Source organism: Rubritalea squalenifaciens DSM 18772, from assembly GCF_900141815.1.
Lineage (GTDB): Bacteria > Verrucomicrobiota > Verrucomicrobiia > Verrucomicrobiales > Akkermansiaceae > Rubritalea > Rubritalea squalenifaciens.
Genome location: NZ_FQYR01000004.1, coordinates 115,344 through 173,014, shown reverse-complemented (window position 1 = coordinate 173,014; position 57,671 = coordinate 115,344). Strand labels below are relative to the sequence as shown.

Genomic DNA, 57,671 nt, shown 5'->3' with positions numbered 1-57,671 from the left:
TCAAAGTCGCTAAAGACGCTCTCAAGTGGGCTGAAGACCAGAACGGCACCGTTCTCATCTTCGATACCGCCGGTCGTCAGGAAATCGACGAAAAGCTCATTGAGGAACTCAAGGATCTCCACAAATTCCTCGATCCGAAAGAGACCTTGCTCGTAGCAGACGCTGCCACCGGTCAACAGGCAGTCTCCGTAGCCAATCATTTCGATGAAGCCGTTGGTATTACCGGTATCGTCCTGACCAAGCTGGATGGTGATGCCCGTGGTGGTGCCGCCCTATCCATGCGTGGTGTCACTGGCAAACCGATCAAGTACATCGGTGAAGGTGAGAAACTGGAGAATTTCTCCGAGTTCCACCCCGAGCGAATGGCGGGCCGCATCCTCGACATGGGTGACGTAGTCTCCATGGTCGAGCAAGTAGCCGACAAGATCGACGAAGAGAAGGCCATGAAATCCGCCAAGCGGATGCAGGAAGGCAAGTTCGACTTCAACGACTTCCTCGACCAGATGGCCATGATCAAAAATCTCGGGCCACTTGACGGACTACTCGGCATGCTTCCAGGCATGAAGAAGCTCAAAAAACAGCTTCCTGCCGATGCCCTCAACACAGACAAGTTCAAGCACATGGAGGCCATCGTACTCTCCATGACTCCTAAAGAACGCGAGCGCCCTGAAATCATCAAAGGCACTCGCCGCAAGCGTATCGCCAAAGGTTCCGGCACCACCATCATTGAGGTCAACCGACTGCTTAAGCAGTTCGGTGAGATGCGCAAGATGATGCGCTCCAAGGGCAAGATGAAACAGATGATGAAGCAAATGGGCGGCATGGGAGACATGAAAGACCTTCTCGGCGGCCTTGGCGGCATGGGTGGAGGCAAAGGCGGCAAAGGCCTGCCATTCTAAGCCACACCTCCTAACACCGATTTTTTCCGATTTCTGTTGCTGGAAACGGAAACTAGCCTATTTTTCGACAAAATAGACAGACCAAAAACAATGTACGACAATCCTTACGCATCCCCATACAGCGTTGCTGCACAGCCGGTAGACATTCGCTCTGAGTTCATCAAGAAGACATACATGCACCTTGCTGGAGCTATTGGCCTCTTCGCACTGCTAGAGTACGTTTTCCTGCAGATACCAGCAATGAGAGCCCTCGCTACAACCATGACCACTGGGTTCAGCTGGCTTATCGTTATCGGTCTATTCATGGTGGCCTCAATGGTCGCTCAGAAATGGGCACACAGCGGCACATCCAAAGGCATACAATATGCAGGTTTGGCACTACTCTCCACTGCCTATGCTGTTCTGTTCCTGCCAGTCATGCTTTTTGCCACCGCCTATGCTCCTGAGATCATTACTCAAGCTGCAATTATCACAGCCGCGATGACACTGGGCGTGACCTTCATTGCTTTCACAACCAAGAAAGACTTCTCATTTCTCGGAGGGTTCTTGAAGATCGGTGGATTTGTGGCCTTAGGCCTGATCGTAGCCTCAATTTTCATTGGCTTTAATTTAGGAATCATCTTCTGCGCCTTCATGGTCGTATTTGCCTGTGTTGCCATTCTCAAGGACACTTCGGATGTCCTCCATCACTACGGCTCTAACCAGTACGTGGCGGCATCACTTAGCCTTTTCGCCAGCATCGCCCTGCTGTTCTGGTATGTGATCCAGATCCTGATGTCTCTCTCAAGCAACGATTAAGCAGAAGCATTTCCAAGTAGATTTCACCAAAGCGCCTTGGGTTATCCCGGGCGCTTTTTTCATGCTCGTGTTTCATCACCGCTCTTCCTAACGTCTCGCTCATGGAACACATCGACATCACCACCCGGCTCATGCGCCAAGCTGATCAACACAGCCGCGTCACTGCTCCCGTCCTATTACTGGGTGGTCTTTTCTCTGTCGTCATCGGCACTGCTTCCTCTATCTACTACAACCGCCTGATCACTGACGATATAGCCTCAATCACAGTCACGCCCTCAGCATGGCTCCTTCCTTGGGCAATAGTCCTTATCCTCACGCTGATCGCGCTAGTTGTCTTTGTCAGTCGCTACTCCAACGCTACGAACCAGAACATCCTCAGCCCCGGCTTTAAAACCGTCCTCCGCTCCATGCTACCATCACTGCTCTCTGGAGCAATTATTACCAGTTCTGTCGTCACTGAAAATGTGGATTCCGCTATGTTTACCTCCCCCCTACTTCTCGTCTTTTACTCCCTATCGCTCTTCTCCATCCGTCTCTTCGTGCCTAAATCCATCCGCATCCTCAGCATCCTAACTCTCGCGCTTGGTCTGGCTTTTTGGTTCGTCAGCATGAGCCTTGGCAAGATGGAGGTCGACACCTTCCACCTCGCCAACTTCTACATGATCTTTGGTTTCGGCCTGCTACAGATCATCACAGGTGCTGGCTCCTTGCTGTTCGAGCGCAGCCAACTACCGCCGCTCAAGAAATAAAAAAGCAGAGAGTCTCGTGACCCTCTGCTTGGTAAATGTTTGAGTTGGGAAAGCGCTTACTTCCAGCTCTGGAGGTAGGCTGTGATGTCCGCTACATCCTGCGCGGAGAGACCAAGCTGATCGGCTGACAGCATTAGGGAGCGCTTCATCCACTTTACCTGCTTAATGCGGTTCTTTGGCACCAGCTGAGTCACGCCACCTGTAGAGGTGATGATGTGTGGGTCAGCCACACTCGTGATCAGACCGTGAATCTTCTGGCCATCCTTCAGAGTAATCTCTTGTCCCTTGAAGCCATGAGCCAGGTCTGCGGAAGGATCTACGATGCTGCGGACGATCGCCTCCTTGGCCTGTGTAGCGCCCCATCCTTTGAGACCGGGACCATAGTCAGGACCAGCTCCGTTGATATTGTGACACATCACACAGCGCATGATCGTCTGAGCGCCCTTGGCTTTATCGCCAGTCAGCTTCATCACATCCTCCACCTTGATGAGTTTATCCTGAGGAGTCGCAGCCGGCACCACGATTGGGGACAGTTTGATATTCTCAGGGTCGTAGATACCACGCTCCTTGAGTTGCTTGGAGAGCTTCATATGAGCCCACTCACCAGTACCGCGTCGAAGCAGCCAGAAAGCAGCCCAGTCTTTCACGGAGCTGTCCGCAGCCGCGACATCCAGCAGAGCATCCGCTGCACCACGATCGTTGATGAAAGAGAGAGTCTCCACGGCCAGCATACGCTGCTCTTTGCTCAGCTCTTTACTCAAGGCACGAGCCTTCAGATCTGCTACGCCGGAAACCGGCCAGAGACGCCAGGTTAGTTTCGCAAAGGAATCACTCCAGGTCTCAGAGCCACCTGACACCATGGCAGCCTTGATCGCCTTCCAGACAGCATCTTCCTTCTTCACCGCACCAAGACCGATGGCCTCGACACTGTTTTTGTCCTGAGTATCGCAAGCTTTGGCGAGAGCCACAAAGATGCTTGCGCTTTCATCCGCCGTGTACGGACGCAAGGAGAGGGCCACATCACGGCGTACCGCTGCATCAGGATCACTGGCGAGTTTCTCTGCGTAAGGCAGAATGTTTACCCCAGCACGACGCAGGGCACGATAGGCGACCATCCGTGTTTCTGGATTATCCGAATTCAACAAAGTCTCACACTTCGCGTGCCCATCTTTACCCAGATAAGGCAGCAACCAGATTGCACGAGATGCCACCCACTTGTTAGGGTGAGCAAGTAACTTCTCGACTGCAGGCAGAGATTTTTCACCACCTTCTTTCAGACGCAAGAAACCAAGATGACGGACATTCACCGCAGGACTTTCCAGCGCGGTAATTTGCCCTTCAATGGTATTCAGGTCGAACTCTGGGACTTGCGGTTTAAAGCCTTTAGGAGCGATACGGTAGATGGCTCCGGAGCAGCTGTTATCAATGGTAGCGTGACCACCGACACGACCGTCGTACCAGTCAGCTACATACAAGGCTCCATCAGGTCCTACACAAACATCAGATGGGCGGAAAAGCACCTTCTCATCTGAGGCATCCTTTAGCTGGCGTAATTTACTGGTGTGGTCAGCACCTACATAAGCCTTATCCAGATTCGTGGTAATGAAGTCCATAGGATCAAGCTCGAAGCCTGCACCTCTCGCCTTTGGCTTGAACCCGAAGATCACATTTCTCGCTGCGTCACTGGCAAGGTAGGTACCAGACCACTTCTCACCGAGTGCCCCATTCTCATAGTACGTCACACCGGTCGGTGAACCGGGAGCGTAGACATGACCGACTTCGAAGGTTCCTGGATCCTTTTGTCTCCAGTGAGCGCTAGAAACCGGATCTCCAGGGCGCTGCTGCGTCTGCCATGTACGCTGACCGTCCAAGGTGAAGTAACCGGCACTACCGTACTCTAACACATAGGAGTTACGGCACGCTGAGTAGTCATCGTTATCATTTTGGAAAACATCACCCATGGAGTTCACGGTCTGCTCATAGCTGTTACGGTAACCATGCCCCATGATCTCCACATTGGTGCCGTCAGGGTTCATCCTCACACCAAAACCGGAAGTCCAGACATAGCCGTCATCACTGGCAGCACCGCCAAGCTTGTGCTGATCCACGAAATAGCGGCCACCACCTCCGCGGTAGACACCATTCATGCGGAAGGTTTTACCAGACTTGTCGGTAAAGATCGCTCCGCAGTTACCATTGTTGAAGTACCACTTCCCGTCAGGGCCAGCGGTTACTGAGTGAAGGGAGTGATCATGCTGGGCAGCATTAAAGCCAGTCATCATGATTTCCTTTTTGTCGACCTTCGGGTCAAACTTCAGGTCGCGGTTCACATCCGTGTATTTCACAAGATGAGGCGGCTGAGGAACAATCACCACATTGTCAAACACAGCAACACCCAGAGGACATTCCAGACTAGGGTCCTGCAAGAAGGTGTGACTGGAATCAGCTTTACCATCACCATCCGTATCTTCGAGCACCACGATTCTATCTCCCTCAGGTCGGCGTCCTCCCTTGCTACGGTAGTTCACACCCTCAGCTACCCAGATGCGCCCTTTGTGGTCGACATCCATGTTGGTCGGATTGTAGAGCATTGGAGACTGCGCCCATAGAGTGACTTCCAGTCCTTCAGGTACGCTGAAACGGGAAACATCCACGATCTGAGGAGCCTCACTAGGCACCCATCCGAGATCGGAGTTGATCACCCTAAACTTAACCGATGCCTTATCAGAAGCCAGTGCTCCACCGTCATCCAGAGCACCCGTGGCCATGAGCTTCACGGCACCCTCTGGCACATTGAGTGTAATCACGGACGGAGCATGTCCCCCAAAGCCTTTAACCTGCTTGCCTTCAACCTTAAGCGGAGACTTGCCATCCGCAGCTTGATCGACGCCTAATTTCCCCCAACCCTGCTGCTGGCTCTTGATATCTTTCTCGCCGATCGCGAGTTTTTTACCGTCAGCAGTCACGAAAGCCAGGTCATACCAGCTGATCCAGTCATAGCTGTTGCCATCCACATCCTCAGCCTTAAGCATGACAGTCTGCAAACCTGTGACGTCCACTTCAAAGCTCTTGCTACGCTTCTCGTCTTTGGCCTTGATGACCTCACTTTGCGCCAAAATCTGAGGCTTCCCGGCCCCCTTTTCACCAGACTTCCCGGCATCTGCTATGGCGATGCCCGCTACTACCACGGGAGCAGCAAGCCCAGCGACAGCACAATGGCGTTTCCAGTTCTGTTTTATCGTCGATTTTCTCATAAGCTAAATCTTCTGTATCGGTGGCTATCTACTTAGGAAGTAAGTCTACCTCACCTCCTCTTGGACCACAATGATTCTGGAGTGAGTCCATGAGAGGCGCAGATGAGCCATTCTACTAAGACATTTCTCAAGATGATCGCTTCTGACATTTATTTTCGCATTTCCTGCAAATTGGCATGATTATGACACAAGCCAACACATCCTCCCTTTTCCCAAGACCCTAGAGTAGAGAGCACTTGTCGTCCTAGCGCATCTCCTCCTAGTCTGCGGCGGTATCATTTTTGGAAATGATTCCTCCCACGAGCTAGTATACTGAAACCAATGAACCAAGACTCCACTCACCTCAGCGAGCCGAACGGCGACGACACCAAGTCGCCATTCTCGCCGAATAGTGAAGTCTCTACCCACCCAGCTCTCTGGCAAGCCGCTCAGAGTGAAGCAGCTCTAGACTCACTCGGCCCCAAACACGCCGAGGTCAAACAGTTCACCCAGCTCTACCTTGCAGCTCAACCGTCACTGCGGGCCTTCCTCTCTACCATCGTGAGAGATCCCGCCGCAGTAGAGGATTGCCTGCAGGAAACATGCATCGTGCTCTGGAAGAAACGTGATCCATCCTGGGATATCGAGGATTTTCGAAGACTTGCTTTTACCTGCGCTCGCTTCAAAGGGCTAAGCTGGCTGAAAAAGAACAAGCCGAACCTTAAGACCTCCCTCTCCCCGGACATCACCAAGAAGCTCTCCATGAAGGTGGCCGAGCACGAACAGCGCAATGCCAACAGACTGTCCACTCGCCTCGATGCCATGAGGCACTGCCTCGATCTTCTCTCAGACAAGCAACGCGAGATCATTCAGGCGCGTTACGAATCCGACCAGGCTGACGCTCTCGCCAAAATAGCCTCTCGCATGAACCGCTCGATGGATGCTATCTACAAACAACTGGAACGCATCCGCACCTCGCTGCGCAAGTGTATCCAGAACCAGCTCTCTTCCTAACCATGCCGCAAGACACACCATCCTCCACTGATCCTGAGAATGATGCCACTTTGGTGCATTTGGTGGATGCCTTCATCGAGGACCGGCTCAGTGAGGAGGAAAAATGCGCGCTGGAGGAACGCTTGCTCAATGACGAACAAGCCATGGACTATTGCGCCGACCGCATCGGCTTCCACGCTGACATGCAGCAACTACTGGAACCTATCCGGGTAGAAGTCATTCAGAAGAGACATTTTGTCTTCGAACGAAAGCACGGTCTGCCACGCTTTGTGCTGCGCGAAAGTCAAGTCACCCAGGTGGGCAATCCGAGTACAGGCACAACTATCGAGATCCCCCCTCAAAGAGTCGATTCCAAAGACTTCAAAAAACGGATTCTCATCATTGGAGCTCTGACTCTGACCCTCATTCTCGCCCTCGTGTGCTACCTGGTCTGGAACAACCAGAAAAACAGTGCCTCCACCACGGCTCCTCACCTCGTACTGAGAAACGCAGACTTCGAGAGCACGAGTCTAGCCGAAGATGAAGACGCCTTCAGCTACATGCTCATTGACTGGCAAGATCTCTTCATGACGACCCGGGCTGGCATCTGTGATATTTCCAGATTCAGCGAGGGCAAGATCACCGCTCCCTCAGGCACCAACGTGGCCATGCTCAAGCCCAAGAGCTATCTCACCCAGCGTCTCAGAATGTCCGATGACACACCGCTCCGGGTAAGCCCAGGCCTCCATATCCGTGTCAGAGGCAAAGTCATGGCAGAAGACACCAGTGAGCCAGCATCACTGAGGCTCGCTCTCCGCGTTGTTCAAAGCATTATCCCTGAAATGGTTCAGTACGAACCCAAGCACGTGATGATCCCATTGGAAGGTCAGAATTGGATGAATTTTGAAGCTGACTTCATCCTTCCTGATGATCCTGAGGACATGGCTCTGACGCCGAGCGACGTGATGGTGGAATCCAAAGTCGGCCAAGAGTTCAATATCAATGGAGAGCCTCTCACCCTCTCCATCGATAACCGGACAAAAACCACGATCTTCTTGGACGATCTCTCCATTGAGATCCTCTGTGACAAGACAAACCATTAGCGTTTTTTCACCCGTCCCAAAGCTTGCCATCTATCAGGCTGGACCACAGCTCTCCCTCTAATAATAACTTATTTACGAAAAATTCGGCTTTTTTGTAACGTGGACCTATTTTATACGAAGAAATCATACACGCTATGTCTTTGCTCTCTTCAAAACGCTTAATCACCTGCTGTGCCGTACTCGCAGCAGGCATGACCCTTCCTACCACCGCGCTAGCTCAGCGTGACTATTTTCCTTCACTACAAAATACCAAGGGAGAAGCTACCCATGATGTGCCACTCGGCCCAATCGGCGCCGTTGTCAGAATCAAGTGGGGCTCAGGCCGCCCAGTAGTAGTCGAACTCATGAAGCGCGGGCCGGGCCAGCGCTCCGGACTCGACATCGGAGACGAGATCGTTGAGGTGAACGGCAAGAAATGCCCTGAGTATCAGAGGGCCAACAGCACCGGCGGCTACGGACCTCCGGAAGTGATCGGCAATGCTATCCTGGAAGCCCAGGCATCCTCACAGAAGGAACTCGTCTTCAAGGTGCTCAAAAAAGATGGCAAGGTCGTAGACTTGGAAATCAAACTCCCCAAGAGAAGCAACTTCACCACCACCTTCCCGCACGAAGACAGCTTTGCCAGAGAAATTATCGAAGCATCTTCCGAGCGCCTGATGGAGCTTCAGAAAGACAACGGCTCTTTTGGCAACGACTACTGCACTGCGTTTTCAGGTCTAGCGCTACTCGCCAGCAACGACAAGAAAGCTGCTAGAGCGGCCAAACAGACTGCCAGATTTCTCAGCGACAAATACGAGCTGCGCGGAAAATCACCTGACAGAAAAACACTCCAGACAGACCAAGGCTCTAACTGGATGGTCTGCCAGGTTGGCATTTTCCTCGCCGAATACCATCTAGCCACTGGAGATAAATCGGTACTCAAAGCCATTCAGGACTGCTGCGACCGCATGGCTAGCAGAATCGACCCACCTACAGGACGCTACGGGCACGGTGGCACCAATCTCCCCTATGAAGGCAAAGGCCTCGTCATCATCAATACTCATGCCCACCTCATGTGGGCACTCGCCGCCCATTGCGGATGTAAGCTCGATAAAGAAGTCTGGGACCTCTCCATGAAATGCCTGGATACTGCCACGGCTGGCAACCACGCCATCGGCTACAACTTCAGTGCCCGTTCAGGACATCAGGGAGGTGGCCGCACAGGCAGCCTGGCCTGCGCATTGCGTATCGGCAATCTTCGGCTCCCTAGACTCACAGACATGGGTACTTGGCTTGGCGACCACTACAAGGAATTCACGGATGCCCACGCCATGACCAGCATGGGTATCATCTACGGCACCTTCGGCCTCAAGGCCACCCACTACCAGAAATGGGAAGAGCACATGCGCTACCATCAATGGATGTTTGCCCTCTCCACCCCAGAGAACTGGCGCCAGGGCTCCTATTACTACGGCCAGAAAGGTAACCACGGGGGAGATTCCTACCTCGGCTACCAACAAGTGGCCAACTTCACTAACATTCTCCTCCTTACCTCATACCGTGACGACACCCTTTGGATGTTAGGCAACAGGAAAAAAGAGTGGCTCGACTAAGCCACTCCCACTCTGATCACTCCCTCAAGTTCCTCCACCTCAAAACGGACATCGAGGAACTTGTGCACGACTGCGATATTAGTCTTCAGGTGATTGGTTAGACGACGCACCGTAAACGAGCCTGCCCCGGCCAGAGCCATCGGCAGGATAAGCTGATCCGCCAGATGCTCGCTCACAGCAGCCTCACTGGAGAGGTGGCGCTTCACATTCTTGGCCGCATTGCCAGCAACTCGTTCAGAAGATACTCCATAGGAGCCGTACTCAGTAAAACGGTCACTCAGGTTGGCGAAGTCCACGTGCACGGCGAAGCAATTCCCCGTACCGTCGGCATCATTCACCTGTTCGAGCACAATCTCAGCATCCTCCCACACCAGCTTCTTCTGTGCGGCCTTCACCTCACGCTTCATGATTTCTCCGGAAATCCCCACCACCATGGAGGTGATCTCTTTACGCTGAATCTCTCCACGCTCGGTTAGATCATGAGGTGTTAGAATTGAAGGTCTGATTCTGGAAACAACCCTCCCGCCACCTGCAGGCGCAAAACCCACGCGCTCGCAAGTCATCTCGGCATTCACGCCCCACTTCGCAGCGGCAGGCAGGAACACCTTGCTAATGAAATCAGCTGATGGAGCCATGGGATTATGAGTCCCCCCTTCCACCTTCACCACACTCTCTCCATCCGCCAACATGAGCGCAGGCAAAAGAGTCTGGAATACCAGCGTCGTGCTACCCGCGGAGCCAATCGCGAAGGCATACTCCCCGTGCTTTACTGCTCCCGGAGTAAAGGTGATGGATGTCGAGTTCATCTCCACTCCCCCCACCTCGGCATCACAAATCGCCGCAGCCGCCTGCACGCAGGTCAGATGCTGACGCTTCAGTCCCGGCTTGGGCCGCTTGCCCCGGATATTCACCATCCGGAACGGCTCTCCCGTCACCATCGAAAGCGATAGTGCCGAGCGCAAAACCTGCCCGCCTCCGTCTTGTCCGTTAATTTGAATCATTGTCTTATAGAAATATTGTTAGAATCGTTTATATTACCAGAGGGAAGACTCTAGAAATCTCCCCCCTGATAGACGACACACACTCAGTCGTCGGCTTTACTGGCGTCCTTGATCACGAAACGAGCCTTGAGTCTCGCCACTCCGTGAGCCAGGCCGGCTTTTTCCACCGATGCCAACACCTCCTGGAAGTCCTTGTACGCATCCGGCGCTTCATCCCTCGGGTAGGCACGGCTGTTATGCAAGATGTCGTAGTCCTCGAAGTCTGCATCCACCGTCTTCTGGTCGAGATTTCGGAAGGCTGCCCTTCTCCCCATGCTTCTCCCTGCACCGTGATTCACGGAGTAGCAGGACTTTTCAGCACCAGGCAGAGCCGCCATCACCATCGAACCGTCCCTCGGATTCCCCGGTAGGAGAATCGGGTGACCCGTCTCGTAGAAAGGCGTCTCCTTGAGCGCAAAGTGACCCGCCGGGAAGGCACGTGTGGCTCCCTTACGGTGAACCCACTGGAACTTGTCCCGAACCTTCTCATGCCGCGCGATGTTATGGGAAATGAAGTACACGAGGTTCCCCATAGTTCCCGGAAGCACCTCCTGGAAGGCCTCTAACACCAGAGCGTTGATGAGCATATGGTTCACCGTCGCAAAGTTCGCGGCGATGGCCATGTCATCAAGGTAGTCGCTGGCCTCTTGCGTCCCTAGCGGGGCGTAGACCAGCTTCTTGTCGTCAGCCGGATACGGAGTCCCCCAGGTATCGAACATCTTTTCTAACACCTTGAACTGGTTCGACGCGAGGTCATGACCCAGTCCACGGGACCCGCAGTGAGAAAGGAAAGCCACGTGATCTTGCTTAAGCCCAAAGACTTCCGCCGCACGCTTCGCCTCAGGCGTATTCACGATATCCACTATCTCGGCCTCGCCGAAATGGTTTCCACCACCGTAAGTACCCAGCTGGCGCATCTTGCCCGGGAACCTTTCCTTGAACTTGTTGTTCTCGAAAAGTACCTCAAGCCGCTTCGCCAATGCTTCCGTAGTACGGTCGTGACCACGATGAGAGCTGTCCTCACATCGCTCCGCCCACTCAGGCGGAATCCCCAGAGCCTCGCAGACCTCCACGGATGCACCTTCGATGCAAATCTTGCGGCCCAGCTCTTCGGTGATCACACGGCCTTTTGCCACAGATCTCTGGGACTTCCCCGCACCTGTCGGAGTACGCTCGCAGATCGCCTCAATCAGCTCTCTACGGACCGTTTTGTCACGGATATCATCTTCATGCACATCCGTCTGCAGGAGTGACATGGAGCACTTGATATCCACACCTACTGGTCCTGGATAAATATGCGTCGGTGACACCATCACACATCCCACTGGCGCGCCGTAGCCCGCATGGGCATCCGGGTTAAGCACTAGCTCGGAAACTCCCGGAGCCTCCCTAGAGTTCAGAGCCTGCGCGATACAAGTACCGTCAAACCCGTCTCGGATCGCCTCCGTCCCGATCACCGTGATCGGAGTGAGTGATGTATTTCTAGCAGGAATAAACCCGACTGCTTCTTCTGTTACGTGAATCATTTTTCTGTTTATGGTTTAAAGTTAAATAGGTGGCGACAAGATCTGGCAAGAGCTTCACTGCAACTCGCGTCACAGGGCTGGATTTGAACCAGCTATAACCTGATGTAGTCCTGCCGGCATTCGCCGAGATTTTGGAAATAGGGTGCACCGACAAGGGTTAGTGAAACTCGCTCGCGTGTTACCTTTTACACTACCGAGAAGCGCTGGGCTCCCGGGCGGGATTCGAACCCACAATACGTCAATCAGAATGATGTAGTTCCGCTGGCATTCGGTGCGAAATATTAATGGAATGGCGACAAGGTTGATGAAGACGTGCTACTGCTCTACCTAACTGAGCTACACAGCTTGAGCTGTGGTTGGACTCGAACCAACGACCAATAGATTAAATGTAGTCCTCAAGGCATTCGCCAGGGGTGAAAATGGATACATCGACAAAAGATGTGAAACGTTTACGCGCTCTACCGAACTGAGCTACCGGGCCATATTATTGGCGAGCCCGGGTGGGATTCGAACCCACGACCTCGTCCTCCAGAAGGGATGTAGTTCCACAGGCATTCGATGTAAATTTGTCTCTAGTCAGTATTGGCGACAAAACATGTATGAAGATTATCCACCAACGAGCAGCCATCACTCCACCCAGTCGATGACTGAGGCCGGATTCGAACCGACATCCTCTGGTCTCCATGTAATCCTCAAGGCATTCGCCAATAAGTATTTCCTTTCTAGTTTTAAGATTATTATTTGTTAGATATTTCGATACTGTTGATCACATCGATCCAGTGACCTTCACTCAATTCATCTTTCGAGAACTGAGACAACAAAGTGAACACATGGTCCGAGAAGCCGCCGATGTTCAGCACATCCTCACGGGACTTGGCCTGAGTTCCATCATGCGGGGTAATGTCGATACACGCCATCTTCACATGCTTGTTTCGGCGCTTCAGCTCGGCCCACTCCTGCATGGTCGCAGTAGCGTATCCGTTTGCGTAGCCCCATCGATTGGAATCCAACCAGGACTCGTTATCTGAAACGTAAACCACCATATCAACCTTGCTCTTCCTCTTGTTCAGCCACTTCAGCGGCGCACTACAGTTAGTCGCCCCCATTGGCTGACTGGCCAAGATTTTGGCATTAGTCATGATAGAGTCCCGTGGATTCAGCTTCACATTGCAGACATCTCCAGCGAATGGCAGGACAGTAGCGTCTGGATTCTTCTTCAGGATCGCAGCTGCTACCAGCGCCGCCACGTCGATACAACGCACTTTACTGGTCGCGCCCTTTCTGTAGCCGGTCACCGAGCTATGCATGGAGCCTGACAAGTCAGGACAGACCACCACATTGCCAGTGAACTCAGGCACATTCTCCAGAGCTACTTCCATAGCGTTCTGCAGAGCATCCTTGATTCGGTTCGGAATCTCATCGTTCACGTTCATGTAGGCGGCCATCAGCTGATAAGGGAACACTCTCGCTCTCTTCACCTCAGCCGCGTCCTCCAGACGCTTCGCGATCTTCTCGACCAGATCCTTGGACTCAAGCACACCATGACGCTGAAAAGTATTCAGGTTCATCCTGGTCATATGCCATGGAGCATTGTTTGCGATTCCCCTCCACTGCTTGCAGCTCAACTCGTGGGCGGTCAGCATCTGGAATGGAACATCCGGTACAGGCCTGAAGCTGAATTTCTTCCACCTCTCATAAGCCTTCACCTTCTCAGGCAAGATATCGAACTCGACATCCCGGCCAATCAAATAACCCAGATAGGCCTCACGACTCTTATCACTTGGCTTGGCGTGAACCATCTTGATCACATCTGCCAAAGACGGGCTCTGACCTACGGACGCTGCCATGATTTTGTCGTCGCTGGCGGTATTCAGCCACTTCTGCACTAACTTCTTGGAAGCAGTACCCAGGGACTTTCTACCCACCACACCGGAGCGCATGATCTGCACAAAGTTTCTCAGCATCTTGCCGTTATCGATCACTAATGGGAAAACCTCTTTCAGCAATTCCACATTTCTCACAGACAAGACCGCGCACAGGATGGCTGGAGTGTCTTTCATGTAAGCATGCTTTCTCGCATAGACCGCAGTCTTCGCCAGAAACAGATCATCCACTTTGGAAGCCAGCTCCAGGATCTTCTCCAGCTGATCTTCGGCACTGTAGTAGAAGGTTCCGTTCAAGCAGCCTGTTGCCACATACTGTGCCAAGGCAGCTTCGTCGCCCAACTTGTAGGCCACACCACCTGCACCATTTACGGTGTCAGTCCGCGGCAATAAGGATCCGCGCAGGGATTGAAATAATGATTTGTTAGCCATGATCTTGTTTCTGGTTTCTTCGTCCTCACTGCGGTAATGGTTGGATGCCCTTGCATCCTCCTCTGCCATCACCGCAGCCCGCAGACGAAATGTTTTGCTGTTGTGCCATCTCTATTTGCACCCGCCGTGCCAACCTTGGAAGACCACCCCACCCAAAAACCTCCAAACCCTTATTATATATAGGATTATTCCGCTCAAAAAATGATTCACCCCAAAATACACATAACATAAATCGACCCGAATTTTATCCTTTATTATCCATATAGATAATTTTATATATTCATTCACACTCCCACAACACAACTCCACACCAAGCATGCCAGCCGTGAAAAAAAATATCGCCATCAGCTTTTTAGGCACCCAGCTTGATCACAGAAAATACTCCGACCGCTGGACCAAATGGCGACCCAATGTGGCTCTGTGTCAACAGCACGATCTGGTCATCGATGAGCTGATTCTCATTCACGACAACCACAGCAAAAAGCTGGCCAAGCTCGTCACCGAGGACATCGCACAAATCTCCCCGGAGACCACCGTCATCCCGGAGGTGATCAACCTACACGACCCATGGGACTTCGAAGAAGTATTCGGCAGTCTACACAGCTTTGCTGGCCGTCACCACTTTGACACCGAGAAGCAAAACCTTCTCATCCATATGACCACGGGCACCCACGTGGCCCAGATCTGCCTTTTCCTACTGGCCGAGTCACGCCACCTCCCGGGCAAACTCATCCAGACGAGCCCGCCTAACAGGCGCAGCACCCACGACATGCCGCAAGGCACCTACCAGATCATCGATCTGGATCTCTCCAAATACGACAAGCTCGCCACCCGCTTCGCCGAGGAACAAGCCGAGGCTCGCGACTTCCTCAAATCCGGCATCGACACAAAGAACCAAGCATTCAACTACCTCATCGACCAGATCGAACTCGTTGCCCTGCGCTCCGATGCCCCCATCCTTCTGACTGGTCCTACTGGAGCGGGCAAGAGCCATCTAGCCAGCCGCATCTTCGAACTTCGCCAACAACGCGGCGGACTGAGCGGCAATTTTGTCGAGGTCAACTGCGCTACCCTGCGCGGCGACATGGCTATGAGCACCCTCTTCGGTCATAAGAAAGGCTCCTTCACTGGAGCCGCCTCAGACCGCCCCGGACTCTTACGTGAAGCCCACAAAGGCCTTCTTTTCCTAGATGAAATTGGAGAACTCGGCCCAGACGAGCAAGCCGTGCTCCTACGTGCCATCGAGGAAGGCAAGTGGCTTCCCGTGGGCTCGGACACTCCGGTCAAGTCCAGCTTCCAACTCATCGCAGGAACCAATCGCGATCTCCGGACCGATGTAGCGGAGGGACGATTTCGTGAAGACCTATTGGCTCGCATCAACCTCTGGACCTTTCAGCTCCCCGGCCTTGCTGAACGACGAGAAGACATTGCCCCCAACCTCGACTACGAACTACGCCGGCACCGAGAGAAAACAGGCAACACCATCACCTTCAACAAGGAAGCCCAGCAGACTTTCCTCGATTTCGCCAAATCTCCCAAGAGTAGCTGGCGTGGCAATTTCCGCGATCTCAATGCCGCCGTCACCCGCATGGCCACTCTCGCTCCGCGCGGCAGAATCCGCACCGAGGAAGTGGAGCAAGAATGCGAACGCCTCGAGCAAAGCTGGCTCAGACCTGGATCGGAAGACGACCATCTAGCCAAACTTTCTGATTACTTGCCTACAGACGCCATCGCGGAGATCGACCCCTTCGATCGCCCCCAACTCGCCTACGTCATCGAGACCTGCCGTCAATGCAAGTCCCTGAGCGAAGCCGGCCGCAAGCTCTTCTCCGTCTCCCGTGAAAAGCGCAAATCAACCAATGACGGCGACCGCATCCGCAAGTACCTCGCCAAGTTCGACCTCAGCTTCGACCAACTCTCCCAATAATCATCCATCATGAATGATCTACTCACCTACGGTCTACTGGCCTTCACATCCTTTTTTACCCTTATCAACCCGATCGGCGCCATGCCGATTTTTCTGGGGCTGACTAGCGAACTAGAATCCAAAGAACGCATCAGGACTGCCAAGAAATCCTGCATTGCCGCATTCATCATCATCTGCAGCTTCGCCCTGGCAGGAAACCTCCTCTTCGCATTCTTTGACATCTCCATCGACAGCTTCCGAGTCGTAGGAGGAGTCATCTTCTTCATCATGGGCATGGACATGCTCAATGCACGACTGGCATCCATCAAAACTGAAGAGTCCGAAGTCGCCTCCTACGTCAATGACATCTCCATCACCCCACTGGCAATCCCGATGCTTTGTGGCCCGGGAGCCCTGACCAACGCCATCGTACTGATGAATGAAGCCGATTCACTGAACAAACAGCTCACCCTCTTCGGCGCCATCTTCATCGTCAGCCTGTGCACCTACCTCATCCTCTTCAGCTCCTCAAAGATCGTGAAACTTTTAGGCAGAACCGGCATTAACGTCATGATGCGACTAATGGGACTCATCGTCATGATCATTGCGGTTGAGTTCTTCGTGAAAGGCATCACACCGATCATCAGAAATATCCTGACTGGATAGACTACCTCTGAAATACAGACCTCATCTCAGCAAGAAGCTCGACAGCTTTGGCAAGATCTACTTCCTCAGGGAGAGAACACTTGGCGTAGGCCTCACTGATGCGCTGCATTTTTTCTTCGGCCATCGCCAACAGTTCGTTGTACTCGTAGGCACCTGAACGAACGTTGAGCAGAAACTCACGATTGGGGCGACGGACTCGAATCACACCCTCCTTCGCGATTTCCTCCGCCATATCTAACAAGCGAAGCGTGTGCATCATATTCTTTGAGTCATAGCCCTTATCATGCTGGGCATTGGTGAGGTAGCGCTGTTCGTTGCGATTCTTCACCCACTTCCAGTAGGCTTCGTGGTTTTTGCAATGCGCTTTGAAGGCTTCCTCGTTGACAGACACCCAGGCCACAGGCTTCACCTCTCTGGGCACACTACTGCATAGCACCGCATCAGGATCTCTCGGAGAGAAGATGCCACGATAATGGATCTCAGAGTCATGGAACAAAGCATAAGTCCCCGGCGAGTGATTCACCGCGACCAACCCACAATCAGCTTGATCCATACCCTGCTCGTCCAGCCACTCCATGAGAGGCCGACTACCCTGCCCCTCAAGCACGTAACAGAAGTCACTCAGCGTCTTTCTCTGCTCGGGCTCAGGATTCATCACCTTCTTGTTTAGACCACGTGCCTTCTTGATTTGCCCCAGCGCATAACCGCCAAAGCTCTACTCACAACGCTTGGAGAGAAACAACTCCGGCTTCAGCAAGTCCATCACCGGATGACGGTAACGAATACAATCCTCAGGCATCGCCAGCAGCTCCATCAGGTTAGGATTGTTAGAGATTAAAAGATCGACTACGCGACCCAGCTCGAAATACACCTCATCTCCTTTTGCATCCTGAACCTGCTGGATCTGATCCAGCCCACCATGGAACAAGGGTGGAGCTATAAAAATACCGCGAAGGTCTTCATCTGAACCCTCTACATTAGTCCCGAATGCCTTACTCCCAGCAACGGCCTCAAAGACCAGCATGTCCTTTTTACGAACTCGATCAAGTGTATAGCTCTCCTTGAAAAGTAACTCTGGATGCTTTGGCTTAGAAATCGTTTTCACATAGAGCTCATCCAGCACTGACGCCTCCGTGGGCGGCTTAGACAACTCCTCAAGCCCTCCATTCTCCGAACATTTTTCAGACAGATACGCATCGATCACCTCATAACGCCTTCCTGTATCCTTCTCACCACTTTGAGCTTTCGCCTCCAGCATCTGCTCCAGCTCACTCGTCAGACGATCCGGCAGAACCTCACGCACCTCGGAGAATTCCACCGGAGGTGGAGTTTGCCTCTGCAACACCCACTCAGCACAAGCTGTAGCCCGCAAACAGTAGAGATAGCTCTTCGCCTTGGCGCTTTCACCCTGCAGGCTCCCCATCCACATTTGCCGAGCCAGACCACGGTAGTGACATACCTGTGCATAGGGAGAAAACACCTCGCCTAGCACCCTTCGCCACTCATCGAGAAAACCTTCCTCTGCTCGATAGACTATTGGCGAGTGCAACCACTCCACCAAGGGTCCGTTTGATTTCTTCAAAAGAGAGAGAGCCTTACGCACATCCCAGCCACCAGCATCCAGATCATCCTCGATCGGAAGCTCAATGGTGTCACGCACCTCACCTATCTTGGCATACTCGCTTTGAGGCCAAGCATAGATAAAACGGATATCATAGTCACTGTCCGGCGAGGCAAATCCCCAAGCACGACTACCTGACTCCACGGCGTACAGGATACGTACACCGAGTCTTTCTTCAATACCGTCTAGCAGATTCTGGATATCATCAAGGCGCGACATAGCCCGAGAGCTTTAGCGGTCGCGCCTAGCTAGATCAAGCCTACTTCTCAGCAAGCTCCTCGCCTCGCTTCATAGCGAACACGCGAACACCTGGAGAATCATGGATGTAGTTCCAAGCCCAGTGAATCAATACGCTGATCTTGGAGCGATAGCCCACAAGGAAAAGAATGTGTATGAAGAGCCAAGCCATCCAGGCAATGAAACCGGTAAGTCTGATCTTTCCGAACTCCACCACAGCATGCGAGCGACCGATGATCGCCATGGCACCTTTGTCCCAGTACTCGAAGCCAGCACGCGCCTTACCTTTATTCTCAGGCTTCATGCCAGCAATAAGCACCTTACCGATGTGGCGACCCATCTGGGAAGCAGCCGGAGCTACACCTGGCACCATCTTGTCCTTGATGTCCTTCATCTGCACAAGGTCACCGGCCACAAAAATTTCAGGATGACCTGGGAGAGAGAGATCCGCCTCTGGAGTCACTTTGCCTGCACGTGTCACTTCACAAGGGAGCTTCTGGGTAATCGCCTCAGCCTGCACACCAGCAGCCCAGAGAATGACTCCCGCTTCGATCTCCCCATCCTTCATGATGAGCTTACCAGCTTGCACGTCAGTCACCATAGTACCTGTAAGAACCTCGACACCCAGTTTCTCCAGACGCTTTTTCGCGTAGGCTGAGTTTTCCTCATCGTATGGAGGAAGAATACGAGGACCCGCCTCCACCAGAACTACCTTCAGGTCACGGGTATCGAGACGACGGAAATTGCGGCTCATGGAGCGCTGAATCAGCTCTACAAATGCACCGGAAAGCTCCACTCCAGTAGGACCACCACCTACGATCGCAATCGTCATCAGACGCGCACGCTCAGCAGGATCTTCAGTCAGCTCTGCTTTTTCCAGATTTTCCAGTACCTGCTTACGCACGGAGTAGGCATCACTCAGGGACTTGAGACCGAGTGTGTGCTCAGCCCACTGGTCATTGCCAAAGAAACTTGTCTTACCACCAGCAGCTACCACGAGATAATCGTACTCGTAGCTCTTACCGGATTTACCGACCGCCTTCTTGCCATCGGAATCAATGTCGGAAACCTCGTCCATCAGCACGGTTACATTGTCCGCATCCGCCAGGATGCTACGCAGGGAACGGGCGACATCCGGGGCTGCGAGCGTCGCTGTGGCAACCTGATAAAGCAGTGGCTGGAAAAGATGGTGGTTGGTACGATCCAGAAGAGTCACCTCAAAAGTCGGCTTGTTGGCAAGCTGCCTTGCACACTCCAGTCCGGCAAATCCGCCGCCGATAATCACCACTTTTTTAACTTCGCTCAGAGCCATGCGGCTCCATAAGTGGACTCCCCAAATCCCGCAAGCCCGACTTTGTGAATTTTTTCACAATCTCTGTCATGCCCTTATTTCATCACGAAAAACGGCAAATGAGATGTCGTAAAACGCCCACATTCACGGATCCAATTCATGGCAAAACCATAATTCTATTCATCCATTGCACCCACTCATCCACAAAGGTCAAACCGTAGACAACAGACACGAACAAGGCCTCCCGCATAAGAGAAAAAGAAACCCGCTATTTCCTTTGATGTGAGACGCTTAATCACCTAGCCTCCTGCCCATCAAAACCTCGCTCTTCTAATCACAGCAAAAATCACGGAAGCACCATGCGCTACGAACCAATCGACCCAGCACTTTTTAGCAAAAACCGAGAGAACCTCGCCAAACTCCTCAAGCCCAATAGCATTGTCGTCCTCCACTCCAATGACGTCATGCCAACCAATGCGGATGGCACCATGCCCTTCAAGCAGAACGCCGATCTGATCTACCTCACCGGAGCGGACCAAGAGGAATCCATCCTGGTTCTCTATCCAGATGCCCCTAGCGACGCTCAGCGCGAGATTCTATTTGTCCGCGAAACCAACGAATTCATCGCTGTTTGGGAAGGAGAGAAATACACCAAAGAACGCGCTACCGAAATCAGCGGCATCAAGAACGTCCAATGGACAAACAACTTCGAGGCCGTACTCCACAACCTTCTCAAACAGGCTGACCACGTCTACCTCTCCATCAACGAGCACCTGCGCGCGGACACTACCGTCAAGACCCGCAACGATCGCTTCATCGAGAAAATTAAGAAAGAATACCCGCTCCACAAGTACGAGCGCCTCTCACCCCTGATGCATCAGCTGCGCCCGATCAAAGACCCGATCGAAATCGAGGTCATGCAAAAGGCCTGCGACATCACCGAAGCCGGCTTCCGCCGCGTTCTCGGCTTCATCAAGCCAGGCGTTGGCGAATGGGAAGTCGAGGCCGAGTACATCCACGAGTTTGTCCGCAGCAAATCGAAAGGCTTTGCCTACACTCCAATCATTGGTGGCGGGCATAATGCCTGCGTTCTTCACTACATCGAAAACAACTGCATTCTTCAGGATGGCGACCTCGTCCTCATGGATGTGGGGGCTGAATATGCCAACTGGAATGCCGACATGACCCGCACGGTGCCTGTGAACGGCAAATTTACCGAGCGCCAGCGTGCGGTGTATGACGCCGTGTTACGCGTCATGCGCAAAGCCAACGAAATCCTCCGCCCAGGCACCCTGCCTTCCGACTATCAGAAGCAGGTGATGAGCTTCATGGAAGAGGAACTCATCAGCCTAGGACTTATTTCTGAAGAAGAAGCCAAAGCCCAGGATGAGTCCAAGCCACTGGTGAAAAAGTACTTCCCACACGGCACCTCCCACCACCTTGGAGTCGATGTTCACGACGTCTCTCGACCGAACACGCCATTCGCAGTGGGCAACGTCTTCACCATCGAGCCCGGCATCTATATCCGCGAGGAAAATATCGGTATCCGCATCGAGAACAACTACCTGATCGGTGAAACCGAAAACATCGACCTCATGGCCAATATCCCTATCGAGGCCGATGAGATCGAAGCCGTCATGGCCGGCAACTAATACAGCCTGACATCTCACGAAAGCCTCTGCAGAAGATCTGTCTGCAGAGGTTTTTTATTTCTGCCCTGACAGGAACCTGCTAGGAACTTCTCTCCATCTGCTCGACAATCACCTCGCGCAGATCAGCGTGATCGCTCAGATCTGAATCCTGAGTCAATAGCGAGTCCGCAAGCCTTCGCGCCTCACGGACCAACTCTGTGTCCGCCAGAAACTCAGGGAAACGTAAATCAGCAAGACCACTTTGCTGGGTACCCAGCACATCACCAGGTCCACGCAGACGCAGATCCGCCTCGGCAATCTTGAAGCCGTCATCGGTCTCCGCCATGACGCCAAGCTTCTCCATCGCGTCTTCACTTTTCCCATCGGTTATGAGAATACAATAACTCTTATGCTCACCGCGGCCGATACGCCCGCGCAGCTGGTGCAATTGGGAAAGACCAAAACGCTCGGCGTGATAGATCACCATCAAGTTGGCATTCGGGACATCCACCCCAACCTCCACAACCGTGGTAGAGACTAACACATCAATCCTTCCATCCCGAAAATCACGCATCACCAGCTCTTTCTCCTCCGGACTCAGCTTACCGTGCAACAAACCTACCTCATAAGCTTTCAAGCGATCACGCCACTTTTCATGCTCCACGGTCGCTGCTCCCACTTTCAAACTCTCACTCTCTTCCACCAGAGGATAGACGAGATAGGCCTGACGCCCTTCATCCAGTTGTTGCTTCAGGAACTTGGTGACATCAGTCACCTTGGCCTTCGGTCTCAGGCCAGTAACGATCTTGCCTCTGCCAGCTGGACGCTCATCGAGCACGGATACCTCAAGATCCCCATAGATGGTTAGAGTCAAGGTTCTGGGGATCGGCGTAGCCGTCATCACCAGCACATCAGGCATCATACCCTGTCGGATCAATCGACTGCGCTGCTCCACACCAAACTTGTGCTGCTCGTCAATGATCACCAAACCAAGGTCAGTAAAATCATCGTTCTCATAGAGCAAAGCATGAGTTCCAATGACTAACTGAGCCCCACCAGCCAACTCCATGCCTCCATCTTCCTTACGGGAAGCAGTCCGCAAACTCACGCGAATATCGAGCGGATCCAGCCACTTCCGAAATGTTAGATAATGCTGTTCCGCAAGAATCTGAGTAGGCGCCATCAGGGCCACCTGAGCACCACTCTCGATCGCCAATAAAGCAGCACACATCGCCACGAAGGTCTTTCCAGATCCTACATCACCCTGCAGGAGTCGATGCATCGGCTTCGCCTCCCGCATATCCTTTACGATCTCCTTCACACTGCGCTTCTGAGCATTGGTGAGATCAAACGGTAAGCTCTCATAAAAATCCTTCAGCAGCTGTGTCTTCTTACCCAAGACCCTGCCAAGCTGCTCTTCATAGCGCTTCTTACGCCACGCCACATTGAGCTGAAGCTTGAAGAACTCCTCCAAGGCAAAGTAGCGCCTTGCAGCATCCGCCTGCTCCATCTCTGTGGGGAAATGCACCTCCCGATAAGCATCCGCTCGCGGGTAACTCTCATCTACCTCATACAAAGGCACAAGGGATTCAGCATCCACCTCCCTGACCAAGCGGTAAATGATCTCGCGCAAACGCCGCTGCACGATACCCGAGACATTCCGGTACACAGGCACGATACGCTCCACATGTACACTATCGTCGCCAGCATCCTTGATGATCTCAAAGTCCGGGTGATCAATCACCAGCTTGCCCGCCACATCTTTTGGCTTACCGAAAAAGACTATCTCGTGCCCCACAATCAGCATGTTAGAGATGTAGGGCATATTGAACCAACGGCAGATAATCGTCCCATCCGAGAAGGCTGTCGCATTCTCGGACTCCACGACCACCTCATACATCTGCTTGCGTCCCCCAAAGCGCTTTTTCGCACTATCAATCACTACCCCTCTCAAGCACATTGGCTTACCAGTCGCTTGAGCAGGGAAGGCATCAAACCTTCTGCGATCCTCATAGCGACGCGGCAAGTGATCCAACAAATGCTGAACCGTTAGAAACCCAGCCGAACCAAGGGCAACGATTTCCTTCCCTGCCAGCCAGTCCACGTTAGTGAGAGGTTCCGCCGCATTCATCACTTACTCAGATTGCTGTTCAGCAGAGCGCACATCCTGGATGACCATCTGCAGAGTCGTTCTCCCCCGGAAGGTATTACGGTCAATCGTGAATGCTACATCCCAAGGCGGGTCTGGCAGTGAACGCTCACCGCCACCAAAGAAAATAGCATCATGCTCCACAAAGCCCTGTCTCAGAAACAGCTTGATGTGCTTGTTCTTGAGGTGCCTAGGCGCCTCGGTCAGCCACACATTGCGACTCATGAACACGGGCTGAGGATTCTGGCTGCCAAAGGGCTGCAGAAGGTCATAGCTATCCATGAACTCGAGCGACAACTCATCGAAGCCGATCTCAGCATCGATATGAAGCTTCGGCGCTCGTTGTGCTTTGGTTGTGTTCTCCAACACATACTTTGAAAAGTTTTCCCGGAATTCATCGATTTTAGATTCCAAGATACTGAGACCTGCCGCCATGTCATGCCCGCCTCCTGCAATCAAGTCATCCGGACAGGCCTGAATAGCTTCCACTAGAGAGATCCCCTCTACACTACGTCCACTACCCTTACCGATCCCCTCTTCATCAACAGAAACAATGAAGGTGGGCTTGTAGAATTGCCGCATCAGCCGGGATGCCACGATCCCAACGACTCCCGGATGCCAGGAACGGGAACCCAGTACAATGACCGGCTCATCCTGTGCATTCGGGCGTTCAGCCACCATGGCCAGCGCCTCATCACGGATCTGCTTCTCATGGAGTTGGCGTTCTCGGTTGTAAAGGTCAAGAGCCTCAGCCAACTTTCGCGCCTCCTTGAGGTCAGCCTCTAACATCAGCGCCAGAGCATCCTCAGGTTTATCCATACGCCCTGCTGCATTAAGCCTAGGACCAATACGGAAGCCCACATCCATACTACTGACATTGCCATTCATTCCCGTCACTTGCTGTAGCGCGAGAAGTCCAGCATGCTTGGTCTCTGGAAGCAGACGAAGACCATGACGAACTAACAAACGGTTCTCTTCCACCAGTGGAACAATATCCGCCACCGTCGCCACGGCGACCATATCGATGTACTCTTTGAGGTCAAAGCCCTCCACCATACGGCGCTTTAATAAGGCATGGGCCAACTTGAACACCACACCGGCTGCACAGAGGTAATGGAAATCATCACCCAACTTAGGGTTCACCACTGCGATACACTCGGGTTTACCTCTCACGGACATTTCGTGGTGATCCACCACAATCAGATCTATCCCCAGACTATTGATACGCTCGATCTCATCTATCGAGGCCGTGCCGCAATCCACGGTAATGATCAAATCCGGCTTGCCCTTATCCTCAAGTAAGTTGTCGATGGCAGTATCACTTAGACCGTAGCCTTCCTCGCCACGCTTAGGAATAAAGTAGTCATGAGCTACCCCGTAAGCACGCAGGACGTTACACATCAATGCCACGGAAGTCACCCCGTCCACATCATAGTCACCGTAGACCAAGATATTCTCACCCGCATCAATCGCCGCGAGCACGCGCTCAACCGCCTTTTCCATGTCAGGAAGAAGATAAGGATCACTTAAATCTCTCAGACGCGGTTTCAGAAATTTTTCGACGGCCTCTCCCCCCTCAACTCCACGTTGTCCAAGCAACTTCAGCAGAATAGGCGGCAAACCACCCATCTCAGCCCCAGCTCTCGGCGGATCCTCCCTGATGATCCATTGTTTCTCTTCCTCAGCCATTCAGTCTTTTGAAACTACGCAGCGTAACGCCACACCTCAAGGCTGATTCATTAAAATCCACAACCTTTCATCAAAGCCTAAACATCCGAGTTCTATAAATCCATTAGCGCCAGACAGTCTGAACAAAACACCCAAAAATCGCCCCTCAATTATTTTAAATCACTCTCCGTCTATATTTTGCGGAAATCGGCATCATCTAAACCTATTCACTTTAAAACCATGAAGCTAGATGCGTAGCATAGGTTAAATCACGGAATTTAGTTTCACTATAACCACTCACAGAACACAGACATGCTAACTTTTGCGACATGCGGATGCGGCTCCAGAGCCAGAACTTACATGAAGATAGCAGCCACAATGCCAGAGAGATACCTCTGCGTGGCTGGTGCTGATCCACAACCTTCACGTGTAGGAGCCATGCGCGCCATTTCAAACAATCCTGAGTTCCAGGGCTTCTCTTCAGCCGACGAACTACTCTCCATGCCAAAGATGGCCGACGTCATGGTGATCGGCACTCAGGATAACTACCACTTCGAGCCCGCCAAGAAAGCCCTCGAACTCGGCTACCACCTTATCCTTGAGAAACCTGCCGCGCAAAGCATCGAGGAAGTCCGCGAACTGGCAGCATTAGCCAAGAAGCACAACCGAGTCATCATCCTCTGCTTCGTACTTCGCTACACCCAGTTCTATAAGAAGGTCCACTCCATCGTAAAAAGCGGCGCATTGGGCGACATCATCTCCATCAAGGCCAGTGAAGGCGTGGAACCCTTCCACCAGGCACACTCATTCGTACGTGGGCACTGGCGTAAGGCTGAGGACTCCACGCCGATGATCATCGCGAAGTGCAGCCATGACACGGACATCATCTCCTGGCTCATGGGCTCACGCTGTAAATCAGTCAGCTCCTATGGCAACCTCGCTTACTTCAAGGAATCCTGCGCACCCGAGGGCGCTACAGCCCGCTGTACTGATGGCTGCCCGCACATCGGCAAGTGCCAGTATGATGCCCACCGCTACCTCGGCGATAAAGAGCGCTGGCTAGACATGGTCTACCCAGACCCTGAGAACCGCACCAAACCAGAGGTTCTCGGCTGGCTCCAGACATCAGACTGGGGACGCTGCGTTTACAAGTGCGACAATGACGTAGTCGACCATCAAGTGGTCAACATGGAATTCGAGAATGGACGTACGGCCTCCCTCACCATGACCGCTTTCGATCTGGGCAGACAAATTGAAATCTTCGGCACCAAGGCCACACTTCGCGGCGGCGACGTGGTTAAATCTCACTTCGGTTCTGACATCGTGATTCGTCATCACCACAGCCTCGACTTCGAACACATCAAACTCGGAGAAGCTTCCAATGCTGGCTACATGGGCCACGGCGGTGGTGACTACGGCCTTATCAATGAGGTCGACCACATCATTGCTGGTCGCGGTGATGATTCCAGCCTGATTGAAAACGCCATCGAAGGTCATCTCATTGGTTTCAGCGCCGAGATCTCCCGCCTTGACGGAGGCAGAGCTGTAACTATCGAACACGCCTAAGTCACCTCATACTCATTTAAAAAAAGCGCGCCGGACTCTGATCCGTCGCGCTTTTTTATTCCTCCCACCAGGACTCGACTCCAGCTCTCAGTAACTCGATTAATTCTGGATCCATGTACTGGTATTCATCTGGAATTTCCAGATTCACCAATTGGATTCCACCAAGTAAGTCGCGATAGCCCTCTCGAATCCGCTTCATCTGCTCAGCCTCCATGACAAAGATCACATCAGCCCATTCTATGTCAGCCGCTGCCAGCTTACGCCTGCTAGAAGCTCTTAAGCCAGCTGATCTCACTAACATCCTCTGATCATTTTCGTACAGCTTTTCACCTGTGGGACTACGCCATTGATTACGTCCACAGACAAAGAGCACCCGCCACTTCTCGGTTTCCTCGTTGAGCATCACTTCTAAGCGCTAGCATAAAAAAAGGCCGACGCACAAGGCGCCGGCCACGTTACACGATAAAAATGTCAATGGAGACTACTTGCCTTTGCGATTGGCTAGCTCCTCTTTAACAAGACCTTCGATTTCATCATAGAGAGCCTCATCAGCCTTGAGCGCCTCCTTGGCTGCATCACGCCCTTGTGCCAGCTGGTTTCCGTTATAACTAAACCAACTACCGCGCTTCATCACGAGATTGTATTCCAGCGCAAGATCCAAGAGTGATCCTGTAGAGGAAATACCCTCATTGTACATGATGTCGAATTCAGCCTCAGTGAATGGAGGTGCCACCTTGTTTTTGACCACCTTGATCTTGGTGCGGTTCCCCTGCACCGTTCCATCAGTTGCTTTGATCTGGCCGATACGGCGGATATCTACACGAACGGAAGCGAAGAACTTCAGCGCACGACCACCAGGAGTCGTCTCTGGGCTACCGAACATGACACCAATCTTCTCACGAATCTGGTTGGTGAAGATGCAGACGGTGCGAGCCTTGGAGATCAGACCGGTGAGCTTTCTCATAGCTGCGCTCATCAAGCGAGCCTGTGCACCTACGGTGGAATCACCAATCTCGCCATCCAGTTCCTGCTTGGTTACCAAAGCGGCTACAGAGTCGAGCACGATCACATCAATCGCATTGGATCTAACGAGAGCCTCACAAATCTGGAGAGCCTCCTCACCGGAAGATGGCTGGGAAACCAAAAGGTCATCCAAGTTTACACCAAGTCGGCGTGCATACTCAGGATCGAGCGCGTGCTCCACGTCAATGAAGGCTGCAAGACCACCTTTTTTCTGAGCTTGCGCAATGGCAGTCAGCGTAAGAGTCGTCTTACCTGAAGATTCAGGGCCATAGACTTCTACGATTCGGCCTCGCGGGAAACCGCCGACCCCGAGTGCTCTATCAATCAGCAAGTTGCCTGTAGGAATCACATCCACGTCAACACGGTGCTCATCACCCATGCGCATGATCGCGGTTTCACCGAATTCCTTCTGGATGTGGGTAATAGCCAGATCCAGGTTCTTCTTGCGTGCTGCGAGAAGCTTTTCATCTGGGCCATCTTTCACTGCGTCTTTAGCTGCCATAATCGTCGTTAGTTAGGTAATTGTTATAAAAAAGTGAACCGCATTTCCGGCCCGTTCTAGATGGCAGCACCATGATCGAAATGAACACCTAGGTCAAACCAAAAAGGTGTTCGGAGGAACATTTTTGATAATTTTCACCTACTGAATCCACCAGGCAGCTCTTAAGTCCTTATCCCTCAGTTACCACACCAGGCATTCTGGAGAAATCTGACCAACAGAAAAACGGGCTGCTCTCGTGAGAGACAGCCCGTTGACTAAAAGAATTGCCGTGAACTAGTGACTCATGGGAGTAGGCGCGCCTAACCACTTCTCAAAAAACTGAACACGGCGGCAGCGAGGATAAAGCTGCTCCCCAGCCCCGTGACCACCACTAGGCACAACAATCAGTTCATACTCCTTACCCGCCTTCAACAACGCGCTAGCCAATTGATAGGTACTTGCCGGATCTACATTCCGATCCATCTCGCCTACGGTAAGCAATAAACGACCTTTAAGCTTGGCAGCGTTAGTCACATTGGACTGCTCTGCATAGTGAGGACCAATCGGCCAATCCATCCACTGCTCGTTCCACCAGATCTTATCCATACGGTTGTCATGGCATCCACAGTCAGAGACTGCCACTTTGTAGAAGTCTCCATGGAACAGCAAAGCCCCAGTCGAATTCTGCCCACCAGCTGAACCTCCATAGATACCCACTCGCTCCAGGTCCATCTGCGGATACTTTTTCGCCGCCTCTTTCATCCACTTGATACGATCCGGAAAGCCAGCATCCACAATGTTTTTATAACAGAAATGAGAGAATTCCTTGCAACGCTTTCCAGTCCCCTTGCCATCAATGCGCACCATAATGAAGCCTCGGTGAGCCAAGTCAGTGATCGCACCTCTCCAGACGGTGAAAGGCTTGTAGACATGTTGGTCATGGGGGCCCGCATAGATATTCTCAATCACCGGATATTTCTTCGTGGGATCAAAATCCTTGGGAAACAGTACATAGCCCCAGACATCAAATTTCCCGTCACGGTCCTTCGCCGTGAAGGCGATGGGAGCCTGCCAGCCAGTGGCTTTCAACTCTTCTAGATCTACCCGGAGGATCTCCTTAATCAAGCTCCCCGTCTTGAGATTTCTCAGCTCATAGACTGGAGCCATGTCATAGCGGGAGTACTTGTCTATGTATACCTGATCATCTGGTGAAAGGAACAGTTCATGAGTCCCATCTCCAGGTGTCAGCTCTACAAGCCCAGTGCCATCAAAATTAATCCAGTAGTATTTGCGATAGTAAGGGTCCTTTCCTTTCTCCATACCACCAGCAATAAAAAGGATTCTGCGGTTGTCTTCATCCACACGCTCTACATCAAACACCACCCACTCTCCTTTGGTAATCTGGTTCTTTACCGCGCCGGTCTTACCATCGATCAAATAGAGATGGTTCCTGCCATCACGCTCTGATGCCCAGATATATTCTTCCCCGTCATTTACATCATAACGGTAGCTATTCCCGCCTACAAAAATATAAGTATCACTCTCTTCCCTGACGGCTATACGATGAGACCTAGCCTCAGTATCAGCCTCCAGCACATAGTACTTCCCGTAGCCTCGCTCTACATAGTCATAGGAAATACGCTTGCTGTCGCTTCGCCACCAGACCTTGCCTAGGCTGAATTGATTCTCAATGAGAGAGAGATCTGGTGCCAGCGGGTCTCTCCCGTCTACATAAAAGACCCAAGGCGCTCTGGTATCGATCACATCGCCCGGCTTGTCATATCGCCAGCTGTGCACTTTCGGCTGGAGCTGATCTTTGGGAGAACTCTCTACCACCGTGACCATCCTCCTCTGCCCGGCTTTTACTTTCATCACCGCAAGGCGGCTGGAGTCAGGAGCCCACTTTACCTGGGCATAGTAATGGTCAGGCTTCCCATCTGAGGTCAGAACCTTCTCTCCTTTTTCCAGCTCCACCAGAACGACGTTATGTTCGCGGAAGTCCACCCGCCACTTCCCGTCTGGAGAAACTGGCCCATGGTGCATGCGCTCCTGCTCCTCCTGCTGCTTTTTCCTGGGGGAGTCCACCTTAATGACCTGCTCACCATCCCATTGGTAAGTCTCTCTATCACCTTTGATACGAAACTCAAAATACCCCTCCCCAAACACCATGTGATGCAGCTCCATCTTTTTATCCTGCGCAGCAAAGAACGCCTCCATGATCTTGTGATCGAAAGCCTCCTTCTGCTCTCCTGTCTTCGCATCCACAATGATGTAGCGCTGTCCCCCCTTTATCTCCTTGCGATAGATAAAAGAAGAACCGTCCTCCGCCCAGTAGGGCTTCAGGTTAAGATTCCTGATAGCAGCAGACTGTTTTGCATAGTCCTTGCTTAAGGCACCATTAATCCTCTCAGCAAAGCCGTGTTCGGCTGCGGCAGAGAGCATCAATCCGAGATAGAGTGTCAGAAAAAACCGCATAAATCAGAGACGATATATACCAGATTCTTCTTACAATCCCCACCTAATCCTCATTTTCCACTCCGCAATCCGTCAAAAACTGTCCACTTCACTGACTTACAGCCGCAAATCAGTGGTATTTCTCTTCCCCATCCCGAAATCCTCTGCTACCTCGGCTCTGCCATGCTCACTAAAGCAAAAGCAGTCCTTTTCGATTTCGATGGAGTCATCCTCGACTCCGAATGGCCGATCTACCAGACTTGGCTGGATCTCTTCAAATCCGAGGGCCACGACCTGCCCATCCCGACCTATGTTCAATGCATTGGCTCGGACTTCGATACTTGGTCTCCTGAGAAGCACCTCGAGGATCTGACCGGCAAGTCTTATGACTGGCACACAATCAACCCGGCTCGTCAGGTTGAAATCCTGGCTGCCTTGGAAAATCCAGTCGCACTCCCGGGCGTCAACGAACTGTTCCAACTGCTCAGCGACAAAGGCATTCCTGTCGCTGTCGTTTCCTCTTCCTCTCATGACTGGGTCGACAGCTGGCTGGAGCAACTGGACCTGATCAAGTTTACCCAAACGATCGTCTGCAAAGGGGATGCCCCACGCATCAAACCGGCCCCTGACCTTTATCTGGAAGCAGCCCGCAGACTGGAGCTAGATCCGGCCGATTGCCTGGTCATCGAGGATTCCCTGAATGGAGTCAAAGCCGCTATCGCCGCAGGCTGCCAGACCATCGCCGTCCCCTCCAGACTGACCTCATGCCTGGATTTCTCCCTCGCGACTCATACCATACCTTCTCTTACACATCTTGTTGAAACGGAGATCCCCTCAGAGTAGGTTAGAGATTCAGCGAAAAAAACCATGTTCAATCACAGTATCAGGGGCTAAACAGATTTCCGCAGGACTTCCTCGGCTAAGTACGCCATCCCACTATGTTCCTCCTTAAAAAAGCATTCAATCTTCGCGACAAAGCGAATGACGGTCTCGAGAAACCATTTCTCGAGCACCTGGAAGACCTACGCGTCATGATCACCCAAATCGTGATCACCCTCCTTATCTCGACGATTGCCTGCTACGTCTTCAAGGACACCTTGATGGATGTCTTGCGTCACCCTATCGAGGTGGTCTGGGAGAAATCTCAGCAAGACAAACTTCCGGAGACAATCACTCCAGACGTCTGGGAACAGGCCAAAGTGGTGGCTCAAAATGCCTCCAGCCTGACAGACGCCCAGAAGGAACTTTACCTCCAGCAGTTCGACAATGAAGAGCTGCGCTACTACGGGGAATGCGCTGCCTACTATCGAGCCGCACTCGCTATTCCGGATGCCGAGAAACGACCGGAGTTCATCAAGAATCTCCCCGATACCGACCAGAAGAAAAAAGACACCGTGCTTCTGCTCCTTGAGAAAGGACCTAACGCGACCGTGGGCGCCAAGAACAACGTCGTCTACATGCGCTCTCTGAAACCTACAGAAACCTTCATGCTGTCCCTGAAGCTGGCCTTCTTTGCCGGTATCATCGTCTCCTTCCCATTCCTGCTTTATTTCACCCTGCAATTCATCCTTCCCGGCCTCAAAGAAAATGAAAAGAAAGCACTCTGGCCAGCCATGGTCATCGGCTTTGGCCTTTTCCTGACAGGTGTCCTGTTCTGCTATTTCTGGGTGCTTCCTGAAGCCCTGGACTTCTTCTACACCTACTCATCCTCCATGGGGGTAGAGAACGAATGGCGTATCGGTGACTATATCACATTCGCCACCCAGTTCACTCTGATCTTCGGCCTAGCGTTCGAGCTTCCTGTAGTCGTAATGACTCTCGTCAAGATCGGCCTGCTTGATTACACTTCCATGAGCAACACCCGCAGCTACGCCATTGTTTCTATCGTAGTAATTGCGGCAATCATCACCCCGACAGGAGATGCGCTCACTCTTTCCATGCTATCCGTGCCTATGATCCTCCTCTATGAGATCTGTATCTGGCTGGCCTTCTTACAGCGTAAGAAAGAGATCGCCGAAGAAGAGGAAGAGACATCCCATTACGCTCGCGAAAATGAGGCAACTCCACGCATTGCGCCTGCCGCTGGCGTTGTCGCAGCAGGCTCAGAAGATGAGGATGAAGAGCACCTTCCGTACCGCACCTACGAGGACGACTACGACCCTGCATATTTCGACCAAGATCCTGCCGAGCAAGATGAGGATGAAGGGGAAGAAATCGACGACGGCGTGGTCGAAGGTCTTGAGGAAGACAATGATGATGATGCGCCTAGAGCCTTCGGTCATCAGTCAGATGCCTCTGACCTCTATGATCCCTACGAGATCGATTACAATCCTGGAGCCAGTGCTGACGAAGAGCATTCTGAAGAGGCTGACAGCCCTGATGAAGAGGAAAGCTCTGACGATGAAGATAGTGACGATGACCCACAAGGAGATCTTTTCAACCCGAACAATCCACGCTAAAATCTCTTTTTAAACCCCAGAAGAGTTAGATTATTCTATGAAATCCATGACAGGTTTCGGCCGTGCCTCGCACGCCACTGACAGCATTGTAGCTAGCGTCGAGGCCAGCTCTGTGAACCGCAAGCAGGGAGAGGTCGTCGTCCAACTCCCGCGCTCCTATGCGGAACTTGAGCCGGAAATCCGTAAACATGTCTTGGAATCAGTCTCTCGTGGGCGGGTCAATATCAGTATTTCCATCGATCGTACGGAGAACTCACCCTCGCCGATTCAGATCGATACCGCCCGTGCCAAGGCCCTATCAGATGCCTTCAAGACCCTCAGCCACGACATTGGCCACCCTCTGGAAATCACCTCTTCTGATATTCTCCGAGTGCCTGACATCATCCGATTCGATGAGGACAATCTCTCGCTGGATCTGATCCGTGAAGCCCTCTTCCCAGCCCTGCAAGAGGCTGTGGAGAAATTGGTCGAGATGCGTACACGTGAAGGTGATGACCTTAAGAAAGATACGCTGACTCGTATCGAAACCCTCGAGCAGGAGGTAGCAGCCATCACCGAGCGTGCCCCAAGCGTCGTCAAACGCTACCGGGACAATCTTCACATGCGCCTTCGCGAAAGTGGCCTGGAGATCGATCTGGCTGATGACCGCGTGCTCAAGGAGATCGGCATCTTTGCCGAGCGCTGTGATATCACGGAGGAAATCACTCGCCTCCATTCCCACTTTGCCAAATTCCGCGAGTATCTGGATACGAATGCCCCTGTCGGGCGCTCACTTGACTTCCTTTGTCAGGAAATCAACCGTGAGTTCAACACGATCGGCTCCAAGGCTAACGACGCCCAACTCGCCCAGCACGTGGTCAAGTCCAAGACCGAGCTGGAAAAAGTCCGCGAGCAAATCCAGAACGTCGAGTAAGCTCTACTTTCCTCCTTTGCGTGGAATGAGTGACGCAATGAAGATCACCAGATAGAGTGATCCTAATACCGCTTCCAGCGCCGATAGCGTTCGAGTCAAATTGGTGGCCGGAGAGATATCTCCGTATCCCAGAGTCGTCAGGGTAACCAAGCTGAAATAGAGCAGCGTTCCACTTTCCTCGGTTACCGGCCTACCGTCATTGCTATGGAAACCTCCAGGCAAGACCGTCTCACAGATCCCATATAAGTTAGCACAGAGCAGGGCAAAGATCAGATAGCCGCAGACGCCTGCCACCAGCCGACCTATTTCACCAGAAGTCTCATCGAAGAGAGAAAACTTGATGACCACGAGAATCATCAAAGCCTGCAAGAGCAGTGCCCCAGAGTGCGCCACAAGCCGCAGTGTCATACTAGGCTCCACCACTGAACTAAGAACACCTATCAAGAAAGTAGGAATCGCCAGACACAGGGATACTTTCAGCCAATGTTTGCTCGCTGACAGCAGATAGCCGCCAATACAGAATACCAGCAGGTAATAAACCCAGATCAGTAGATCCAGCAGATAGCCATTCCCTCCGGGAGAAACCCCAGAAATCAGAATAAGAAGCAACAGCCCGACTAACAGCCCACCAGATTTCCCAAGCCGTTTCCTGTCCATCATGACTCGTCAGTTGGAATTTCCTTCTCAGCCTTGCCCGTCACTTTCTCGACCATTCCCTGAATCACGTAGTAGAGGAGTGGCACAGCAATCATACTGAGCAAGGTGGCCGCCAGCATGCCACCAAAGACCGCCGTACCAAGCACCTTGCGGGATTCCGCTCCAGCCCCAGACGCGATCAGTAGGGGCAGAACACCTAGGATGAACGAGAGCGCAGTCATCATTACCGCACGGAAACGGAGCTTCACCGCCTCGGTCGCCGAATCTTTAAGACTCATACCTTCATCCCGCTTCACCTTGGCAAATTCGGTGATCAAGATGGCCGTCTTGGTCGATAAGGCGATCAGGAGAATGATACCGATCTGGGTATACACGTTGTTCTCCATATCTCGTATCATCACAGCAGCCACCGCACCCAAGAGAGCAAGCGGCACCGAGAGACAAACAGATACAGGCAAGGTCCAGCTTTCATACTGAGCAGCCAAAACCAGATAGGCCATTAGGATCGCAAAGCCAAAGACCATCCCCAGTCCACTCCCCGCTGCCAGCTTCTCCTGGAAGGAAAGCTCGGACCATGAATAGCCCATGCTCTGGGGAAGAACCTGCTCAGACAGCTGCTCCATCGTATTCATAGCTGCACCTGAGCTCACTCCCGGGGCGGGGTTCCCCATGATTTTGACCGAAGGCATCATGTTAAAGCGCACCACCGTCTGAGGCCCCAGAATTTCCTCCAGCTCGGCCACGGCCCCCAGAGGAATCATCTTCCCGTCCGCTCCTCGCACCTGCAGAGAATTGATATCCGATGGCTCTGCCCGGAATGGTGCATCCGCCTGAGCCGTCACCTTGAAGACACGCCCAAATAAGGAAAAGTCATTCACATACGTGGACCCTAAATAGGTCTGCATGGTCTCATTCACTGCAGTCATGGAGGTTCCCGTCCTTTTAACCTGCTCGCGGTCAATATTCACAAAGATCTGTGGCACACTGGCCCGGTAAGTCGTACGCACCGAGTTCAGGCGGGCATCTTGATTGGCGCCAGCGATCATCTCAGTCGCCACGGCTTGGAGCTGCTCCGCCCCAGCACCCTGCTTATCTTGCAGCATGTAGGTAAAGCCGCCGGACACCCCAACTCCGGGGAGTGAGGGCATCGGGAAGGCATAAGCTCCCCCCTCTTGAATCCCCATGAGTCCTTTCTGCAGCTTTGCTAACAGCGCGGTCTGGTGCTGCTCCGGAGCCCCCCTTTCATCCCATGATTTAAAGGTAATCACGGCAAAGCCTGTATTCGCGGAGGCTGCACCATCCACCACAGAATAACCTGTGATCGTGAGACAATCCACAATCTCGGGAATGCTTTTGGCCACTTGGTCCACCTGCTTCATCACATCAGAGGTCCGCTCCAGTGTGGCACCATCCGGAAGCTGTACCCCGACCATGCAATACCCTTCATCCTCCTGCGGCACGAATCCTGTGGGCAATCCCCCCAAACCTTTCACCGCAAGATAAGTCACCCCCACATAAGCAATCACGCCCAACAAAGCCACTTTGATCACACCTCTCACGAGTACTCGATAGAAGCTGTTACAGCTCTCCACCGTCTTGTTGAACCACTTGAAAATACCCCGAGGCTCACCCTCGCTTTTCTTGAGCAAGATACCACAGAGTGCAGGACTCAGTGTAAGCGCATTGATAGAGCTGAATACAGTCGCCACCGAAATCGTGATAGCGAACTGCTTAAACATGGTTCCCGTAATCCCAGAAAGAATCACCGTAGGCACGAAGACCGACAACAGCACCAAAGTCGTCGCCACCACGGGGCCGGAGACCTCCTTCATGGCCTCGATCGCCGCCTCTTTGGCTGGCAGACCTTTCTCCAGGTGAACCGTCGCGTTCTCTACCACAATGATCGCGTCATCCACCACAATACCAATCACGAGAACTAAACCAAACAGGGTGAGAATATTTAAGGAGAAGCCCAGTGCCAGCAACACGGTGAAAGAACCAATCAAGGAAACCGGAATCGTCACCAAGGGTACCAGTGTCGCCCTAAGACTCTGCAAGAATATATAGACCGTCAGCACCACCAGCACGAGCGTGGCAAAAAGCGTGATCACCACCTCTTTGATCGAAGCATTGATCACGGCAGTGGAATCGTACACGACCTTGTTCGCCACATCCTCGGGGAAGGCTTTCTCCAGCTCAGCCAGTTTCTCACGTACCCCTGCGGCCACATCGATCAGATTGGACCCCGGGATCTGATAAATCGCCATAGTACATGACTCCTCACCATTCAGGCGTGATTTAAAATTATAAGTATCTGAACCCAGCTCCACTCTCGCCACATCACGAAGGCGGATTGAGCCACCATCGCCCTCCGTGCGGACGACAATATTTTCAAACTCTTCCACTGTCGCCAGCCACCCCTGAGTACTCAGCACGTACTCGTAGGCTGTCCCCGCCGGACTGGGAGCCGCCCCCACTCTACCAGCAGCCACCTGGATATTTTGCTCACGCACGGCATCCACCACTTCATTCGCTGAGAGATTTCTCGCCCTTAGCAGATCAGGGTCTAACCAAAGGCGCATGGCAAACTCGCCAGCACCAAAGACCATCACATCCCCCACACCCTCCACCCGGAGCAATTCATCACGTACGTTCAGGTTGGCATAGTTTGAAAGGAAAGCCGCATCATATGTCCCATTTGGCGAAGTCAAACCAATGAACATCACCGTATCGGTGGAGCGTTTTCTCACGGTCACCCCAGTACGCTGCACCTCGTTAGGCAAACGTGGCTCGGCCTTGGTCACCCGGTTTTGCACCAAGACGTTGGCAATATCCAGATCCGTGCCCGGTTCAAAGGTTACCGTCAGGTTCATCGAACCATCATTCGCACTCACGGAGCTCATATAGAGCATCCCCTCCACCCCGTTGACTTCCTTCTCAATCGTCGCAGCCACGGCGTCCGCCACGGTCTGGGCATCAGCTCCGGGATACACCGCAGAGATCTGGATCGTGGGGGGAGCCAGCTCTGGATAACGCGAGACCGGCATGCTCACCAAGGAAATGGCACCAAGCACGACGATGACGATTGAAATCACTGCCGCAAAAACCGGACGTCGGATAAAAAATGCGCTGAACATCACTCACCCTCCTTAGATTCTTCCATAGCAGGCTTGGGCGCCTCTTGCGGCGCGACTACCGCCCCCTCTCTGGCTCGCTGCAGACCGGCAACAATCACCTTATCCGATGCATCGAGCCCTTTGAGGATGACACTCATCTTTTTCCCTTCGGTTTGATCCAGTGGTAAGATCTTCCCTGGCTCCACCCCTCGTCGTTCCACCTTATTTCCTTCACCGACTACCCAGACAAAAGAACCAGCAATATCTCTCAGGATTGATTCCGTCGGAACCACCAGAGCCTTGGGTTCCTTGGGCTTATCCGGATCAGGAGAAATCGGCACCCCCACCAGACCGTACAAGCCTGAAGCTAACAAGCCTTTGGGATTGGGAAATATTGCCCGCACCTTGTTCGTCCTCGTGGAAGGATCAATCTGGTTATCCACAAAGTCGATCGATCCCGTCTTCTCGTAGATCGATCCATCAGCCAGCTTCAATCTGATCTTCAGCTCTTTCAATCGCTTGGCAGCATCTTCATCAGAACGCGCATGGAAATAGCGAATCATCTGGCGCTCCGGTACTTCAAAGTACACATAGACCCTCGTATCATCCACCACCGTGGTCAATAGTGTGGGTTCAGCAAAACCAACTAAGTTCCCCTCACTCACAGACGCTCTGGAAGTACGCCCAGATATCGGGGAAATCACTTTGGTGTAGCTGAGGTCCAGCTTGGCATTCTCCAGCTTGGCCTCGGCTTGCTTCACTCCAGCTGCTGCTTGGGACAACTCGGCAGCAGCGATCTCCGTCTCAATTTGAGAGACCGCATTTTGCTTCAGGGCTTGAGCCAGTCGATCATAGCGTTTCTGGGCAAGCTCCTGAGCGGCTTTCGCCCTGCTCAGGTCAGCCTCAGCGGCATCTACCGCCTGCTGATAGGGCTCCGGCTCTATCAGGAACAACTGTTCATCTTTTTTCACCAATTGACCATCGGTAAAGTACTGCTTCTCCATGACTCCACGAACGCGAGCGCGGATCTCGATGGTCTTGTCTGCATCGATGGTCGCCGGGAACTCTGCATAGACGATCGCCTCCCGCAAATCAGGATTAGCCACGGTCACTGGAGAAGGTGGTGGAGCTTGTGGTGGAGCTTCCTTTTTACAGGAATTTAGACAGCTAACAGCTAACAGCAGACTGAGGGGGAGAGTTTTGCTGAAGTGACTCATGGTATGGTGGGTAGGTTATTTGGATTGGACACGAGCGCCTCCACCTAGGGCTTTGTATAGCCGGGCGTAGGCCGCTGCGATTTTTCCTCGGCTGAATGCTCGGTTATCCTCTGTCTGGAGAACCACGCGTTCAGCATCGAGAACATTCTGGAAAGGTACCAAGCCGTTCTTGTAGTTGCGCTTGATCAAATCATTACTCTTCTTTGCAGCCTCCAGGGCGCGGTCGAGAGCAGCCAGACGATTGCGCTCTTCCGATAGTTCAGCCATCGAACTCTCCACTTCGGAAACCGCGGTTAGCACCGCATTCTCATAAGCGTGATAGGCTTCCCGGGTTCGCGATTCTTCAATCTTTACCAAGCTCTTCACCCGACCAGCGGAGAACAGCTGCCAGCGGAAGCCTGGACCAAAGCCATAGTTGCGAGACCCTGATTCCAGCACGTCTCTGGAGCTCGCCGCCTGCAAGGCAAAGGTGCCCCCCAAGGTGAATTGAGGATAAAGCTCAGCCTTCTGCACCCCGATGTTAGCTGTCGCGGCAGCCAGGCTTCGCTCGGCAGCACGCAGGTCGGGCCTGGCTCTCAAGAGATCCGCTGGCAAACCTCTCGTCACGGATTTGGCGGGCATCGGGATCTTGGCACTGGTGCCTATCAAGCGGTCTACCTCACCCGGGTACATTCCCAGCAAGACCGCCAAGCGACTGAGTGCTGCCGCTCTTTGCTGCCTGAGCTGAGGTATGGTCGCCTCTGTATTGGCCTGATTCGCCTGCGCCTGAGTAACATCCTGCTCCGGCACCAAACCGGCATCCAGTCTCTCCTGGGCCAGCTTCACGGAATCTTTCTGAGTTCCTAAATTCCTCCGCGTGATCTGGATACGTTCCTCCACCGTACGAATCTCGAGGTAAGTCACCGCGACTTCTGCGTAGAGCGAAACCAAAGCATCTCTCATGAATTCCACTGAAGCCGCCTCATTCGCAGCAGCCGCTTCCACCAATCGTCTGTTTCTCCCCCAGAAATCAATCTCCCACCCCGTATCAAAGCCCAGCGAGTAGGTATCCGAACTTACGCCTCCAAAGGATGAGCTTCCATTCTCAGTCGTTCGGCTGCGGGTGTAGCCACCTGTACCATCAACGAAGGGAAATAGTCCGCTGCGTGCCACTGTGCGCGCCGCTCTAGCCTGCTCTATCCTTTCCTTAGCCTGTGCCAGAGTCAGGTTCTTCCCTTCTGCTAAGCCTATCAAGCGGTTCAGTTTGGAATCGTTGTAATTGCGCCACCAAGCCTGAATCTCAGCCCGGTTAGAACTCGTCGCTCCCGGCAAACTCTGGTGCCACTTGTCCGGTGTCACCGTGTTAGGCGAGTGATAATCCGGTCCTACCATCGTGCAGCTACTCACGCTTATCAGCACCAGGACAGATCCGAGGACATTTTGAAAACTAACTCTACAGCAATGGTTCATACACATGGGAAGATATTACAGTAAACCATACTTCGCCCAAATGAGGGAAGAACTATGTTCTAAAATATTCGTTAGAACAAACCGATGACTCGTCAGTCATCAGAGGATCACCGCTCCCAGGACCGCTCTCTATCCTCCTCGGAAAACGGCTCAATATGGGAAATCACCCTGCCATCAGGCTCCAAAATCTTGGCCACTGCAGCTTCCACCTCACTAGCGATCTCATGGGCAATCTTCACACTGAGCCCATCATCCACCACCAAGTGAAACTCTACCCAGTAGATCCTGCCGGAATGTCTCAACCGTAAATTGTGATAGGTGAGTCCCCGTTTCTGGCATTCTCTCTCTAGCTCCTCCCTCACCCGCTTATCCATTTCCGGATCCACAGTATCCATCAAACCTCCCAGGCTTTCCTTCACGAGGACAATCCCTGACTTGAAGACCAATCCCCCCACGACCAAAGCCGCCAGCGAGTCCCACATCCGGTCTCCCGTAGCCTGCACGAGCAAAAGCCCTACAACCGCTCCAGCACTAGTCCAGACATCTGCTAAAACATGCAAACCATTGGCACGTAGAATCTGGGACTTCATTTTCTTTCCCTTCCTTATCAGCCACAGACCTAACACCAGATTCACGAGTGCCGCAAAGCCGGTCAACATTAGGCCCTCGCTCACCCGGTGAACGGGTACGCCTTCTATCCATCTTCTCACCGCTTCAAAGACAACAAACATGGAAGCTACAGAAATCATGCCGCCCTCAAAGCCACTGGAGAGAAAGCTCACCTTGTCGTGACCATAGTGATGCGTGTCATCAGCAGGCTTCCAGGCCAGACGCACACTGTAGGCTGCAAAGGCCACTGCCACCACATGCACGACACTCTCGGCGGCATCTCCATAGATCGCTGCTGAGCCCGTCAAATAGGCCGCTACCAGCTTCACCAGCATCAGGAAAACCCCCACCCAGAGGGACCAGGCCATGACATAGCTCTGGTCAGCCTTTTGCGTTTTTTCGTGCAGCTCGGACATCTGGTGGGAGAGTAAACCAACAAGCCCGCACTTGCCACCCCTATGACCCTTCTTATGAAACTTAAGCTTTCACAAAAGGAGGAATACTGCAGCCGATTGCATCGGCCGCCGCACGTAGTAGCTCAGCCTCACGACTGCCCAAAACCCCATCGTGCATCACGGCTACCCCACTGGCGTGTAGCACATCACGTTTGATTGTGGGTGTCGCTTGTTCCAATTTCTCCAACGCGGTATCCACTAGACGTAGACCACATTGATCAGGCGGCAAAAGCTGCAGCGCCACTCCGCCATGTTCTTGCAAGGCCTGGCTTGCTGACTCGTGAGCCAGCTGGACATCGCCACTGCCACGGGCACCGATGCCTGCCATCGTAGAAATCAGCACATTGATTTCGTTCGATAACTGGGCATGCTTTGTGTAGCGAATTTTAGGAGTACCCTTTGGGGCGTAGTGGGCATCCAGATGGCGCTCTAACACCTTCTGCAGCATAAACTCAAAGATATCCACCTGCCCATCGCTCGCGATCATCCACTTGGTGATTCCTATGAATCTCTCGTACTCGGGCTTGGTTAGTCTGCGCAGGGTAGGAATAGACAGATCTACCAAGGCAATCTTCTGGGAGGAATGTTCATCGCCCAGCTCCACTTGCCATTGCTGTGCCAGCTCGCAGGCAGTTCTTCCTGCCGACTTGTTCAGATACTCCAGCTCGCCCAGCTTGAGTTTCTCATCAACGGCCAAGAGCAAACCAAACACCAATGCCTGGGCTTGCTCACGGTCACGGCACGCCTCCACCCAAGTTGGCTGGAGACTGTTTAATATCATGCTCCCTGTCGCAATGTTCGTCGTGCTCGGATCACCGATCTGATCCCAGTCCTTTCTTTCCACACGCATCTCCGGCGCGGTGACACTGCCAGAGAAGCCGCTGACTCGCTCATCTCTCGAATACTGATGAGACGCTACAGGAGGCAGTTCGGATTGCTCAAACTCACCATTCCAGTGGGCTTCGATCGCCTTAATTCTGACATCCAAGGGTGGATGGGTGGCCATGCCGTAGGAAAACATGCCGCCATCCGCAAAGAACATGTGACTCGCTTCACCAGCTTTGGAAGAATGCAGGCCCGATCCATACTCTTGACCTCCAATCTTCTTCAACGCACCAGCAATCCCCTCTGGTTCTCGAGTGAACTGCACAGCAGAGGCATCCGCCAAAAACTCTCGCTGTCTGGAAATTGCCGCCTGGATCATGCGACCAAAGAACACGCCGATCGAGCCAATGATGATGAGAGCAATCCCCGCCAGCATGATCGCGATAACGACCGCCGCTCCATTGTCTTTGCCATTGCTACTCCTACGAGTCGTTCCAGCAAAGCGCCAGGCCTCAAACATGATCCTACCGATGATAGAGAGCATCATGATCCCGTACAGCCAGCCTATCAGGCGCATATTCAGTTTCATGTCGCCATTCAGGATGTGACTGAATTCATGAGCAATGACCCCCTGAAGCTCGGATCGAGTCAGCCGCTGGATGCAACCTCGCGTCACCCCGATCACAGCATTGCCCGGTTCGGTGCCCGCGGCGAAGGCATTGATCCCAGGCTCATCATCCATCACCCAGACTTGAGGAACGGGTAAACCTGAGGCAATCGCCATTTCCTCCACCACATTCATCAGCTTGCGCTCCTCGACATCCGTCGTATGCGGATCAACAGGACGCCCCCCCATGTCACGAGCCACCACCTCACCACCGGCACTGAGCTGCAGTCCCTTGAAGGTAGAACCCAGTAAAATAACCACCGTCGTTCCCAAAGAGACTTTTAGAAACAGCCCGGCATCCCAGAAGGACTGCCCGTTATAAGCCATCAAGGCCCCAAGCACCGCATAGACAGCAAGCACCACCCCGATGACGGCGAGGATAAAGTAGAAGACCAGCAATTTGGTCCTCCGCAGAGCATCATCCTGAGCTTCGTAGAAATTCATCTATTTCCTAATATAAAAGCGCCCCTGCCTCACAGAAGCAGAGGCGCACACACACCAACAATAAAATTAAAATTCCACTTTGACCGCCTCGCGCTCACCGGGATCGGACACCTCGAAGAGGACCGCCTCGCCAAAGTTGAACATACCAGCAATCATGTTCGTCGGGAAAGTTTCACGCTTCGTATTATAGAGAGTGACGGCATCATTGTAGGCCTGGCGAGAGAAACCCACCTTGTTCTCCGTAGAGGTGAGTTCTTCGCTCAGTTGCATCATATTCTGGTTCGCCTTGAGGTCAGGATATCCCTCGGATACCGCGAACAGTCTTCCCAAGGAAGCACCTAGGCCACCTTCCGCAGCCATCAGGGCCTTCATGCCTCCCTCGTTATCAGGTGAGACACCTTTGCGGGCACCCTCGGCGCTGTTACGGGCGGCGATCACGGCCTCCAGAGTCTCACGCTCATGGGACATGTACTTCTTGGCCACTTCCACCAGATTAGGAATCAGGTCGTGGCGGCGCTTCAGCTGGACATCGATCTGCGCAAACGCGTTCTTGTAGCGGTTACGGTGCTTGACCAGGCCATTGTAGGCCCCCATCACCCAAAAGATGGCTCCAAAAGCGATAACTGCTATGATGATGAGTATGATAGTAACGGCTCCAAACATAATTTTTTAACGGTTCGTTTATTCGTACTAACATAGTGCACCATTCCTCCCGAAACTCCACTACAAAAGGGACGCCTTTGTGTAATCGCTCACCTTCTACCAAGAAAACGGGCTAATACTGCTATGTCAGCTTCAGTCCCCCTAACCGTAAGCACACTTTTGGGTTTACTCACATAGAGACTGGCATGTTGAGAAAGGCTAATACCAGCCTCCGTTAACAGCTTCTCCAGCCCCTCTTGTGGAGTAGTTCCAGCCTTGCTCCACTTGAGTAACTTACTGGGATGCATACTAAATGACCTACCATAGAGATAAGTCACCTCGATACCCTGATCCGTCTCTTTCAGCACCACGGTCTTTCCTGCTTCCTTAAAGACTTTTTTGGCAAACTCACGATAAGTCAGCCCCTCGCCTGCGCCCACCTTCAAGCGGTCGATTTTCACCGCTCTCACCTCCTCTGGCAATCTCTCCTCAAATACAAACTGCCCCTCCAGCTGATCCGCCTCACTCCAGCCCTGCATTCTGGCGAATACTTCCCCCACAGTCACCTTACGCATTGTGCCGCTCCAGGATACCTTCTGCTCCAGCACCCCAGCGGAAACCGGCACAGCTAGCAGCAAGCCCAACAAAACGAAACGCAAATAACTCATACCGACACTATGCCCGTAAGACCACAGCCACGACAATGTTAATCAGCTTAGCCTGTTCAATTCTCCGCGGCTTGCTACACTCCCTCCTTCACCTTACCGAGTACACCACACATGCACCACACCATCATTGCTGCCGGCAAGCCCGCCCTCAAGTACTGCAAGGACGGCACCGCCGAGTACCTCAAGCGCCTCACCCGCTACGGCAAGTACGAGCTGAAGCACATCAAGGACGGCAGCAGTGAAGACGTTTCCAAGCGTCACCTGGAGGCCAGCCAGGGCTCTATCCGCATTGTGCTCGATGAACGCGGCGAGCAACTCACCACCGAGCAACTCGTCAAAAAAATCTCCGACTGGGAAATGCGCGGCGAGAAGCGCGCCACCTACATGATCGGCGCCTCAGATGGGCACACCCCGGAACTCCGTGACTCCGCCGATCTCGTCTGGGCACTCTCCCCACTCACCCTGCAGCACGAGCTCGCCCTCGTCGTCCTGCTAGAACAACTCTACCGGGTCGCCACCATCCAGCGCGGCGAGCCATACCATCGGGTATGACCCACCAGTCGATTCATCTCTTGGTATTAATCTGTGAAAGGATCGTCGGGTCCTTGATCTTCGCATCTTCTGCCAACATGAGAGCTTTACTCAAGATCACACTGAGCTTCGAGTCTCCCTCAAATGGCAAGTATAGCTTGTCCGCCTTTGTGGTTGGAGCCTGCTTTGCCACGATGCAAAGGTACTGATCATTAGGCTCCATCAGTATATTCGCACTTCCCAAATGGATTTTGTAAGTACGAACATCTCCACGGACGATGAGGAACTTCTCCTCAAAACTGCACCGATCAGCAATCTTCATCCGGGGAATCAGGCGCTCCAGAACAGCTTTGCGAGTTTTCGCCGTCTCAGCTAGGTCGCCAAAAGAATAGCCGTACCAATAATCTCGTCTCCCCTCTTCTCCTCCATCTTGCCACTCGGCATTATTACCGACACTCGCCACCCCGACAAAGAGATCCACGTCTCTCATCACCTCAGAAAAAACGAGCTCAGGTATATTTTCCAGAGCAATAGGCTCATCCGATGCCTGATTTCGATTTGCAGAATACCCACCGCCGCAGGCATGAGCTGAACTTTCAATGGCATCAATCTGATAGAAACGCACCTGATCTGTCGCCAAACGCAAGTAGGCCCCCGATTCGGTAGAATCGGTTCCATAATTTTCACCTATTCCTTCAATCCAGAAATCAGCCCTCAAGCCCCATTCATCAAGATATTTCATCGCTGGAGGGTACTCATCATCCACCATCAGTCTGAGTCGATTCTTCCAACCTCTTGCTCCACACAAAGCATTAAACTGGTACTGCTTGATGATATGTGCAGCGTAGCGGTTGGAATAACTCCCGGTAGACCTCTCAGCATCAGTAAGAAGATAAATCTCTCTGAATGCCTGCTTGAACGGTTGGGTTATTTCATGAGCAATCAGATAATCCCTCCAGGCCAAGACTTCATCAGTAGTTCCATCCAAGGGATGCCAGAGAGTGATTTCAGCGTCATTACTGATAGTTATTGAGGCATCAGTATCGTAGCTCAAAAATCCGCTCTCGTTCCATATCACAGACTTAACTTCCCCTTCATCTTTGACACACCAGATAAGCCTGCGCGCCACCCATCCAATAACGGGATGCTCCATGTACCTCTCTCTCCAAACAGCTGGACTCCAGGTACGCTTAAGCAAATACAAATTGTCGATTCTCTCCTGCTGTACAGGTAGCATCTTCTGAATATCTTTCGTCTTGGCTTTCAGCTCTTTGATCTCCTCGGCAAAAGACTCTTTAATCGCGCTCGGTATGGACTTCTGGACTTTCTCGCTTTGCGCATTTCGCCAAACGATAGTTACCTTGTTTCCTTTTTGAATCTCTACTATCGCTTTGAATTCACCAAATGGAAACTCACCATAGCCCACCTCAGACAGCCCGTAGTCTGGAACAGCCATCTCTTCAACCTCGTGGCGAGACACTCCCATTTCCTCGGCTTTCACATCCAAGGCTTTAGAAATCAATTTTTGGGCTGTACCGAACTTCACCTTAATCTTCAGCTTAGCGAGTTCTGCGAGCGCCGCCTCATGCTTCATCATGCCAAGGGCATTAACAGCAGCATTCCCGATTTTAACAGATCTAGCACCGATATAGGGAAGTTTTCTATAAGCTGAAAAAACTACCTGAGATAACTTACGCGCCATCTCCTCACTGGGAAGAAAAGAAGCTACCCAGCATATGCCACGAAGATATTCTGCATCAGATTCATGTAACGTGTGCCGGATCTGGTCCTCCTCATGATACTGCCCTCCATCCGGCATCCTGACTTTTGGCTGATCGACCGCTCCAAGCCACTTCAAGAGTAAAGTCTCCAGCTTTTGTGAATCCTTTTCTTCAATAAACCCCTTACACTGCTTCACCCAGGAAGCACTAGGTCTAGCTTTCCCCATTGCAGTATCTAACAAATCGAACAACTGATTAATAAGCTCGGTACCTCCATTATGCATGTCTTCCACACACATCACTGACCATGCATCTCCCCCAACCAATCTAATTGGGTTGGGGTCAACTACTAGCTTTTGCAGTCGCAAAATACGCTTCCGGGTATCATAACAGAGAGAATGGTCTCTGCTCATATCAACTCTTGGCAGCAAATACTCCCCAAACTCTTCCCGGTTCTTCTCTACTGAATAACCGAGGTTTTCGATCAGAATAACACCTGTCTCATAAGGCACTGCATCACCAAGATAGAACATTCTGTTAGACAACTCGATAATCCTTCTAATATTCTCAGGTTTCAGCAAGAGCCCTTTTCTCCTCAGCAAACAACCCAGCATCGAAAGCGATACCCACTTTACACACCAAGTAGCCCCCTCGGGGGTGTGGATTTCTTCCATGACTGTTCCAGCTCCATTGTGTGATCCGTTAACCACTTCATTAACAAGATCCAATAGACGCGAGCAGAGTTCATCATCGCTCCCATCATAATTCTGAACGATTTTCTTACACTCAGGGAATACCTTCAATACCTCTGAATATCCGGCCGCTCGCCTCAACTTACAGTCAGGACTAGAATTGATGACACCGGATAATAAATCCAAATGCTCAGGAAAGTACTGCTGAAATACTTCTTTTGTCTGCTGCATTATCTAACCTCCTACCAATGTTGTTAACTTGATGAAACTCACTTCCGAATCAACATGGAGCACCACTCGCTGCTCCAAGGATTCAGCCTGTTTATCATCGATCAAAATAAAGAACCCATTGTTCTCAAAGGCATCGCATGCCACTTCGTATTGCTTCTCCCAGTCGATTTCCTTTTTCTGCTTAACTTTCTTGGGGTTTAACTGAGCCTCCACATCGCCAGGTTTAATGAGCCCCTCGAATCCCTCTTCTTCGGAAGCTTGGTTATAATCCTGCACCTCCTGGTAAATGCGGGCTTTGATAATTTCCCGGACACTCACCTCTTCGGACAAATCTCTGATCGTAAAACGCCGAATGACATTACCATTCATCGCTTCATCTTTAATAGTCAACATACTCACAAAGCTCTACTACCCGAGGATTTCGATCTCCACAAGGAAAGTCATCCCATAGCTCCCTCTAAACATAAAAAAGCCGCACTGGAGCAGTGCGGCTTTAGGAAAAGAGTTAGTGGCTTGGCTCAGTACTGGGAACCGAATCCACCGAGGGCGCCTTGTCCCTCACCAGGGAGGCGGCGGTTCCATGGGATGTCGCTGTGCTCGCTCTTTGGACCGAGATCCTTTTGAGGCTCAGGAAGGCTGCCGCAGGAAGCGCTCAGGAGAGTCAGTAGACCTGCAAGACCAAGGCAAATGGATTTGGAAAGTTTCATTGCCAGAATACTAGGCGGCTTCTTGCCTGCCGCAAGTGCTATTTTTGCTGCGGATGACACTTCAATACGGTGGCAATGCCAGCCCGGACTTGCCAGCGCAGCTCGTAGCCCGCGATAGCACATCCGTACTCACGCTCTTCCTCATCCCGCTTGTAGGCGGGACGCGGATCATAGGCGAGAGATTCCTCGATGACTTCCAGCGCCTCGGGATCCTCCGGCTGTTCGCATCCCCAGATCACCTCCATGGTTTCCGGCACGCCGCTGACAAAGCCACCTCGAGCGTCAGGCACCGCGTCACAGAATGGAATGTAGGGCTTCACATCAAGCAGTGGCGTTCCATCCACCAGATCCACTCCCTTGAGATAGAGTGAGCCATCCTCGCCGACCGACTCCAGCTCCACCACGGAGAGCCCGATTGAGTTCGGCCGGTAGGGTGCACGTGTAGCAAAGACCCCACGGCGCTCATTGCCACCCAGTCTCGGTGGTCGCACCATCGCACGTCCCGGCTTTTCCCCTGCTTCATGAAAAACAAAGACCAGCCAGATGTGGCTGAAACCTTCCAGACCGCGGATCATGTCCGGATTTTTAAACGTCTCATCAAACACCACCTTGCCACGGGCGCTCTTCACCAGACCCGGCTGACGGGGAATCCCGAATTTTTCCGGGTAGCAGGTCTCCACCACCCCGATTCTTTTCATGCTAAACTCCGCCTCGGCCATGCCTGATACTCAATTTCTCCCTGCCGCCATGCAACGCCAAAAGAATCCTCATAGAGTAGAACTTAGAATCTTGTTCACTACGCATTGACCATTTACCTCCCAGCCTCTAGCTTTTTCTATCCGAGACCGACATGCGCCGCAGCCTATCCATACTTACCCTCTCCCTGACACTTCCTCTAGCTAGTGCCCAGGATGCTGCACCCACTGTCAACCTAGCGGAAGTCCCTTCCTATCAACGCGGTATCGAGGCTCTGGCAGACTACCTACCCGAGCAGGCCGTCATCCGCTTGCAGGAAGCCTACAAGGTACGCGGACTGACAGACGAGCAGAACCAGACCATCCTGATCAAGCTCGCTGAGGCCCAGGTACGCTCCGGCCTGGCCGAGGAAGCCCTAAAGACCTTGGACATCAAGTATCTCCAGGACTATCCGGGCTCGACTTTCTGGCGCGGTCAAGCATTGGCCGTTGGCGGTCAGTACAACAAGGCCATTGAGCTGCTCTCCACGCTGGAACCCAAAGATCCCTTTTATGGCGAGGCCATGCTCACGGCGGCCAATCTCTCCGAGGCTCTTGGCGACACCAGCTCAGCCATCGAGTATCTGAAAAAATCCTCCAGCCATTCGGACAAGGCTATTCAGCTCAGGTCCTACATCACGCTAGCTGAAATCTACCTTCAGCAGGATAGACTCGAAGACGCACGCCAGGTGCTGGCACGCACACCGGACAACTCCGCACGCGCCACCCGACTGAAAGAGTTCATGCGGGCCCGTATCGCCTTCCGCGAGGAAAAGTATGCGGATGCCATCAGCCTCTACCGCAGCCTGCTGGAATCCTCGGACAATGTGCCCAAGCGCATTTACGACCTCACCTTGCTCGGCATCATCGACTCCCGCTATGCCTCGGGCGACAAAAAAGGAGCCACCTCGGAAGCCCTGGAGTTCATCAAGGCCAATCCCCAGTCCACCACCCTGCAGCCACTGCTAGAGCGTGTCACCCAGTGGATTGATCAGGATATCAGTGAGTCGGATTCAGTCCTGCTCCAGCTCCGTGACTGGGCTGGCCGTACACCAAACCCGAATGCCCCCATCTCACCTTTCCCTGACACTGGCTCTGTGGTTTCCCAGCCGCCTCAGTTTGGCATCACACCAGCCAGCGCACCGGAGGAACTGAGCGCACTCGCCCATTTCTACTACGCCAAACTCATTGCCCACTCCTCGCTGGTCAATGCGAACGAGCGCGCCCTCTTCGAGCTCTCCGCCTTCAGAGCGCTCAACCCGACTCATCCATTGTTTGCAGACTCTTTGTTAGAAACGGCAAAGATCGAACTCAAACGAGGCAACAAAGACGCCGCTCTGGCACACCTGAACTCACTGCAAGATCTGGCAGACGCCCACCAGCTCCCGGTATCCTCAACCACAGAGGCCAAGGCCGCCTACCTCAGAGGTCTGCTCAGCATCAATTTCGGCAATTACAATGCCGCACTCGATGCCTTTGAGATTGCGACCAAATCGACCTCCCCCACCGTGGCCAGCAACGCAGCCATCAATGCCGGCCTTGCCGCCCTGCGTACTGCCGACCTAAAATCATTCGACAAGCAGTTAGAGAAGATCGACGATGAGAAGCTTCGCGTCGAACTCCTCCTCGAGAAAGCCCTCTGGCTGGCTAACCTGAACCACCCGGAAGCCAGACCAACGCTGAACCAATTCACCAGCCGCTACCCGGATCACCCAAGGATCGCCGAAGCCCGCATCGCCCTCGCCTCCCTCTGTATCTCACAGCCGCCGATGGACCCGGTCCTCTGTACAGCCCTGCTGGATACCATCAATCCGGACACGCTGAACGAGGAGCAATTCACCCAGTATGCCCGTGCGAAGTATCAGCTTGCTTCCTTCAAGCACGAATGGAAGGACGCGGCTGACATCGCCAGCAACTGGCTGGAGAAATACCCGGCTAACAAGCAGGCCGCCGAGTTCAGCATGCGCAACGGACTCGCCTTGTACCGCAACGGTGAGCATAACAAAGCCAGACAGGTACTCGGCAAGCTAGCGATGGACTACCCGGAGAGCCCTCTTACCCCCATGGCGCTCTACTACGCCGCCATGGCAGCCAGACAGGAAGGCACCCCGCAGGCCCTGCAGGAGAGTGTGGAGATCTTCGCCAAAGTCATCGACAGCAATTCCCCGGTCTCTCTGGAGGCCCGCATCCAGCAGGCCAGACTCCTGATCGATCTCAACCGCGTGGATGAAGCCGTCAAATCCCTCGAGTCCGTCTACGAGGAAAAGGCCAATGGTGCCCAGCAGCGTGAGATCGGCATCCTCCTGGCAGCCGCCCTACACACCCAGGGCAGTACGGACCCCAGCAAGTACAAGCAAGCCATCCAGATCTACGACACCCTGCTCAAGCAGCGCGACCTCAACCTGGCCTGGAACAACCAGATCCATTTCCTCAAAGGCCAGGCCCTCGAAAGCATGGGTGATCAAAAAGGCGCGCTCGATGCGTACTACTCGGTGATCAACCGCGAGAACGTGCCCAAAGGCACTGCAGAAGATGATCAGGAATGGTACTGGTTCTACCGCTGCGGCCGCAAAGCCCTCCTCATGCTGGAGAATGCTGACCGCCCGCGCGCAGCCATCGCCATCGCCAATAAGATTGCCTCCTACGCCAATGGCCCCCAAGCCCAGGAATTCGCTGAGCGCGCTCGCAACCTGGAGATGGAGCACATGATCTGGGAGGAAAGATAAACCAGAGAATTTTTTACACCCTTTACGATCTAACATTATGACTAGCAGAGAAAGATTTCTTACCGCAGCCAACTGCGGTGCACTGGAAAGACCACCCGTATGGATCATGCGCCAGGCCGGCCGCTACCTGCCTGAATACCGCAAGCTCAAGGAATCCTATTCCTTCACCGAAATGGTGAAGTCCCCGGAGCTCGCGACCGAAGTGACCCTCCAGCCGCTGCGCCGCTACGCGCTTGATGCAGCCATCCTCTTCTCAGACATCCTCGTGATCCCCGAAGCCATGGGCCAGCCCTACCACTTCAGAGACACCGGCGGCATCGGCATGGACTACGTGCTAGAGACCGAGGCCCAGATTGATGCTCTCGATGAGAAGAATACTGGCGAGAAACTCATCTACATGGGTCACGCCCTCCAGTCCATCCGCAAGGAAATGGGCATGGAGAAAGCCCTGCTAGGCTTCGGTGGTTCCCCTTGGACACTTGCCGCCTACATGACCGAAGGCGGCTCCCTTAAGAACTGCTCCAGCCTCAAGCACATGTTCTACGAAAACCGCGCCCTCTTCGAAAAGCTGATGGAGAAAATCTCCACAGCGCTCATCGACCTCTTCCTCATGCAGATCGAGCACGGTGCGGATGCCCTGCAGATGTTCGACTCCGCCGGCGCTTACTGCTCCGCGCGCGACTACGAGGAAATGTCTGTCAAATGGATGCGCCGGGTGATCGCGGCCCTTCCCAAGGACTTCCCGGTGATTATCTACGCCAAAGGCATGGCCCACCACTCCGCCTCCCTCATCGGCGCCGGAGCCAAAGTACTCAGCGTGGACTGGACAGTCGACCTGCCAAATTTCCACAACGCACTGCCTGAAGGCATCGCCGTCCAAGGCAACCTCGACCCGTCCATCCTCGATGGCACGGCCGAGCGCACCATCATCGAGACCACTCGCGTACTTGAGTCCATGCGCGGCCACAAGGGCCACATCTTCAACCTCGGCCACGGCATCCTCCCTACCGCCAAGCCTGAAAACGTCGCCGCACTCGTGGAGACTATCACCAATTTCAGGTAAGCAGCCGCCTATCTATCACTTCCTAAGCCGCAGCCCGCACCGGGTCTGCGGCTTTTTTGTTTGGATCAGGAGACTATCAAGTCACCTCAGCCACTCCACGACCGACCAAAATCAATTTGACCTAACAAACTAATAGAGATAATATTACAACCTTTCTCTTTCACAGTCATCACTGTGTCGTATTGCAATAAAAACCCCACCCTATCATGATCAAGCATCTAATTGCTGGCTGCATCGTCTGCAGCACTGTGGCTGCCACAGCTCAGAAGGAGGCCGCCCAAACCGACCCCTTCGACCGTAAAATCCTGCCTCTGGCAGATACCCCCTTCAAAGGGAAGATAGGCCTCAGGCCATCCGACTCCCAAAAAGACTTCCCCATTGAGCCCTACGCTCCTGAGGGAGCTCCTAACATCTTGATTATCCTGACAGATGATGTGGGCTTTGGAGCTTCGAGCACCTTCGGTGGCCCCATCCCTACCCCCACCTTCGATCGCGTGGCTAACAATGGGATCCGCTTCAACCAGTTTCACACCACCGCTCTCTGCTCGCCGACCAGGGCGGCCCTTCTCACCGGGCGCAACCACCACAGTGTCGCCACGGCCTGTATCATGGAAGCCGGCGTCGGCTACCCCGGTTACAACACCTTAGTACCCCAATCAAAGCGTGGCCTGGGAGACATCCTCAAGCTCAACGGCTACAACACCTCCTGGTACGGCAAGAACCACAACGTCCCCGACTGGCACACCAGCCAGGCTGGCCCCTTCACTCTCTGGCCAGTGGGCCTGGGCTTTGAGTACTTCTACGGCTTCGTCGGCGGTGACACGAGCCAGTGGAACCCCGCCATCGTGGAAAATACCCGCCCTATCGAGCCTCCCCACGATGACCCAGATTACAACTTTGACCGGGACATGGCAGACAAGTGTATCGCCTGGCTGCGCATGCAGCACGCGGTCGCCCCGGACAAACCATTCCTCGCCTACTACGCTCCGGGCACAGCCCACGCCCCTCACCATGCCCCCAAGGAATGGATCGAGAAGTTCAAGGGCAAGTTCGACCACGGCTGGGACAAGCAACGTGAGATCACCTACGCCAAGCAGAAGGAAATGGGAATCATCCCAGAGAACACCAAACTCACCAAGCGCTCTGAAGGCATCCCTGACTGGGACGAGCAGAACGATAAGCAAAAAGAACTCTATGCCAGAATGATGGAGGTCTACGCCGCCGCCCTTTCCCACTGCGACCACCAGACTGGCCGGGTGATTGACGCCATTGAGGAAATGGGGGAACTGGATAACACCCTCATCATTTACATCATGGGAGACAACGGCGCCTCCGCCGAGGGTAGTCCCCAAGGGCTGTTCAATGAGATGACTTTCTTCAATAACATCCCGGAACCATTCGAGCAGCTCTATGCCAAGAAAGACCTGCTCGGTGGACCGATGACCTTCAACCACTACCCGATCGGCTGGGCGCACGCCATGGACACTCCCTTCCAGTGGACCAAGCAGGTCGCCTCTCACTTCGGCGGCACCCGCAATGGCCTAGCCATCTCCTGGCCCGCGAAAATCAAAGCCAAAGGAGAAATCAGATCCCAGTTTCACCATGTCATCGACATCCTCCCCACCATTATGGAAGCCACTGGCCTCCCACACCCTAGCTCGGTCTATGGGGTCGAGCAGGCCCCCATCGAAGGAGTGAGCATGATGTACGCCTTTGACGATGCCAAAGCGCCATCCAAGCGCGAGATCCAGTACTTTGAAATGTTCGCCAACCGGGCACTCTATCACGACGGCTGGGTCGCCACCACCACCCCAACTACCCCGCCTTGGGTGAGTGTGGCTGAAGCTGTCGACCCCATCGAGGGCTACAAGTGGGAACTCTACAACATCGGCGAGGATTTCTCCCAGTCGAACAATCTCGCCTCGGAGAACCCTGAAAAGCTCAAGGACCTGCAACGTCTCTTCTACATAGAAGCAGTCAAGTATGATGTCCTCCCGCTCGATAACTCCAAGGTCGAGCGACTCGACATCTCTAACAGACCAAACCTAACCGAGGGACGCAAGGAATTCACCTACCACGAAGGCATGATCCGGATCCCTGAAGGTTCCGCCCCTGACCTGAAGAACAAGTCCTTCGGCATCAGCGCGGAGCTGGAAATCCCCGAGGGAGAGGCTGAAGGTCTGGTGATGACCCAGGGCGGACGCTTCTCAGGACTTGGCCTCTACCTGCTAGAAGGCAAACCCGTCTTCCACTACAACCTCTGCGGCGTGGAACGCTACTCAGTAGCTGGCCCGGATGCCCTCACTCCTGGCAAGCACGTCGTCACTGTGGACTTCAACTACGATGGCGGCGGAGTCGGCAAAGGCGGAACAGCCACCCTCACGGTGGACGGAAAGCAGGTGGCCCAAGAAAAGCTCCCGCAGACTATCGGTTTCCGCATGTCACTTGATGAAACCCTGGACATCGGCGAGGACACCGGAACCCCCGTCAGTGAGGACTACAAAGTCCCCTTCAAGTTCACGGGAAAAATCCTCAAGGTGATCATCAACATCGCCGATCACAAGCTCACCGAAGAAGAGCTCAAGGAATACCGTGACGGCCGCCTCAAAGGTCTGATGGCCCAGTGAGCTAGTCAGCCATTTCTGGAAAACACAAAGCCGCAGCCCTCACCGGGTCTGCGGCTTTTTTGATCCAGTAAAATAACAGCCACTAAGCCGGCTCTTTCATCACGGAGTTACCGAGTAGCTCGATGTCACCTGATAAAAAGCCTTCTCGATACTTGGCCCCTCAGGAAACTCTGACCCACTTCTTTGGTGAAACCTCAGCTCAACAGGTCCGCCGAAGGCGAACAGTGAGTTAAAACCTGTACGCTCCGTCCAGGAGCTCATATCGAGTGATTGATACCAGCGCAGCTTCGTCCCTGGGATTTGTGGAGTAGCAACGACTGCCGTGTAATGCTCCCAGGTGTTCGAATACAAAAGCCTCTTCCCGAAGTAAGGAGATGCGACATTCACTGTGTTTCCAGTGATCGTCGTGAAAGCGATGGTTTCTATGGTGCAGGTGAGATCCACGCCGCCGACGTCAAAGCTCGCAAACTTCTTCTCGAATTGATTCAAATCGAGAGTGGTTGGTAGACTCTCGCCTGCTGGATAGACTCCATCATTATCATGTAGCACGATCTCTGAGTACACATTCTTCACCTCATCCCCCTGAGCGTACTCGTAGCCCCCCGGATTCTGGATACTCGGCACAACACGTTCAAAGTCGATCAGCTGCTCAAAACGCAGCTCTGGGTAGTAGCGGATTGGAGCATAATAAGTCGATTCATAAAAAGCCTTACAGAATTTCTCCTCACCAATCTCCAGAGAGGCTGAATAAACCGCCCCAAAATAATGATTGGTACTAGTCGCCTCTGCATCAGAGTTGTAGACAATATCGACCTTGTAGCTAGCTCCAACATACTCATTTGGAGATCCCCCTGTAGACGAAGTCACCGAACCGCTTACTTCATAACGAATGATATCCGCAGAGGCAAAGCTTCCAAGTAAGGATACAATCGCCCCAGCAAGAAGAGCACACACTTTGTTTTTCATGAGAAGAATATCAGCACAGAGGTTGATGGCACCTCAATTATAAATCCTAACAAATTCTACAACTACTTCGTACTTGCTACTCTCCCTTTGCTGTCTCAAGCGTCTCGCCCTTCATCAGCAGACGTTCGGCGCGGGGGTACCACCAGCGCTGGGTGCTGGACGTGGTTTTGAGGAGCTGGTAGTCGGCGCGGAAGCGGTCCGGGTAGCGCATCATTTCCCAGAAGGCGTGGTTGCTGATAGGAATGAAGCCATTGAGGAGATTGGCGCGTAGCTTGGCCCACTCCTTTTCATCCACGGCTTGGTCGTTATGCGTGCTGACAGTGACCTTGCCGATGCCGTACCATTGCTCCTTCTGGTCATCGGCCTTGCCGTCCTGCTCGTTGGCATCGGACTGGAAGTTGAGGGTGAAGGAATCCGCGCTGTGCGGGACGGAGAACTTGAGTTTGTAGGTGGAGTCAATCGGGACGTTCTGCACCGGCTCATAGCGGGCCCATTGCTGGCGGTAGCCGAGCTCTCCGATATAGGATATGCCAGTGAAGCAATTGTACTTGCCGCGCCCAGTCATATCCTCCGGGTAGTGCTGGCTGCCCGTCCAGTTGTTAGCTAGGCAG

General features: G+C 53.0%; 43 protein-coding genes and 1 tRNA gene (2 of these 44 cut by a window edge). 17 read left to right on the top strand and 27 right to left on the bottom strand.

Going from position 1 to position 57,671, the window contains the following annotated elements; genetic code table 11:
• The 3 genes from ffh to BUB27_RS10920 form a co-directional block, all read left to right on the top strand.
• Positions 1-899, top strand: the 3' portion of a protein-coding gene (gene ffh / locus BUB27_RS10930) for a signal recognition particle protein (protein WP_143183886.1). Its footprint begins 499 nt before the window's first position; only the last 899 of its 1,398 coding nucleotides appear in the window; its start codon lies beyond the left edge, outside the window; the stop codon is at positions 897-899.
• A gap of 90 nt (positions 900-989) precedes the next feature.
• Positions 990-1,697: a Bax inhibitor-1/YccA family protein gene (locus BUB27_RS10925; protein ID WP_143183885.1), complete on the top strand. Its 708-nt coding sequence runs from the start codon at positions 990-992 to the stop codon at positions 1,695-1,697.
• Positions 1,698-1,798: 101 nt separating this feature from the next.
• Positions 1,799-2,446, top strand: coding sequence for a hypothetical protein (locus tag BUB27_RS10920; protein ID WP_143183884.1), 648 nt, complete (start codon positions 1,799-1,801; stop codon positions 2,444-2,446).
• Between the two features lie 56 nt (positions 2,447-2,502).
• Here the strand turns inward: BUB27_RS10920 and BUB27_RS10915 are convergent, their stop codons facing one another.
• Positions 2,503-5,700 (bottom strand): PVC-type heme-binding CxxCH protein, encoded by a 3,198-nt coding sequence (locus tag BUB27_RS10915; protein WP_143183883.1) that lies wholly within the window; start codon positions 5,698-5,700, stop codon positions 2,503-2,505.
• Positions 5,701-6,021: 321 nt separating this feature from the next.
• Here BUB27_RS10915 and BUB27_RS10910 point away from each other — a divergent pair, with 321 nt between their 5' ends.
• The 3 genes from BUB27_RS10910 to BUB27_RS10900 all read left to right on the top strand — a co-directional run bounded on the left by BUB27_RS10910 (position 6,022) and on the right by BUB27_RS10900 (position 9,367).
• Positions 6,022-6,693: a sigma-70 family RNA polymerase sigma factor gene (locus BUB27_RS10910; RefSeq protein ID WP_143183882.1), complete on the top strand. Its 672-nt coding sequence runs from the start codon at positions 6,022-6,024 to the stop codon at positions 6,691-6,693.
• 2 nt (positions 6,694-6,695) lie between these two features.
• On the top strand, positions 6,696-7,775 hold the full coding sequence (locus BUB27_RS10905) for a hypothetical protein (protein ID WP_143183881.1): 1,080 nt from the start codon (positions 6,696-6,698) through the stop codon (positions 7,773-7,775).
• Positions 7,776-7,909: 134 nt separating this feature from the next.
• A complete protein-coding gene (locus BUB27_RS10900; protein WP_143183880.1) occupies positions 7,910-9,367 on the top strand; it encodes a DUF6288 domain-containing protein in 1,458 nt (485 codons plus the stop codon).
• On the opposite strand, the gene rtcA is transcribed toward BUB27_RS10900, so the two are convergent.
• From rtcA to BUB27_RS10885, 4 genes are all read right to left on the bottom strand, one after another.
• On the bottom strand, positions 9,364-10,368 hold the full coding sequence (gene rtcA, locus BUB27_RS10895) for an RNA 3'-terminal phosphate cyclase (protein ID WP_143183879.1): 1,005 nt from the start codon (positions 10,366-10,368) through the stop codon (positions 9,364-9,366). The two genes, BUB27_RS10900 and rtcA, sit on opposite strands and share 4 nt — an antisense overlap.
• A gap of 83 nt (positions 10,369-10,451) precedes the next feature.
• On the bottom strand, positions 10,452-11,933 hold the full coding sequence (locus BUB27_RS10890; RefSeq protein ID WP_143183878.1) for an RtcB family protein: 1,482 nt from the start codon (positions 11,931-11,933) through the stop codon (positions 10,452-10,454).
• Positions 11,934-12,137: 204 nt separating this feature from the next.
• Positions 12,138-12,273, bottom strand: a tRNA-OTHER gene (locus tag BUB27_RS18910).
• A gap of 397 nt (positions 12,274-12,670) precedes the next feature.
• Positions 12,671-14,317, bottom strand: a complete 1,647-nt coding sequence (locus BUB27_RS10885) for a vWA domain-containing protein (RefSeq protein WP_234991736.1) — start codon at positions 14,315-14,317, stop codon at positions 12,671-12,673.
• A gap of 247 nt (positions 14,318-14,564) precedes the next feature.
• Between BUB27_RS10885 and rtcR the strand changes: the two genes are divergently transcribed.
• Both rtcR and BUB27_RS10875 read left to right on the top strand, forming a co-directional pair.
• Positions 14,565-16,175 carry an RNA repair transcriptional activator RtcR gene (gene rtcR / locus BUB27_RS10880; RefSeq protein WP_327289684.1) on the top strand — a complete coding sequence of 537 codons (1,611 nt, stop codon included), beginning with the start codon at positions 14,565-14,567 and terminating at the stop codon, positions 16,173-16,175.
• Positions 16,176-16,184: 9 nt separating this feature from the next.
• Positions 16,185-16,820, top strand: coding sequence for a MarC family protein (locus tag BUB27_RS10875; protein ID WP_143183877.1), 636 nt, complete (start codon positions 16,185-16,187; stop codon positions 16,818-16,820).
• A 1-nt stretch (position 16,821) separates the two neighbouring features.
• Here the strand turns inward: BUB27_RS10875 and BUB27_RS10870 are convergent, their stop codons facing one another.
• The 3 genes from BUB27_RS10870 to BUB27_RS10860 are packed head-to-tail and all read right to left on the bottom strand — an operon-like array spanning position 16,822 to position 19,990.
• On the bottom strand, positions 16,822-17,475 hold the full coding sequence (locus BUB27_RS10870; RefSeq protein WP_143183876.1) for a hypothetical protein: 654 nt from the start codon (positions 17,473-17,475) through the stop codon (positions 16,822-16,824).
• 60 nt (positions 17,476-17,535) lie between these two features.
• Positions 17,536-18,660, bottom strand: a complete 1,125-nt coding sequence (locus BUB27_RS10865; protein WP_143183875.1) for a DNA polymerase beta superfamily protein — start codon at positions 18,658-18,660, stop codon at positions 17,536-17,538.
• A gap of 40 nt (positions 18,661-18,700) precedes the next feature.
• A complete protein-coding gene (locus tag BUB27_RS10860) occupies positions 18,701-19,990 on the bottom strand; it encodes an NAD(P)/FAD-dependent oxidoreductase (protein ID WP_143183874.1) in 1,290 nt (429 codons plus the stop codon).
• 338 nt (positions 19,991-20,328) lie between these two features.
• On the opposite strand from BUB27_RS10860, the gene BUB27_RS10855 reads away from it, so the two are divergent.
• Positions 20,329-21,621 (top strand): aminopeptidase P N-terminal domain-containing protein, encoded by a 1,293-nt coding sequence (locus BUB27_RS10855; protein WP_143183873.1) that lies wholly within the window; start codon positions 20,329-20,331, stop codon positions 21,619-21,621.
• Positions 21,622-21,700: 79 nt separating this feature from the next.
• On the opposite strand, the gene recG is transcribed toward BUB27_RS10855, so the two are convergent.
• Together recG and recJ are read right to left on the bottom strand one after the other, a co-directional pair.
• A complete protein-coding gene (recG, locus tag BUB27_RS10850) occupies positions 21,701-23,731 on the bottom strand; it encodes an ATP-dependent DNA helicase RecG (RefSeq protein ID WP_143183872.1) in 2,031 nt (676 codons plus the stop codon).
• Between the two features lie 3 nt (positions 23,732-23,734).
• The gene (recJ, locus tag BUB27_RS10845) at positions 23,735-25,438 is read right to left on the bottom strand and encodes a single-stranded-DNA-specific exonuclease RecJ (protein WP_143183871.1); all 1,704 of its coding nucleotides are present in this window, start codon (positions 25,436-25,438) and stop codon (positions 23,735-23,737) included.
• Between the two features lie 291 nt (positions 25,439-25,729).
• Between recJ and BUB27_RS10840 the strand changes: the two genes are divergently transcribed.
• Complete coding sequence (locus tag BUB27_RS10840; protein ID WP_143183870.1) at positions 25,730-26,983, top strand: Gfo/Idh/MocA family protein; 1,254 nt, start codon at positions 25,730-25,732, stop codon at positions 26,981-26,983.
• Between the two features lie 55 nt (positions 26,984-27,038).
• Here BUB27_RS10840 and BUB27_RS10835 read toward each other — a convergent pair whose 3' ends face one another.
• The 3 genes from BUB27_RS10835 to BUB27_RS10825 form a co-directional block, all read right to left on the bottom strand.
• On the bottom strand, positions 27,039-27,386 hold the full coding sequence (locus tag BUB27_RS10835) for a low molecular weight protein tyrosine phosphatase family protein (protein WP_143183869.1): 348 nt from the start codon (positions 27,384-27,386) through the stop codon (positions 27,039-27,041).
• A gap of 78 nt (positions 27,387-27,464) precedes the next feature.
• The gene (recA, locus tag BUB27_RS10830; protein WP_143183868.1) at positions 27,465-28,508 is read right to left on the bottom strand and encodes a recombinase RecA; all 1,044 of its coding nucleotides are present in this window, start codon (positions 28,506-28,508) and stop codon (positions 27,465-27,467) included.
• Between the two features lie 273 nt (positions 28,509-28,781).
• Positions 28,782-30,962 (bottom strand): S9 family peptidase, encoded by a 2,181-nt coding sequence (locus tag BUB27_RS10825; RefSeq protein ID WP_143183867.1) that lies wholly within the window; start codon positions 30,960-30,962, stop codon positions 28,782-28,784.
• Positions 30,963-31,124: 162 nt separating this feature from the next.
• On the opposite strand from BUB27_RS10825, the gene BUB27_RS10820 reads away from it, so the two are divergent.
• The 3 genes from BUB27_RS10820 to BUB27_RS10810 all read left to right on the top strand — a co-directional run bounded on the left by BUB27_RS10820 (position 31,125) and on the right by BUB27_RS10810 (position 34,313).
• On the top strand, positions 31,125-31,784 hold the full coding sequence (locus BUB27_RS10820; RefSeq protein ID WP_143183866.1) for an HAD family hydrolase: 660 nt from the start codon (positions 31,125-31,127) through the stop codon (positions 31,782-31,784).
• A gap of 95 nt (positions 31,785-31,879) precedes the next feature.
• Positions 31,880-33,400, top strand: a complete 1,521-nt coding sequence (gene tatC, locus BUB27_RS10815) for a twin-arginine translocase subunit TatC (protein WP_143183865.1) — start codon at positions 31,880-31,882, stop codon at positions 33,398-33,400.
• A gap of 37 nt (positions 33,401-33,437) precedes the next feature.
• Complete coding sequence (locus BUB27_RS10810) at positions 33,438-34,313, top strand: YicC/YloC family endoribonuclease (protein ID WP_143183864.1); 876 nt, start codon at positions 33,438-33,440, stop codon at positions 34,311-34,313.
• A 3-nt stretch (positions 34,314-34,316) separates the two neighbouring features.
• Here BUB27_RS10810 and BUB27_RS10805 read toward each other — a convergent pair whose 3' ends face one another.
• The 8 genes from BUB27_RS10805 to BUB27_RS10770 form a co-directional block, all read right to left on the bottom strand.
• Positions 34,317-34,973, bottom strand: a complete 657-nt coding sequence (locus BUB27_RS10805) for a potassium channel family protein (RefSeq protein WP_143183863.1) — start codon at positions 34,971-34,973, stop codon at positions 34,317-34,319.
• Complete coding sequence (locus BUB27_RS10800) at positions 34,970-38,107, bottom strand: efflux RND transporter permease subunit (protein ID WP_143183862.1); 3,138 nt, start codon at positions 38,105-38,107, stop codon at positions 34,970-34,972. The genes BUB27_RS10805 and BUB27_RS10800 overlap by 4 nt, the downstream gene beginning before the upstream one ends.
• The gene (locus tag BUB27_RS10795) at positions 38,107-39,303 is read right to left on the bottom strand and encodes an efflux RND transporter periplasmic adaptor subunit (RefSeq protein WP_143183861.1); all 1,197 of its coding nucleotides are present in this window, start codon (positions 39,301-39,303) and stop codon (positions 38,107-38,109) included. The genes BUB27_RS10800 and BUB27_RS10795 overlap by 1 nt, the downstream gene beginning before the upstream one ends.
• Positions 39,304-39,318: 15 nt before the next feature.
• Positions 39,319-40,689 (bottom strand): efflux transporter outer membrane subunit, encoded by a 1,371-nt coding sequence (locus tag BUB27_RS10790; RefSeq protein WP_159434916.1) that lies wholly within the window; start codon positions 40,687-40,689, stop codon positions 39,319-39,321.
• 170 nt (positions 40,690-40,859) lie between these two features.
• Positions 40,860-41,777, bottom strand: coding sequence for a cation diffusion facilitator family transporter (locus BUB27_RS10785; protein ID WP_143183859.1), 918 nt, complete (start codon positions 41,775-41,777; stop codon positions 40,860-40,862).
• 61 nt (positions 41,778-41,838) lie between these two features.
• Positions 41,839-43,752 carry a M48 family metallopeptidase gene (locus tag BUB27_RS10780; protein WP_143183858.1) on the bottom strand — a complete coding sequence of 638 codons (1,914 nt, stop codon included), beginning with the start codon at positions 43,750-43,752 and terminating at the stop codon, positions 41,839-41,841.
• Positions 43,753-43,818: 66 nt separating this feature from the next.
• The gene (locus BUB27_RS10775) at positions 43,819-44,415 is read right to left on the bottom strand and encodes a LemA family protein (RefSeq protein ID WP_143183857.1); all 597 of its coding nucleotides are present in this window, start codon (positions 44,413-44,415) and stop codon (positions 43,819-43,821) included.
• Positions 44,416-44,504: 89 nt separating this feature from the next.
• Positions 44,505-45,062: a hypothetical protein gene (locus BUB27_RS10770; protein WP_143183856.1), complete on the bottom strand. Its 558-nt coding sequence runs from the start codon at positions 45,060-45,062 to the stop codon at positions 44,505-44,507.
• Between the two features lie 111 nt (positions 45,063-45,173).
• Here BUB27_RS10770 and BUB27_RS10765 point away from each other — a divergent pair, with 111 nt between their 5' ends.
• Entirely contained in the window at positions 45,174-45,614 is a 441-nt protein-coding gene (locus tag BUB27_RS10765; RefSeq protein ID WP_143183855.1) for a 23S rRNA (pseudouridine(1915)-N(3))-methyltransferase RlmH, read from the top strand.
• Between the two features lie 13 nt (positions 45,615-45,627).
• Here BUB27_RS10765 and BUB27_RS10760 read toward each other — a convergent pair whose 3' ends face one another.
• From BUB27_RS10760 to tsaA, 4 genes are all read right to left on the bottom strand, one after another.
• Positions 45,628-48,237 carry a DUF4132 domain-containing protein gene (locus BUB27_RS10760; protein ID WP_143183854.1) on the bottom strand — a complete coding sequence of 870 codons (2,610 nt, stop codon included), beginning with the start codon at positions 48,235-48,237 and terminating at the stop codon, positions 45,628-45,630.
• Between the two features lie 3 nt (positions 48,238-48,240).
• Positions 48,241-48,630 carry a hypothetical protein gene (locus tag BUB27_RS10755; protein WP_143183853.1) on the bottom strand — a complete coding sequence of 130 codons (390 nt, stop codon included), beginning with the start codon at positions 48,628-48,630 and terminating at the stop codon, positions 48,241-48,243.
• 125 nt (positions 48,631-48,755) lie between these two features.
• A complete protein-coding gene (locus BUB27_RS10750; RefSeq protein ID WP_159434915.1) occupies positions 48,756-48,944 on the bottom strand; it encodes a hypothetical protein in 189 nt (62 codons plus the stop codon).
• A 38-nt stretch (positions 48,945-48,982) separates the two neighbouring features.
• A complete protein-coding gene (gene tsaA, locus BUB27_RS10745; protein WP_143183851.1) occupies positions 48,983-49,642 on the bottom strand; it encodes a tRNA (N6-threonylcarbamoyladenosine(37)-N6)-methyltransferase TrmO in 660 nt (219 codons plus the stop codon).
• Between the two features lie 152 nt (positions 49,643-49,794).
• Between tsaA and BUB27_RS10740 the strand changes: the two genes are divergently transcribed.
• From BUB27_RS10740 to BUB27_RS10730, 3 genes are all read left to right on the top strand, one after another.
• Positions 49,795-52,404, top strand: a complete 2,610-nt coding sequence (locus BUB27_RS10740) for a tetratricopeptide repeat protein (protein WP_143183850.1) — start codon at positions 49,795-49,797, stop codon at positions 52,402-52,404.
• Between the two features lie 37 nt (positions 52,405-52,441).
• On the top strand, positions 52,442-53,467 hold the full coding sequence (gene hemE, locus BUB27_RS10735; protein ID WP_143183849.1) for a uroporphyrinogen decarboxylase: 1,026 nt from the start codon (positions 52,442-52,444) through the stop codon (positions 53,465-53,467).
• A 206-nt stretch (positions 53,468-53,673) separates the two neighbouring features.
• Positions 53,674-56,094: an arylsulfatase gene (locus BUB27_RS10730; protein ID WP_143183848.1), complete on the top strand. Its 2,421-nt coding sequence runs from the start codon at positions 53,674-53,676 to the stop codon at positions 56,092-56,094.
• A 99-nt stretch (positions 56,095-56,193) separates the two neighbouring features.
• On the opposite strand, the gene BUB27_RS10725 is transcribed toward BUB27_RS10730, so the two are convergent.
• Positions 56,194-57,060, bottom strand: a complete 867-nt coding sequence (locus BUB27_RS10725) for a hypothetical protein (RefSeq protein ID WP_143183847.1) — start codon at positions 57,058-57,060, stop codon at positions 56,194-56,196.
• Positions 57,061-57,136: 76 nt separating this feature from the next.
• Positions 57,137-57,671 carry the 3' portion of a hypothetical protein gene (locus tag BUB27_RS10720; RefSeq protein WP_159434914.1) on the bottom strand. Its footprint extends 422 nt past the window's final position, so 535 of the gene's 957 nt are visible here — the last part of the coding sequence; its start codon lies off the right edge, out of view; it ends in the stop codon at positions 57,137-57,139.

Excerpts from the sequence above, each read along its gene's own strand:
- BUB27_RS10925 (WP_143183885.1), top strand. The coding sequence starts at position 990 with ATGTACGACAATCCTTACGCATCCCCATACAGCGTTGCTGCACAGCCG.
- BUB27_RS10920 (WP_143183884.1), top strand. The coding sequence starts at position 1,799 with ATGGAACACATCGACATCACCACCCGGCTCATGCGCCAAGCTGATCAA.
- BUB27_RS10915 (WP_143183883.1), bottom strand. The coding sequence starts at position 5,700 with ATGAGAAAATCGACGATAAAACAGAACTGGAAACGCCATTGTGCTGTC.
- BUB27_RS10910 (WP_143183882.1), top strand. The coding sequence starts at position 6,022 with ATGAACCAAGACTCCACTCACCTCAGCGAGCCGAACGGCGACGACACC.
- BUB27_RS10905 (WP_143183881.1), top strand. The coding sequence starts at position 6,696 with ATGCCGCAAGACACACCATCCTCCACTGATCCTGAGAATGATGCCACT.
- BUB27_RS10900 (WP_143183880.1), top strand. The coding sequence starts at position 7,910 with ATGTCTTTGCTCTCTTCAAAACGCTTAATCACCTGCTGTGCCGTACTC.
- rtcA (WP_143183879.1), bottom strand. The coding sequence starts at position 10,368 with ATGATTCAAATTAACGGACAAGACGGAGGCGGGCAGGTTTTGCGCTCG.
- BUB27_RS10890 (WP_143183878.1), bottom strand. The coding sequence starts at position 11,933 with ATGATTCACGTAACAGAAGAAGCAGTCGGGTTTATTCCTGCTAGAAAT.
- BUB27_RS10885 (WP_234991736.1), bottom strand. The coding sequence starts at position 14,317 with ATGGCAGAGGAGGATGCAAGGGCATCCAACCATTACCGCAGTGAGGAC.
- rtcR (WP_327289684.1), top strand. The coding sequence starts at position 14,565 with ATGCCAGCCGTGAAAAAAAATATCGCCATCAGCTTTTTAGGCACCCAG.
- BUB27_RS10875 (WP_143183877.1), top strand. The coding sequence starts at position 16,185 with ATGAATGATCTACTCACCTACGGTCTACTGGCCTTCACATCCTTTTTT.
- BUB27_RS10870 (WP_143183876.1), bottom strand. The coding sequence starts at position 17,475 with ATGAATCCTGAGCCCGAGCAGAGAAAGACGCTGAGTGACTTCTGTTAC.
- BUB27_RS10865 (WP_143183875.1), bottom strand. The coding sequence starts at position 18,660 with ATGTCGCGCCTTGATGATATCCAGAATCTGCTAGACGGTATTGAAGAA.
- BUB27_RS10860 (WP_143183874.1), bottom strand. The coding sequence starts at position 19,990 with ATGGCTCTGAGCGAAGTTAAAAAAGTGGTGATTATCGGCGGCGGATTT.
- BUB27_RS10855 (WP_143183873.1), top strand. The coding sequence starts at position 20,329 with ATGCGCTACGAACCAATCGACCCAGCACTTTTTAGCAAAAACCGAGAG.
- recG (WP_143183872.1), bottom strand. The coding sequence starts at position 23,731 with ATGAATGCGGCGGAACCTCTCACTAACGTGGACTGGCTGGCAGGGAAG.
- recJ (WP_143183871.1), bottom strand. The coding sequence starts at position 25,438 with ATGGCTGAGGAAGAGAAACAATGGATCATCAGGGAGGATCCGCCGAGA.
- BUB27_RS10840 (WP_143183870.1), top strand. The coding sequence starts at position 25,730 with ATGCTAACTTTTGCGACATGCGGATGCGGCTCCAGAGCCAGAACTTAC.
- BUB27_RS10835 (WP_143183869.1), bottom strand. The coding sequence starts at position 27,386 with ATGCTCAACGAGGAAACCGAGAAGTGGCGGGTGCTCTTTGTCTGTGGA.
- recA (WP_143183868.1), bottom strand. The coding sequence starts at position 28,508 with ATGGCAGCTAAAGACGCAGTGAAAGATGGCCCAGATGAAAAGCTTCTC.
- BUB27_RS10825 (WP_143183867.1), bottom strand. The coding sequence starts at position 30,962 with ATGCGGTTTTTTCTGACACTCTATCTCGGATTGATGCTCTCTGCCGCA.
- BUB27_RS10820 (WP_143183866.1), top strand. The coding sequence starts at position 31,125 with ATGCTCACTAAAGCAAAAGCAGTCCTTTTCGATTTCGATGGAGTCATC.
- tatC (WP_143183865.1), top strand. The coding sequence starts at position 31,880 with ATGTTCCTCCTTAAAAAAGCATTCAATCTTCGCGACAAAGCGAATGAC.
- BUB27_RS10810 (WP_143183864.1), top strand. The coding sequence starts at position 33,438 with ATGAAATCCATGACAGGTTTCGGCCGTGCCTCGCACGCCACTGACAGC.
- BUB27_RS10805 (WP_143183863.1), bottom strand. The coding sequence starts at position 34,973 with ATGATGGACAGGAAACGGCTTGGGAAATCTGGTGGGCTGTTAGTCGGG.
- BUB27_RS10800 (WP_143183862.1), bottom strand. The coding sequence starts at position 38,107 with ATGTTCAGCGCATTTTTTATCCGACGTCCGGTTTTTGCGGCAGTGATT.
- BUB27_RS10795 (WP_143183861.1), bottom strand. The coding sequence starts at position 39,303 with ATGAGTCACTTCAGCAAAACTCTCCCCCTCAGTCTGCTGTTAGCTGTT.
- BUB27_RS10785 (WP_143183859.1), bottom strand. The coding sequence starts at position 41,777 with ATGTCCGAGCTGCACGAAAAAACGCAAAAGGCTGACCAGAGCTATGTC.
- BUB27_RS10780 (WP_143183858.1), bottom strand. The coding sequence starts at position 43,752 with ATGAATTTCTACGAAGCTCAGGATGATGCTCTGCGGAGGACCAAATTG.
- BUB27_RS10775 (WP_143183857.1), bottom strand. The coding sequence starts at position 44,415 with ATGTTTGGAGCCGTTACTATCATACTCATCATCATAGCAGTTATCGCT.
- BUB27_RS10770 (WP_143183856.1), bottom strand. The coding sequence starts at position 45,062 with ATGAGTTATTTGCGTTTCGTTTTGTTGGGCTTGCTGCTAGCTGTGCCG.
- BUB27_RS10765 (WP_143183855.1), top strand. The coding sequence starts at position 45,174 with ATGCACCACACCATCATTGCTGCCGGCAAGCCCGCCCTCAAGTACTGC.
- BUB27_RS10760 (WP_143183854.1), bottom strand. The coding sequence starts at position 48,237 with ATGCAGCAGACAAAAGAAGTATTTCAGCAGTACTTTCCTGAGCATTTG.
- BUB27_RS10755 (WP_143183853.1), bottom strand. The coding sequence starts at position 48,630 with ATGTTGACTATTAAAGATGAAGCGATGAATGGTAATGTCATTCGGCGT.
- BUB27_RS10750 (WP_159434915.1), bottom strand. The coding sequence starts at position 48,944 with ATGAAACTTTCCAAATCCATTTGCCTTGGTCTTGCAGGTCTACTGACT.
- tsaA (WP_143183851.1), bottom strand. The coding sequence starts at position 49,642 with ATGAAAAGAATCGGGGTGGTGGAGACCTGCTACCCGGAAAAATTCGGG.
- BUB27_RS10740 (WP_143183850.1), top strand. The coding sequence starts at position 49,795 with ATGCGCCGCAGCCTATCCATACTTACCCTCTCCCTGACACTTCCTCTA.
- hemE (WP_143183849.1), top strand. The coding sequence starts at position 52,442 with ATGACTAGCAGAGAAAGATTTCTTACCGCAGCCAACTGCGGTGCACTG.
- BUB27_RS10730 (WP_143183848.1), top strand. The coding sequence starts at position 53,674 with ATGATCAAGCATCTAATTGCTGGCTGCATCGTCTGCAGCACTGTGGCT.
- BUB27_RS10725 (WP_143183847.1), bottom strand. The coding sequence starts at position 57,060 with ATGAAAAACAAAGTGTGTGCTCTTCTTGCTGGGGCGATTGTATCCTTA.